This window comes from Cereibacter sphaeroides 2.4.1 (genome assembly GCF_000012905.2).
GTDB lineage: Bacteria > Pseudomonadota > Alphaproteobacteria > Rhodobacterales > Rhodobacteraceae > Cereibacter_A > Cereibacter_A sphaeroides.
Genome location: NC_007493.2, coordinates 2176796 through 2233991 on the forward strand (window position 1 = coordinate 2176796; position 57196 = coordinate 2233991).

Annotated in this window: 49 protein-coding genes and 1 pseudogene (2 of these 50 cut by a window edge); 23 read left to right on the forward strand and 27 right to left on the reverse strand. The window is 69.5% G+C overall.

Annotated elements, in window-relative coordinates; translation table 11 throughout:
• The 3 genes from RSP_RS10525 to typA form a co-directional block, all read left to right on the forward strand.
• On the forward strand, positions 1-724 hold the 3' portion of the coding sequence (locus RSP_RS10525; protein ID WP_011338231.1) for an NADP-dependent isocitrate dehydrogenase. The gene continues 491 nt to the left of window position 1, outside the view; only the last 724 of its 1215 coding nucleotides appear in the window; the start codon falls outside the window, past its left edge; it ends in the stop codon at positions 722-724.
• Between the two features lie 310 nt (positions 725-1034).
• Complete coding sequence (locus tag RSP_RS10530) at positions 1035-1637, forward strand: YitT family protein (protein WP_011338232.1); 603 nt, start codon at positions 1035-1037, stop codon at positions 1635-1637.
• 99 nt (positions 1638-1736) lie between these two features.
• Complete coding sequence (typA, locus tag RSP_RS10535; protein WP_002720611.1) at positions 1737-3557, forward strand: translational GTPase TypA; 1821 nt, start codon at positions 1737-1739, stop codon at positions 3555-3557.
• Positions 3558-3602: 45 nt separating this feature from the next.
• On the opposite strand, the gene RSP_RS10540 is transcribed toward typA, so the two are convergent.
• From RSP_RS10540 to recA, 4 genes are all read right to left on the reverse strand, one after another.
• Complete coding sequence (locus RSP_RS10540; RefSeq protein ID WP_011338233.1) at positions 3603-4397, reverse strand: class II glutamine amidotransferase; 795 nt, start codon at positions 4395-4397, stop codon at positions 3603-3605.
• A gap of 155 nt (positions 4398-4552) precedes the next feature.
• Positions 4553-4843 carry a DUF1330 domain-containing protein gene (locus RSP_RS10545; protein ID WP_002720613.1) on the reverse strand — a complete coding sequence of 97 codons (291 nt, stop codon included), beginning with the start codon at positions 4841-4843 and terminating at the stop codon, positions 4553-4555.
• Between the two features lies 1 nt (position 4844).
• On the reverse strand, positions 4845-7496 hold the full coding sequence (alaS, locus tag RSP_RS10550; RefSeq protein ID WP_011338234.1) for an alanine--tRNA ligase: 2652 nt from the start codon (positions 7494-7496) through the stop codon (positions 4845-4847).
• 86 nt (positions 7497-7582) lie between these two features.
• Positions 7583-8656 carry a recombinase RecA gene (gene recA, locus RSP_RS10555; RefSeq protein WP_002720615.1) on the reverse strand — a complete coding sequence of 358 codons (1074 nt, stop codon included), beginning with the start codon at positions 8654-8656 and terminating at the stop codon, positions 7583-7585.
• Between the two features lie 194 nt (positions 8657-8850).
• Between recA and RSP_RS10560 the strand changes: the two genes are divergently transcribed.
• Entirely contained in the window at positions 8851-9441 is a 591-nt protein-coding gene (locus RSP_RS10560) for a hypothetical protein (RefSeq protein WP_009566057.1), read from the forward strand.
• Between the two features lie 3 nt (positions 9442-9444).
• Here RSP_RS10560 and RSP_RS10565 read toward each other — a convergent pair whose 3' ends face one another.
• Entirely contained in the window at positions 9445-11751 is a 2307-nt protein-coding gene (locus tag RSP_RS10565; protein ID WP_023003693.1) for a hybrid sensor histidine kinase/response regulator, read from the reverse strand.
• A 93-nt stretch (positions 11752-11844) separates the two neighbouring features.
• Positions 11845-13008 (reverse strand): RsmB/NOP family class I SAM-dependent RNA methyltransferase, encoded by a 1164-nt coding sequence (locus tag RSP_RS10570; RefSeq protein ID WP_011338236.1) that lies wholly within the window; start codon positions 13006-13008, stop codon positions 11845-11847.
• A 90-nt stretch (positions 13009-13098) separates the two neighbouring features.
• On the opposite strand from RSP_RS10570, the gene RSP_RS10575 reads away from it, so the two are divergent.
• Positions 13099-13878: a DeoR/GlpR family DNA-binding transcription regulator gene (locus tag RSP_RS10575; protein WP_011338237.1), complete on the forward strand. Its 780-nt coding sequence runs from the start codon at positions 13099-13101 to the stop codon at positions 13876-13878.
• Here RSP_RS10575 and RSP_RS10580 read toward each other — a convergent pair.
• Together RSP_RS10580 and RSP_RS10585 are read right to left on the reverse strand one after the other, a co-directional pair.
• Positions 13875-14558, reverse strand: coding sequence for an RES family NAD+ phosphorylase (locus tag RSP_RS10580; RefSeq protein WP_011338238.1), 684 nt, complete (start codon positions 14556-14558; stop codon positions 13875-13877). The two genes, RSP_RS10575 and RSP_RS10580, sit on opposite strands and share 4 nt — an antisense overlap.
• Position 14559: 1 nt before the next feature.
• Positions 14560-14976 carry an antitoxin Xre/MbcA/ParS toxin-binding domain-containing protein gene (locus RSP_RS10585; protein WP_002720621.1) on the reverse strand — a complete coding sequence of 139 codons (417 nt, stop codon included), beginning with the start codon at positions 14974-14976 and terminating at the stop codon, positions 14560-14562.
• Positions 14977-15269: 293 nt separating this feature from the next.
• Here RSP_RS10585 and RSP_RS10590 point away from each other — a divergent pair, with 293 nt between their 5' ends.
• Positions 15270-16352, forward strand: a complete 1083-nt coding sequence (locus tag RSP_RS10590) for a DUF475 domain-containing protein (RefSeq protein ID WP_011338239.1) — start codon at positions 15270-15272, stop codon at positions 16350-16352.
• A gap of 44 nt (positions 16353-16396) precedes the next feature.
• On the opposite strand, the gene RSP_RS22240 is transcribed toward RSP_RS10590, so the two are convergent.
• The 7 genes from RSP_RS22240 to ubiT all read right to left on the reverse strand — a co-directional run bounded on the left by RSP_RS22240 (position 16397) and on the right by ubiT (position 24695).
• Positions 16397-16555 (reverse strand): hypothetical protein, encoded by a 159-nt coding sequence (locus RSP_RS22240; RefSeq protein ID WP_002720623.1) that lies wholly within the window; start codon positions 16553-16555, stop codon positions 16397-16399.
• A gap of 140 nt (positions 16556-16695) precedes the next feature.
• The gene (locus tag RSP_RS10595) at positions 16696-19887 is read right to left on the reverse strand and encodes an efflux RND transporter permease subunit (RefSeq protein WP_011338240.1); all 3192 of its coding nucleotides are present in this window, start codon (positions 19885-19887) and stop codon (positions 16696-16698) included.
• Complete coding sequence (locus tag RSP_RS10600) at positions 19880-20833, reverse strand: efflux RND transporter periplasmic adaptor subunit (protein WP_011338241.1); 954 nt, start codon at positions 20831-20833, stop codon at positions 19880-19882. Before RSP_RS10600 ends, RSP_RS10595 begins: the two co-directional genes overlap by 8 nt.
• Before the next feature lie 438 nt (positions 20834-21271).
• On the reverse strand, positions 21272-22159 hold the full coding sequence (locus RSP_RS10605; RefSeq protein WP_011338243.1) for a cation diffusion facilitator family transporter: 888 nt from the start codon (positions 22157-22159) through the stop codon (positions 21272-21274).
• Positions 22160-22289: 130 nt separating this feature from the next.
• Positions 22290-23186, reverse strand: a complete 897-nt coding sequence (ubiV, locus tag RSP_RS10610) for a ubiquinone anaerobic biosynthesis protein UbiV (protein WP_002720628.1) — start codon at positions 23184-23186, stop codon at positions 22290-22292.
• Positions 23187-23190: 4 nt separating this feature from the next.
• Positions 23191-24171, reverse strand: coding sequence for a ubiquinone anaerobic biosynthesis protein UbiU (ubiU, locus tag RSP_RS10615; protein ID WP_011338244.1), 981 nt, complete (start codon positions 24169-24171; stop codon positions 23191-23193).
• Complete coding sequence (ubiT, locus tag RSP_RS10620; protein WP_002720630.1) at positions 24171-24695, reverse strand: ubiquinone anaerobic biosynthesis accessory factor UbiT; 525 nt, start codon at positions 24693-24695, stop codon at positions 24171-24173. Before ubiT ends, ubiU begins: the two co-directional genes overlap by 1 nt.
• Before the next feature lie 124 nt (positions 24696-24819).
• On the opposite strand from ubiT, the gene RSP_RS10625 reads away from it, so the two are divergent.
• Together RSP_RS10625 and RSP_RS10630 are read left to right on the forward strand one after the other, a co-directional pair.
• Positions 24820-26313 (forward strand): UbiD family decarboxylase, encoded by a 1494-nt coding sequence (locus RSP_RS10625; protein WP_011338245.1) that lies wholly within the window; start codon positions 24820-24822, stop codon positions 26311-26313.
• Entirely contained in the window at positions 26310-26864 is a 555-nt protein-coding gene (locus RSP_RS10630; RefSeq protein ID WP_011338246.1) for a UbiX family flavin prenyltransferase, read from the forward strand. Before RSP_RS10625 ends, RSP_RS10630 begins: the two co-directional genes overlap by 4 nt.
• A 127-nt stretch (positions 26865-26991) precedes the next feature.
• Here the strand turns inward: RSP_RS10630 and lhgO are convergent, their stop codons facing one another.
• Positions 26992-28182, reverse strand: a complete 1191-nt coding sequence (gene lhgO / locus RSP_RS10635) for an L-2-hydroxyglutarate oxidase (protein ID WP_011841454.1) — start codon at positions 28180-28182, stop codon at positions 26992-26994.
• Between the two features lie 113 nt (positions 28183-28295).
• On the reverse strand, positions 28296-29813 hold the full coding sequence (locus RSP_RS10640) for a bifunctional aminoglycoside phosphotransferase/ATP-binding protein (protein ID WP_011338248.1): 1518 nt from the start codon (positions 29811-29813) through the stop codon (positions 28296-28298).
• 159 nt (positions 29814-29972) lie between these two features.
• On the opposite strand from RSP_RS10640, the gene RSP_RS10645 reads away from it, so the two are divergent.
• From RSP_RS10645 to RSP_RS10665, 5 genes are all read left to right on the forward strand, one after another.
• Positions 29973-30305, forward strand: a complete 333-nt coding sequence (locus RSP_RS10645; protein ID WP_011338249.1) for a phasin family protein — start codon at positions 29973-29975, stop codon at positions 30303-30305.
• Between the two features lie 104 nt (positions 30306-30409).
• Complete coding sequence (locus RSP_RS10650; protein ID WP_011338250.1) at positions 30410-31132, forward strand: endonuclease/exonuclease/phosphatase family protein; 723 nt, start codon at positions 30410-30412, stop codon at positions 31130-31132.
• Entirely contained in the window at positions 31129-32679 is a 1551-nt protein-coding gene (locus RSP_RS10655) for a phospholipase D-like domain-containing protein (protein WP_011338251.1), read from the forward strand. Before RSP_RS10650 ends, RSP_RS10655 begins: the two co-directional genes overlap by 4 nt.
• Before the next feature lie 219 nt (positions 32680-32898).
• Positions 32899-33348 (forward strand): c-type cytochrome, encoded by a 450-nt coding sequence (locus RSP_RS10660; RefSeq protein WP_009566035.1) that lies wholly within the window; start codon positions 32899-32901, stop codon positions 33346-33348.
• Between the two features lie 3 nt (positions 33349-33351).
• Positions 33352-33951 (forward strand): cytochrome b/b6 domain-containing protein, encoded by a 600-nt coding sequence (locus RSP_RS10665; RefSeq protein ID WP_011338252.1) that lies wholly within the window; start codon positions 33352-33354, stop codon positions 33949-33951.
• A 45-nt stretch (positions 33952-33996) separates the two neighbouring features.
• Here the strand turns inward: RSP_RS10665 and RSP_RS10670 are convergent, their stop codons facing one another.
• Positions 33997-34641 carry a class II aldolase/adducin family protein gene (locus RSP_RS10670; protein ID WP_009566033.1) on the reverse strand — a complete coding sequence of 215 codons (645 nt, stop codon included), beginning with the start codon at positions 34639-34641 and terminating at the stop codon, positions 33997-33999.
• A 354-nt stretch (positions 34642-34995) separates the two neighbouring features.
• Here RSP_RS10670 and RSP_RS10675 point away from each other — a divergent pair, with 354 nt between their 5' ends.
• The gene (locus tag RSP_RS10675) at positions 34996-36492 is read left to right on the forward strand and encodes an alpha/beta hydrolase (RefSeq protein ID WP_011338253.1); all 1497 of its coding nucleotides are present in this window, start codon (positions 34996-34998) and stop codon (positions 36490-36492) included.
• A gap of 130 nt (positions 36493-36622) precedes the next feature.
• Here the strand turns inward: RSP_RS10675 and epmA are convergent, their stop codons facing one another.
• Positions 36623-37660: an EF-P lysine aminoacylase EpmA gene (epmA, locus tag RSP_RS10680; protein WP_011338254.1), complete on the reverse strand. Its 1038-nt coding sequence runs from the start codon at positions 37658-37660 to the stop codon at positions 36623-36625.
• A gap of 101 nt (positions 37661-37761) precedes the next feature.
• On the opposite strand from epmA, the gene efp reads away from it, so the two are divergent.
• Entirely contained in the window at positions 37762-38328 is a 567-nt protein-coding gene (gene efp, locus RSP_RS10685; protein ID WP_002720643.1) for an elongation factor P, read from the forward strand.
• An 87-nt stretch (positions 38329-38415) separates the two neighbouring features.
• Here efp and RSP_RS10690 read toward each other — a convergent pair whose 3' ends face one another.
• From RSP_RS10690 to uxaC, 8 genes are all read right to left on the reverse strand, one after another.
• Positions 38416-39810 (reverse strand): mannitol dehydrogenase family protein, encoded by a 1395-nt coding sequence (locus RSP_RS10690; protein WP_017139922.1) that lies wholly within the window; start codon positions 39808-39810, stop codon positions 38416-38418.
• On the reverse strand, positions 39800-40525 hold the full coding sequence (gene kduD / locus RSP_RS10695; RefSeq protein ID WP_011338256.1) for a 2-dehydro-3-deoxy-D-gluconate 5-dehydrogenase KduD: 726 nt from the start codon (positions 40523-40525) through the stop codon (positions 39800-39802). The genes RSP_RS10690 and kduD overlap by 11 nt, the downstream gene beginning before the upstream one ends.
• Complete coding sequence (kduI, locus tag RSP_RS10700) at positions 40522-41346, reverse strand: 5-dehydro-4-deoxy-D-glucuronate isomerase (protein ID WP_002720646.1); 825 nt, start codon at positions 41344-41346, stop codon at positions 40522-40524. Before kduI ends, kduD begins: the two co-directional genes overlap by 4 nt.
• 141 nt (positions 41347-41487) lie before the next feature.
• Positions 41488-41790 (reverse strand): cupin domain-containing protein, encoded by a 303-nt coding sequence (locus tag RSP_RS10705; RefSeq protein WP_011338257.1) that lies wholly within the window; start codon positions 41788-41790, stop codon positions 41488-41490.
• A 7-nt stretch (positions 41791-41797) separates the two neighbouring features.
• Positions 41798-43078 (reverse strand): TRAP transporter large permease, encoded by a 1281-nt coding sequence (locus RSP_RS10710; RefSeq protein ID WP_002720648.1) that lies wholly within the window; start codon positions 43076-43078, stop codon positions 41798-41800.
• Between the two features lie 2 nt (positions 43079-43080).
• Positions 43081-43626 carry a TRAP transporter small permease gene (locus RSP_RS10715; RefSeq protein ID WP_011338258.1) on the reverse strand — a complete coding sequence of 182 codons (546 nt, stop codon included), beginning with the start codon at positions 43624-43626 and terminating at the stop codon, positions 43081-43083.
• 62 nt (positions 43627-43688) lie between these two features.
• Positions 43689-44666, reverse strand: coding sequence for a TRAP transporter substrate-binding protein (locus RSP_RS10720; protein ID WP_009566022.1), 978 nt, complete (start codon positions 44664-44666; stop codon positions 43689-43691).
• Positions 44667-44691: 25 nt separating this feature from the next.
• Positions 44692-46098, reverse strand: a complete 1407-nt coding sequence (uxaC, locus tag RSP_RS10725) for a glucuronate isomerase (protein ID WP_011338259.1) — start codon at positions 46096-46098, stop codon at positions 44692-44694.
• A 103-nt stretch (positions 46099-46201) separates the two neighbouring features.
• Between uxaC and RSP_RS10730 the strand changes: the two genes are divergently transcribed.
• The 8 genes and pseudogenes from RSP_RS10730 to RSP_RS10765 form a co-directional block, all read left to right on the forward strand.
• Positions 46202-46918, forward strand: coding sequence for a GntR family transcriptional regulator (locus tag RSP_RS10730; protein ID WP_002720652.1), 717 nt, complete (start codon positions 46202-46204; stop codon positions 46916-46918).
• Positions 46900-47809: pseudogene (locus RSP_RS10735) on the forward strand (sugar kinase). Before RSP_RS10730 ends, RSP_RS10735 begins: the two are co-directional and overlap by 19 nt.
• 426 nt (positions 47810-48235) lie before the next feature.
• Positions 48236-49567 (forward strand): sensor histidine kinase, encoded by a 1332-nt coding sequence (locus RSP_RS10740; protein WP_011338261.1) that lies wholly within the window; start codon positions 48236-48238, stop codon positions 49565-49567.
• Positions 49564-50556 carry an NADH-quinone oxidoreductase subunit B family protein gene (locus tag RSP_RS10745; protein ID WP_011338262.1) on the forward strand — a complete coding sequence of 331 codons (993 nt, stop codon included), beginning with the start codon at positions 49564-49566 and terminating at the stop codon, positions 50554-50556. Before RSP_RS10740 ends, RSP_RS10745 begins: the two co-directional genes overlap by 4 nt.
• The gene (locus RSP_RS10750) at positions 50553-51980 is read left to right on the forward strand and encodes a nickel-dependent hydrogenase large subunit (protein ID WP_011338263.1); all 1428 of its coding nucleotides are present in this window, start codon (positions 50553-50555) and stop codon (positions 51978-51980) included. Before RSP_RS10745 ends, RSP_RS10750 begins: the two co-directional genes overlap by 4 nt.
• 209 nt (positions 51981-52189) lie before the next feature.
• Entirely contained in the window at positions 52190-54466 is a 2277-nt protein-coding gene (gene hypF, locus RSP_RS10755; RefSeq protein ID WP_011338264.1) for a carbamoyltransferase HypF, read from the forward strand.
• A gap of 236 nt (positions 54467-54702) precedes the next feature.
• Positions 54703-55812 carry a hydrogenase small subunit gene (locus tag RSP_RS10760; protein WP_011338265.1) on the forward strand — a complete coding sequence of 370 codons (1110 nt, stop codon included), beginning with the start codon at positions 54703-54705 and terminating at the stop codon, positions 55810-55812.
• 3 nt (positions 55813-55815) lie between these two features.
• Positions 55816-57196: the 5' portion of a nickel-dependent hydrogenase large subunit gene (locus RSP_RS10765; protein ID WP_009566012.1), read on the forward strand. It continues 410 nt past the right edge of the window; only the first 1381 of its 1791 coding nucleotides appear in the window; it begins with the start codon at positions 55816-55818; its stop codon lies off the right edge, out of view.

Below are 57196 nucleotides of genomic sequence, written 5' to 3' on the forward strand. Positions count from 1 at the left end.
CGAGCGCGAGGTGTTCGACGCGCCGGGCTCGGGCGTGACCATGGCGATGTACAACCTCGACCAGTCGATCATCGACTTCGCGCGCGCCTCGATGAACTACGGGCTGAACCTCGGCTGGCCGGTGTACCTCTCGACCAAGAACACGATCCTCAAGGCCTATGACGGGCGCTTCAAGGACCTCTTCCAGCAGGTCTACGAGGAGGAATTCGCCGAGAAGTTCAAGGCGGCGGGCATCACCTACGAGCACCGGCTGATCGACGACATGGTGGCCTCGGCGCTGAAATGGTCGGGCGGCTATGTCTGGGCCTGCAAGAACTACGACGGCGACGTGCAGTCGGATACGGTGGCGCAGGGCTTCGGCTCGCTCGGGCTGATGACGAGCGTGCTGATGACGCCGGACGGGCAGACGGTGGAGGCCGAGGCCGCGCATGGCACGGTCACGCGGCACTTCCGCCAGCATCAGGCGGGCAAGGAGACCTCGACCAACTCGATCGCCTCGATCTACGCCTGGACGGGCGGCCTCAAGCACCGCGCCAAGCTCGACGGCAATGCCGATCTCGCCCGCTTCGCCGAGACGCTCGAGCGGGTCACGGTGCAGACGGTCGAGGACGGCTTCATGACGAAGGACCTCGCGCTCCTCGTGGGCCCGGATCAGAAGTGGCTGACCACGATCGGCTATCTCGAGAAGGTCGACGAATATCTCGACCGCGCGCTCGGCGCCTGAGCGAAGGCCGGGGGGCTGTCTGCCCCCCGGACCCCCCGAGGATATTTTCCCAGAGTGAGGATGGAAGGGCTGTGGCGCGCGCTCCACCCAAGCCTCCCATGCCGGGGACCGAGCCCCGCGGCCCTCGCCCGACTCCCGCCGGCTTCGCCGGGTCCGCCCGGACAGAGCAGGTCCGTCCGCCTCGACACGTCCTCCCGCGGCAGCCCCCGACCAGGCACCCTCGGATCCGACGCCCCTCTTGCCCTTTCATTCTGGCCCAAATATCCCGGGGGTCCGGGGGCAGAGCCCCCGGCCTTGCCGCAGGATCCCCATGGCCGACCCTACCACCCACACGAAGCTCGAAGATGCCCAGGCCCTCGCCTACGGTTGCACGATGGCCGCCTTCGGGATCACCATCCTCACGCATCTGGGGCTCGTCACGGGGCAGACGGCGGGCCTCGCAGTCCTGATCTCCTACGCAACGGGCTGGGGCTTCGCGCCGGTCTTCTTTGCGATCAACATTCCCTTCTACTGGCTTGGCTACCGGCGGATGGGGCCAGCCTTCACGCTGAAGACCTTCCTGTCGGTCGCGCTCATGTCGGCCCTTGCGCAGGTCATGCCCCAGTGGATCTCCTTCGCGCATCTCCATCCGGCCTTCGGCGCAGTGCTCTTCGGCCTGACCTCAGGCTCGGCGCTCCTCGCCCTCTTCCGGCACGGGGCAAGCCTCGGCGGCATCGGCATCCTCGCGCTCTACCTTCAGGACAAGACCGGATTCCGCGCGGGCTGGACCCAGCTCGCCTTCGACGCCGGGCTGTTTGCGGTGGCCCTCACGCTGCGTGACTGGCATCTCGTCGCCTGGTCCTTCCTCGGGGCGCTGGTGGTGAACCTCGTCATCGCCATCAACCACCGCCGCGACCGCTACCTCGCGACCTGACGGATCTTCGCGCCATTGCCGGAAAGCTCTGGTGTTTCTGCGCTGCGTCCTGTAACGCCGCGCTCGAACCCCTAATCCCCTACCCGAGAGAGCACCCCGATGGAGCTTCGCAACATCGCCATTATCGCGCACGTCGACCATGGCAAGACGACCCTGGTGGACGAGCTCCTCAAGCAGTCCGGCGCCTTCCGCGACAACCAGTCCGTGGCCGAGCGCGCCATGGACAGCAACGACATCGAGCGCGAGCGTGGCATCACGATCCTCGCCAAATGCACCTCGGTCGAGTGGAACGGCAAGCGCATCAACATCGTCGACACGCCCGGCCACGCCGACTTCGGCGGCGAGGTCGAGCGCATCCTGAGCATGGTCGATGGCGTGGTGCTCCTCGTGGATGCCGCAGAAGGCCCGATGCCGCAGACCAAGTTCGTCACCTCGAAGGCGCTGGCCCTCGGGCTCCGGCCCATCGTGGTGCTGAACAAGGTCGACAAGCCCGATGCCGAGCCCGACCGCGCGCTGAACGAGGTCTTCGACCTCTTCGCCAACCTCGGCGCGTCCGACGACCAGCTCGACTTCCCCGCCCTCTATGCCTCCGGCCGCTCCGGCTGGGCGGACGAACAGCTCGACGGGCCGCGCAAGGATCTGTCGGCCCTGTTCGAGCTCGTGCTGCGCCATGTCCCGGCGCCGAAGCAGCTCGCGGCGCGCGAGGAGCCGTTCCGCATGCTCGCCACCACTCTCTCGGCCGACCCGTTCATCGGCCGCATCCTGACGGGCCGCGTCGAGGCGGGTACGGTCAAGGCCGGCGACACGCTGAAGGCGCTGTCGCGCACCGGCGACCGGATCGAGCAGTTCCGCGTGTCGAAGGTGCTGGCCTTCCGCGGCCTGTCGCAGACCCCCATCGATCTGGGCGAGGCCGGCGACATCGTGACGCTCGCCGGCATGTCGAAGGCGACCGTCGCCGACACTCTCTGCGCCCCCGAGGTGGACGTGCCGCTCCCGGCCCAGCCCATCGACCCGCCGACGATCTCGGTCACCTTCGGCATCAACGATTCGCCGCTCGCCGGCAAGGACGGCAACAAGGTGCAGTCGCGCGTGATCCGCGAGCGGCTGATGAAGGAGGCCGAGATCAACGTCGCGATCAAGGTCACCGACACGCCCGGCGGCGAGGCCTTCGAGGTTGCCGGGCGGGGCGAGCTGCAGATGGGCGTGCTGATCGAGAACATGCGCCGCGAAGGGTTCGAACTGTCGATCTCGCGCCCGCGCGTGCTCTTCCGCGAGGAGGACGGTCAGCGCATGGAGCCCATCGAGGAAGTCACCATCGATGTGGATGACGAGTTCACCGGCGCCGTGATCGAGAAGCTGACCGGGCCGCGCAAGGGCGACCTCGTCGAGATGAAGCCCGCAGGGGCCGGCAAGACCCGGATCATCGCCCATGTGCCCTCGCGCGGGCTCATCGGCTATCACGGCCAGTTCCTGACCGACACCCGCGGCACGGGCGTGCTGAACCGCGTCTTCCACGAATGGGCGCCCCACAAGGGCCCGATCGAGGGCCGCCGCGTCGGCGTCCTCGTCTCGATGGAGAACGGCAGCTCGGTGCCCTACGCGCTCTGGAACCTCGAGGAGCGGGGCCATCTCTTCATCGGCGCGCAGGAATCGGTCTATGTCGGCATGATCATCGGCGAGCACAGCCGCGAGAACGATCTCGAGGTCAACCCGCTGAAGGGCAAGAAACTCACCAACGTCCGCGCCTCGGGCACGGACGAGGCGGTGCGCCTCACCCCGCCCGTCCGGCTCTCGCTCGAGCAGGCCATCGCCTATATCGACGATGACGAGCTGGTGGAGGTGACGCCCAAGATTGTGCGGATGCGCAAGCGCTACCTCGACCCGCATGAGAGAAAGCGCGCTGCCAAGGCCGCGGAATAAGCGAAGGGCGCCCCTGCGGCGCCCTTTTCCATTCCGGTGGGTGGCTCAGGCCGCTACGGCGAGCGGATCCGGCCGGAAGGGCTCGACCCGCACGCGGTCGCCCTCGAAGAGGCAGAAGGAGCCCTGCGCCACCGGCAGCCAGTCGCCCTCGTCCTGCTCCAGCGGCTCCGAGACCACGGCGCGTCCGCCGCGCCGCAGGCTCCAGCGGTGGTAGAGGGTCGGCGCCTGCTCGTCCGATGCATAGCGGACCGCGAAGAGCCGTTCGCCGTCCGAGAAGGCCGCCGTCAGGCGGACGTGGGGCACGCCCCCCTTCTCGCGCGAAAGCCGTTCGAGCCTCAGGACCGCGCGCTCGAGCGCGCCCTTCGGGTCCTGCTCCAGCCCTTCGGCCAGCGCCACCAGAAACAGCACCTCGCTATCCGTCGCGCCCTTGCGGTAGCCGTAGAGCGTCTCGGGGATCAGCATGTCCGCGTCGCGGCGGAAGCGGTCGTAGCCGCCGATCTGGCCGTTGTGCATGAAGCTCCAGCGGCCCACCACGAACGGGTGGCAGTTGTTGCGGCTGGTGGCCGTGCCGGTCGAGGCACGCACATGAGCGAGGAAGAGGCCGGACTTGACCTGCGCCGTCAGGCTGCGCAGGTTCGGATCGCTCCAGGCCGGATAGACGTCGCGGTAAAGCCCGGGCTCCGGCCGCTCGCCATACCAGGCGATGCCGAAGCCGTCGGCGTTGATGGCGGTGCCGCATTCCGTGGCGCAATGGCTCTGATGGATCAGGGAGTGTCCCGGACGGCTCACGACCTCCTCGAGGAAGATCGGCGCTCCGATATAGGCGGCCCAGCGGCACATGTCTCAGCGTGCTCCACGGGCGCGGACGGGTTCCGGCATGTTGACCTGCCTCATCATCTGCTCGCGGCCAGCATAACGCGGGCCGCGGGCCTTGGCATCCTCAAACCGTTACAATAGGTGCCCGCGACAGAGCGCCCTTCGGGCAAGGGACCCGCTCACTCGGCCTCTTCGACCACGACGAGATCGCGGACGGAGGCGCCACGCGCATGATCGAGAGCGGCCTGATATTCGGGCGAGTTGTAGCAGGCCACCGCCGCCTCGACCGAGGGGAAACGCGCCACCACGTTGCGCGAGCGATCCCGCCCCTCGAGCTGGACGTGGCGGCCGCCCCGGGCGAGGAACACGCCGCCATGGGCAGCGATCGCGGGCCCCGCCCCCTTGGCATAACGCCCGTAGGCCTCCGCGTCCGTCACTTCCACATTCGCAATCCAGAGCGCGGTCGCCATGTCAGCCTCCCATCACCGCTTCGGCCGCGCGGATCGCCGCGTCGGCCTGCGAGGCATCGGCCGCCCCCGCCTGCGCCATGTCCGGCCGCCCGCCGCCGCCGCGCCCGCCGAGCGCCTCGGCCGCGGCCTTGACCAGCGTCACGGCCGACAGACGGTCGGTCAGGTCGGGCGTCACGCCTGCCGCCAGCGCGGCTTTGCCCCCGGTGTCCGAGATCAGCAGCACCGCACCGGATCCGACGCGCGCCTTCATCTCGTCGATGAGGCCCGGCATGTCCTTGCCCGGCACGCCCTGTACGACCTGGGCGAGGAACTTCACCCCGCCGATCTCCTTGGCTTCCGAGGCCGCGCCGCCGCCCATCGCGGCCTCGCGGCGCAGCTGCGCCACCTCGTTCTGCAGCTGGCGCCGCTCCTCGACCAGAGCCTTCACCCGGTCCACCAGCTCGGCCGGCGCGGCCTTCAAGGCCGCCGCCACATCCGTCAGCCGCTTCATCTGCTCGTTGAGATAGGCGAGCGCGCCCTCACCGGTCAGCGCCTCGATCCGCCGCACCCCGGCCGACGAGGCCGAGTCGCCCAGGATCACGCAGAGGCCGATGTCGCCCAGCCGCGACACATGGGTGCCACCGCAGAGCTCCAGCGAGTAGGTCTGGCCATCCGTCCCCTTGCCCGAGCCGGCGAGGGTGCCCATCGAGACCACGCGCACCTCGTCGCCGTATTTCTCGCCGAAGAGCGCTTGCGCCCCCAGCGCCCGCGCATCGTCGGGCGACATGATCCGCGTCTCCACCGCGCCGTTCGAGCGGATGAAGCCGTTGACCTCAGCCTCGACCGCCGCCAGCTCCTCGGGGCTCAGGGCCCTGGAATGGCTGAAGTCGAAGCGCAGCCGGTCGGGCGCATTCAGCGAGCCGCGCTGTGCCACATGATCGCCCAGCGCGCGGCGCAGCGCCTCGTGCAGGAGGTGGGTGGCCGAGTGGTTCGCCCGGATCGCCGAGCGCCGCGCATGATCCACCACGAGCGTGGCGCCCTGACCCTGCCGGATCTCGCCTTCGACCACCTCGGCAAAATGCAGGAAGAGGCCCTGCCCCTTCTTCACGTCGGTGATCCGCGCGCGGCCCGTGTCGGTCCGAAGCTCGCCCGTGTCTCCGACCTGACCGCCCGACTCGGCATAGAAGGGCGTCTGGTTCAGGATGATCTGCACCGTCTGGCCCGCGCCGGCCGAGGCCGTCTCGGCCCCCGCGGCGACCAGCGCCAGCACCTGGCCCTCCGCCTGTTCGGTGTCGTAGCCGAGAAATTCGGTCGCGCCATGGGTCTCGGCCAGATCGAACCAGATCGCGGCATCCTTGGTCTCGCCCGATCCCGACCAGCTCGCGCGCGCCTTGGCCTTCTGCTCCGCCATCGCGGCCTCGAAGCCCTCGACATCCACCTTGCGCCCCTTCTCGCGCAGCGCATCCTGCGTAAGATCGAGCGGGAAGCCGTAGGTGTCGTAGAGCTTGAACGCGGCTTCGCCCGGCAGGGGCGAGCCCTCCGGCAGATGGCCGAGTTCATCCTCGAGCAGCCGCAGCCCGCGCTCGAGCGTCTGGCGGAATCGCGTCTCCTCGAGCTTCAGCGTCTCCTCGATCAGCGCCTGACCGCGCGTGAGCTCCGGATAGGCTGCGCCCATCTGCCGCACGAGGGCCGGCACGAGGCGGTGCATCACCGGATCCTGCGCCCCCAGCAGATGCGCGTGACGCATGGCGCGCCGCATGATCCGCCGCAGCACATAGCCGCGCCCCTCGTTCGAGGGCATCACCCCGTCCGCGATCAGGAAGGAGGTCGAGCGCAGATGGTCGGCGATGACCCGGTGGTGGGTCTTGCCGGGGCCGTCCGGATCGGTCGAGGTCGCGTGGGCCGAGGCCTCGATCAGGCTGCGCATCAGATCGGTGTCGTAGTTGTCGTGCTTGCCCTGCAGGAGAGCGCCGATCCGCTCGAGCCCCATGCCGGTGTCGATCGACTGCTTGGGCAGTGGCGTCATCGATCCGTCCGGATGCTGCTCGTTCTGCATGAAGACGAGGTTCCAGATCTCGATGAACCGGTCGCCATCCTCGTCCGCCGAGCCCGGGGGACCGCCCCAAATCGAGGGGCCGTGGTCGAAGAAGATCTCGGTGCAGGGCCCGCAGGGCCCGGTCGGGCCCATCATCCAGAAATTGTCGTTGGTAGGAATGCGGATGATCCGCTCGTCGGGCAGGCCTGCGACCTTCTTCCAGATCTCGGCCGCCTCATCGTCCGTGTGGTAGACGGTGACGAGGAGCTTCTCCTTCGGGATGTCGAAGTCCTTGGTCAGCAACTCCCAGGCGAAGGGGATCGCGTCCGACTTGAAATAGTCGCCGAAGGAGAAGTTCCCCAGCATCTCGAAGAAGGTGTGGTGCCGCGCGGTGTAGCCCACATTGTCGAGGTCATTGTGCTTGCCGCCCGCGCGGACGCATTTCTGCGCCGTGGTCGCGCGGGTGTAGTCGCGGTGCTCGAGACCCGTGAAGCAGTTCTTGAACTGCACCATGCCCGAGTTGGTGAACATCAGCGTCGGGTCATTGCGCGGGACGAGCGGGCTCGACTCCACGACCCGGTGGCCGTTGCGTCGGAAATAATCGAGGAACGTCGAGCGGATATCGTTCAAGGACGGCATGAGGAAGCCTCTGTCAGGCAGATCTGCGGTTCGCCGTCTCGTTTAGCCCTGCGCGCCGAGGCTGTCCACCTCGACGCGCGCGAGCGTCACATGTCCACCAGATCGTCGCCCTTGCCGTCTTCCCCGGTCGAGAAGTCCAGCCCATGCGAGGCGCGAATCCGATCTTCGATATCGCCGGCAACCGTGGGGTTCGCGCGCAGGAAGGCCTTGGCATTCTCGCGCCCCTGCCCGATCCGCTCGTCGCCGTAGGAATACCAGGAGCCCGACTTCTCGACCACGCCGGCCTTGACGCCGAGATCGACGAGCTCGCCCGTCTTCGAAATGCCCTCGCCATACATGATGTCGAACTCGACCTCGCGGAAGGGCGGGGCCACCTTGTTCTTGACCACCTTCACCTTCGTCGTGTTGCCGATGACATTGTCGCGGTCCTTGATGGCACCGGTCCGGCGAATGTCGAGGCGCACGGAGGCGTAAAACTTCAGCGCGTTGCCGCCCGTCGTCGTCTCGGGGTTGCCGAACATCACGCCGATCTTCATGCGGATCTGGTTGATGAAGATCACCATGCAGTTCGACCGGCCGATGGATGCGGTCAGCTTCCGCATGGCCTGGCTCATCAGGCGGGCCTGCGAGCCCATCTGCATGTCGCCCATGTCGCCCTCGATCTCGGACTTGGGCGTCAGCGCCGCCACCGAGTCGACCACGATCAGGTTCACCGCGCCGGACCGGACCAGCGTGTCGACGATCTCGAGCGCCTGCTCGCCCGTGTCGGGCTGGCTGATGAGGAGTTCGTCCAGGTTGACGCCGAGCTTCTTGGCATATTGCGGGTCGAGAGCATGTTCGGCGTCCACGAAGGCGCAGACGCCACCCTTCTTCTGCTCTTCCGCCACCACATGCAGGGTCAGCGTGGTCTTGCCCGAGCTTTCGGGGCCGTAGATCTCGATGATTCGCCCCTTGGGCAGACCGCCGATGCCGAGCGCGATATCGAGACCCAGCGAGCCCGTCGAAGTCGCCTCGATCTCCATGACCGGGCTGTTGGCCCCCAGTTTCATGATCGAGCCCTTGCCGAACTGCCGTTCGATCTGTGCCAGCGCGCTTTCGAGCGCCTTCGCCTTGTCCATCTCGCGCCTTCCGTTCAAGTCGAGCAGGTTCGCCGTCGCCATGTCCTGTTCCTTATTCCATAGCCGCGCCAAGGCAGCAATCGCTTCGCGAGTTCGCCCTATGTTCCGAAGCAATATGGGATCATAAGGCGAACATTGCAACCGGTTTCTCCGGCAGATGCAGCTTTCGACCAAAGCGGTTAAGGGCTAGTTTAAGGCCGCGGGTACTTGGCACCCGGGCGATAAAAAGGGACGGGATGCTGGTATTCTGGGAGCAACGGCTGGCGTTTCTTGCCACGCCAAAGACGGGGACGACCGCGATCGAGACCGCTCTCGAATCGCTGGCAACCGTGTCGGTCCAGCGACCGCCCCTCCTGAAGCACACCACGGTTCAGCAGTATCGGCAGTTCATCGGCCCCTACCTCGACAGCACGGCAGGAGAGCCTTTCACACTGGTGGCCCTGATGCGCGAGCCGCGGGCCTGGCTTGGCAGTTGGTTCCGCCACCGCCAGCGGGAAGATGTCGTGGAAGCCGCGAGGAGCACCGCCCATCTGGATTTCGACGCTTTCGTAAGGGCCTATGCGTCGGACCCGCAGCCCGAGTTCGCGGCGGTGAGCTCCCAGGCCCGCTTCCTGGACTCCGGTGAGGCACGCGGGGTGGATCGACTCTTTCGCTACGAAGCCATCGACTTGTTCATCGACTTTCTGGAAGAGCGTCTTGGGTGCGAGATTATCCTGCCCCGGCTCAACGTCTCGCCCTGTGCGCCGCTCGATCTCAGCGCCGACAGCGAGGAGAGCCTGCGGAACGTCCTTTCGCGCGATTTCGACCTGTATGCCTCGCTCGACTGAGGGTCAGTGCACCTGCTCCTGCACTGTAGAGGTCAAATCGTTGAGCGAGAAGGGTTTGGGCAGGAACACCGAATTCGGGATGCGTGATTGCGACTCGGCCAGGCATTCCTCGGCGTAGCCCGAGACGAAGATGACGCGGACATCGGGGCGCTGCTGCAGCGCCTGACGGACCCATGTCGGTCCGTCCATCCCCGGCATCACCACATCGGTCACGAACACGTCGACCTCGAGCGCCGGATCCTCGAGAGCCCGCAGCGCCTCCTCGGCATTCTCGGCCTCGATGACCGTGTAGCCGCGCATCCGCAGGGCACGGGAGGCAAAGGCGCGCACGGGCGCTTCATCCTCGACCAGGAGCACCACGCCCTCGCCGCGGCGCGAGCCGTCGGGTTCGGGACGGGCGGCCGGAACCGGCTCGACGGGAAGCGGCTCTTCATTGATGGGAAAATAGAGGTGGAAGACGCTGCCGCGCCCGACTTCGCTGTCCACGAAGATGAAGCCGCCGGATTGCTTCACGATGCCGTAGACCGTCGAGAGGCCGAGCCCCGTTCCCTCGCCGACGCGCTTGGTGGTGAAGAAGGGCTCGAAGATCTTCTGCAGCCGGTCGGGCGGTATGCCGACACCTTCGTCGCGCACATGGATTGCGGCATAGCGCCCGGGCGGTACGGCGGCGCGGTCGCGGCGCAGCTCTTCGGTCAGCACGAGATCCTCGGTCTCGATCCCGATCACCCCACCCTCGGGCATGGCGTCGCGAGCATTGACAACGAGGTTCATCAGAACCTGCTCGAGCTGACGCTTGTCGGCACGGATCGGCCCGAGGTCGGGTGCATGTGACAGCCGCAGCGTCACGCGCTCGCCCACCAGACGATTGAGAAGGTGGGTCAGGTCGGCCAGAACCTCCTGAAGGTCGATCCGTTCGGGCTTCAGCGTCTGCTTGCGCGAGAAGGCGAGGAGCTGACCGACGAGGCTCGCGGCCCGATTGGCGTTCTGGTGGATCTGGACGAGATCCGCGAATTCCGGGTCCTCGCGATCGTGGCGCAGCAGCAGCAGATCGCAGTGGCCCGAGATCGCGGTGAGCAAATTGTTGAAGTCATGGGCAATGCCGCCGGCAAGCTGGCCGATCGCCTGCATCTTCTGGCTCTGGACGAACTGAGCCTCGAGCGTCTTGAGCGCCGTGGCGTCATTCAGGACCGCGAGGACAAGCGGACGCCCGTGCTCGACGATGCGGCGCAGCGCGATCTGGAGGAACACCTCTTCCTCGGATCGGCGCAGGCGCAGCACTTCGGCGCCTCCGGGCATCCGCTCGGCGGCGACATCGGCGAGCCAGTCGCGGACCGCACGGCCGAGGCCCTCGAACAGATCGGAGAAATCCGGCTGCGCATCGTGGCCGAGGCCGAGCAGATCGCGCGCCGCGCGGTTCGCGACGCGCAGGCTGCCGTCGCTGCCGAACTTCATCAGGGCCACCGGCAGATGCTCGAAATCCGCGTGAGCGGAGCCCAGCGCGGTCGTGGAAGGCACCGGCATGAGGTAGATTTCCCGCCGTTCGCCCAGGCCTTCGACCTCGGCCAGGATCGCGCGCACGGGGCCGTCAACGGTGGCCACCTCGACCTCCTCGCCCGACCGGGGCGCGAGATCGGTGAAGACGCGGTCCAGGCGTTTCGGCCGCTCGCCGACCAGCCGGCGCAGCGATTCATTTGCGAAAAGCACCACGCCCGACTTGTTCGCGACCAGCATCGGCAGGCTCAGCCCCTCGGCTCCGCGGCCGGCCACCACGGAGCGGTCCTGGAACTCCTCGAGCCGCCAGAGGAAGCGGCCGGGCCCGATCCGGTGCACGGACAGCCGGACATGGCCGCGGCGCGTCACCACATCCTCGCGCGATGAGCCGAGATTGGCCGCGCGGGCCTGCAGCCGGAAGAGCACGGAGGCGGGGCTTGCAAAGTGATCGCCGAGCGATGCCACGAGCGTGCTGCCGCTGCGCTCGCCGAAACGGGCGATGGCCGCGCGGTTCTGGTAGCCGACCTGGCCCACCGCGTCCGTGGTGAAGCAGGGTGCCGCATCCTCGCCCAGCAGCCGCGCGAACCGCAGATCGAGGCCATGGTCGCGCACCCGCTCCCAGACCATGAGCCCCCGGGCGATCAGCACGATGGCCGCGAAGGTGAGCGCCACCATGGCGGCTTCGAGCCGCATGTCGAGGTCGGAGGCGAAGAGAGCGGTCACCAGGGCCCCGCCGGCCACGGCGAGCAGAAGCCAGTGCCTTGAGCGGAGACCTTCCGCCGCCCCCACGAGATCTGCTGACTGCCTGTGCACTGACATCCCCGAGCCGGATTCGCCCCGCGGACATTCGGCCCTGAAATCGTTAAGCACTGTTTAATCTGCGCGAGGATCCAGCTCGCAAAGCCCGGAAACTCAGCCGTTTCTCTGCAACAGGTCGAGGAAGAAGCCGTCGCCGCCGTCGAGAGGGGTCAGTCGCAGCTGGTGCACCCGCGTCCAGCCGGAGGTCCGCTCGAGGAAAGCCTCGGTCTGGCCCGCATTTTCAGAGGCGAGAAGCGAGCAGGTCGCATAGGCGAGATGCCCGCCCGGGCGGACCAGCGGGGCCACCTCGTCGAGGATCGTCGACTGGATCGCCCGGAGTTCGGCCAGACGCTCCGGCGTGAGGCTCCATTTGCCCTCCGGCGCACGGCGCCAGCTGCCCGAGCCCGAGCAGGGCACGTCCGCCAGCACGAGATCGAAGGGGCCGCGGCGCGCGGGGTCTCCCGGTGCGAGCCGCCGCACCTTGACGCCGGCGCGGGCGGCCCGCTCGGGCAGGTCGCGCATGCGGCGCGGGTCGGCATCGTGGGCCGAGAGATCGATGGGCGCACGGGCGGCCATGGCGAGGCTCTTGCCGCCGCCGCCGGCGCAGTAGTCGAGCACACGGTCGCCCGGGGCGAGCGGCAGCGCCGCGACGATGGCCTGAGAAGCGGCATCCTGCAGCTCGACCCGCCCCTCGCGATAGGCGGCGGAGGCCTGCAGTCTGCGCGGGTTTTCCGTCACTTCGAGCGCCGTCTCGGCCAGGGGATGCGGCTGCGTGACGATGCCCTCGGCCGCGAGTTCGGCCGCCGCGGCCGCCCGGTCGGTCCGCGCGAGATTGACGCGCAGGAAGACGGGCGCGCGATGGCGGAGCGCCTCCATCACCGGGGCGAAGTCCGCGCCGAGACTGTCGCGCAGCGCCGGCGCGAGCCAGTCGGGACAATCGAGCGCCTCGAGCTCGGCGGGCGCCTGCGGCTTAAGCTCGGATCCCGCGGGCGGCGCGGGCGCATGGCCCTCGCCGGTGAAGAGATCCCCCACCTCCTGCCCGGCCATCCGCAGCCCGCCCAGCACGAGCCCCCGCCCTGTCTCGGCTCCGCCCGCCCGCGCGAAGGAGCGCCGGCAGCGCAGCGCGTCGAACACGAGGTCGCGCACCGCGGCCCGGTCGCCCGAGCCCGCGAACCGGCTCGCCCGGCCCCAGTTCGTCAGGGCCTGCTCGGCTGGGGTGCCGCCGAGGATCCGGTCGAGGATGCCGATGGCGGCGGAGAGGCGGGCAGCGGGCGTCATGGCGGAAACTCCGGCGGGAAGCGGGCTGCGGAGGCATGACACGGGCGGCGGGGCATGGCAAACAGCAACTCGAACGGCAGCGAGGGTGGAATGGCGCTCAATTTCCGGCAGACCGAAATCCTGGAGATCGCCCGCAGCGAGGGGCGCGTGGTGGTCGAGCAGCTCGCCGAACATTTCGCGGTCACGCTCCAGACCATCCGACGCGACCTGACCGAACTGTCGGACGCAGGCCTCCTTGACCGGGTGCATGGCGGAGCGGTGCTGCGCACGGGCGTGTCGAACATCGGCTACGAGGAGCGGCGCCGCATGAACGAGGCCGCCAAGGCCTCCATCGGGCGGGCCTGCGCCCGGGCGATCCCGGACAATTCCTCGATGATCATCAACATCGGCACCACGACCGAGGCCGTCGCGCGCGAGCTTCTGAACCACCGCAACATCACGGTCGTGACGAACAACATGAACGTGGCCAATATCCTCGCCACCAACCCCTCCTGCGAGGTGATGGTCGCGGGCGGACAGCTCCGCCGCTCGGACGGGGGGCTGGTGGGCGATCTGACGATCCAGTTCATCGAGCAGTTCAAGGTGGATTTCGCGATCATCGGCGCTTCGGCGCTGGATCGCGAGGGCGACATGCTCGATTTCGACCTGGCCGAGGTGCGGGTCTCGAAGGCGATCCTGCGTCAGTCGCGGCAGCGGTTCCTCGTCACGGACAGCTCCAAGCTCGACCGCAAGGCCCCGGTGCGGCTTGGCTCGCTCGAGGAGCTGGACGCCGTCTTCACGGACAGCCCCCTGCCCGAGGAGCTGGCGCGCCGCTGCGAGAGCTGGGAGACCGCGGTCACCGTGGCGGATCAGGCGATCCCGTCCGCCTAGAGCGCGTGCAGCGCGCCGGTCGCGAGATTGTGGATGCGCGAGACCCGCGAGCCGTCCCATTCGAAGGCGAAGTGGTCGCCCTGAGCCGGCGCCCCGGCCACGTCCGGCCAGAAGAGCGCGACGCAGAGCCCGTCCGGCGCGCGGGCGCTGGGATAGAGGATGCCCTCGGCTCCTTCCGCCCGCCGCTCGGCGCCGAAGCGCTGCGCGGCGCGGTAATCCTCCGGATCGAGCAGATCCGCCCGCTCGGCCCCCACCACCTCGAGCTCGGCATCGAGTCGCCCGACCAGTTGGCGGAACTCCGATGTCCAGCCCGGGGCCTCGTTCGTGGCCGCCATGAAGCGCCCATGGTGGTGAGCCACCTCGATGAGCGCGGTCTCGAGCGTCTCGGCCGCGTAATAGACCCCGAAACTGCCGTCGGAGAAACGGCTCGGCCGGTCGGGCGAGACATGGGTGAAGGGCGCCATAGCCCATGAGGCGCCAGCGCCCGAGACACGCCGCGCCGGCGGCACCAGATCGAGCCTGCCCAGGCTCTCGCGGAGCCGGGGATTGCTCTTCGCCTCGGCCGAGGCAATGGCCTCCCAGTCGGCGGGATCGGCGATGTCCTCGAAGAGGTCGATGGGCGGAAAGCGCGAGCGGATGATCCGGTGGGTCCGGTCCCAGGTCACGCGGCGGCGCGCCATCTCACCAGCCTCCGCGCTCGGCATCGAGGTAATTGCGCACGCGGAGCAGGTCGGTGATCTCGCCGCCCAGCATCACCTGTAGCGCGGGCGCCCCTCCGAAGGCTTCGTTGGGCCGCCGCACCCAGCCATAGGCCCGCTCGGGCTCGCGGAAGATCAGCCGGAGCGCCTTGTGGATCCCCATCAGAAGCGACAGCCGCGTCTTCTGGTCGCGCGAGATCCGCCCCGGAGCACCGCCCTTCCAGCGCGCCCAGGTGCGCGGCGAAAGCTCGCCCAGCAGGATCGCCGCCTCGCGGTCCGAGACCTCCCAGAGGCGGAAAAGATTGACGACCGCGCGCGCCATGGCGGCCGCTTCCGCATCGGTGATGCGGGGAGTGCCGGGATCTGCGGGGGTCTTGTCCAGCGGGCGGAGGGCGAACATGACGGTCTCCTTTTGGCAAGATTTATGCCTCTCACGGTCATTTGGCAAGCATGGCTTCGGCAGCCGTCGTCCGAATCCCTTGCATCCGTCCCCGGAAGGCTCATATTTCCGCGAGCTCCGCATGGGGCGTATTCTGGTGACCGGGCCCCTCTGGCGAGAGAATGCGGCGCTCTCGCGATGTCGGCACCCAAAGCGTCAATGGCCGCCAGGACGCGACTCTCCATCATGTGCAAAGCCACTCCCCCCTTCCGTGCGGGCGCCTCTGTGCGCTTTCTCCGTCCGGAGAAGCACGCATGACCACGGCTTCCGGGAAAAGCACGATCTCCTATTTCACCTGGGCCTTCGCCTTCACGCTCGTGGGGCTGGCCCTCGGCGGCTTCCTCGGCTGGCAGACGACCGGCACAATCGAAGGCACCGCCACGATCTTCTTCATCTGCTGCGTGCTGGCGGTGCTCGAGATCTCGCTCTCGTTCGACAATGCCATCGTGAATGCCAACAAGCTGAAGACGATGACGCCCGAGTGGCAGCACCGTTTCCTCACCTGGGGCATCATCATCGCGGTCTTCGGGATGCGGATCATCTTCCCCCTGCTGATCGTCGTCATCGCGGCGCACCTCGGCCCCTGGGAGGCACTGAAGCTCGCGGCCACCCAGCCCGCGGAATATTCCCGCATCATGCATGAGGCGCACACGCCCATTGCGGCCTTCGGCGGCACCTTCCTGATGATGGTCGGCCTGACCTACTTCTTCGACCAGGAGAAGGACATCCACTGGGTGCGCTGGATCGAGGAACAGGCCAGCCGCTATTCCTCGATCCGCGGGGTCGAGGTGGCGGTGGTGCTCTGCGCGGTCCTGGGCTTCTCGCGGCTCCTCGAAGGGGCCGAGCAGCAGGTCTTCATCAACAGCGCGCTCTACGGGCTGCTCACCTTCCTCCTCGTCGAGGTGCTGGGCGGCTTTCTCGACCATCGCCAGCAGGCGCTCGACGCGGCGGCCAAGGGCGGGTTCGGCGCCTTCCTCTATCTCGAGGTGCTCGACGCCTCCTTCTCCTTCGACGGGGTGATCGGGGCCTTCGCCCTTAGCCAGAACCTGTTCGTGATCGCGATCGGCCTCGGGATCGGCGCGATGTATGTGCGCTCGATGACCATCATGCTGGTCGAGCGCGGGACGCTGGCGCAATACCGCTACCTCGAGCACGGCGCCTTCTACGCGATCCTGATCCTCTCGGTCATCATGTATGTCCAGACGCTGACCCACATTCCCGAGGTCATCACCGGGCTCGGCGGTGCGGGGCTGATCGGGATCTCGCTCTGGTCCTCGATCCGCTGGAACCGGCAGCATGCCGGAGAGCTGCCCGAGGCCGAGGCGGCCCCGCGCTGACCCTGCGGACGTGCCCGGCTTCGGGCACGTCCCCGTCCTGACCCTCAGAACCGATAGGGGATGTGGCTCTCGGCGATGCGGAGCCGTTCCAGCTCTTCCTCGCTGGCACGGTTGCGCATCCAGGGCGCCGGGTGCCGGACATCGCGCAGGCCGCCGATCAGTCCGATCAGGCTCTGGACGGCAGCGGTGGTCAGGGCGGTCATGACATGCTCGTTCTGCTGTTTCCTCTGCTCAAAATCTGGTCGGTTTGCGAAGACCGCTCGTTGATGCGGATCAACGGGCGGCCCCGGTGCGACGCCGCGCCTCAGGGGGCGGGCGGGAGCGCCGCCCCATGCCCCCCGGCTCAGGTCCGGAAGACCCTGTAGATCGCCGGGATCACCAGCACCGTGAGCAGGGTCGAGCTCATCAGCCCGAAGAGAAGCGAGATGGCGAGCCCCTGAAAGATCGGGTCGGCGAGGATCACCGCGGCTCCGATCATGGCCGCGAGCGCGGTCAGCAGGATCGGCTTGAACCGGATGGCTCCCGCCTCGATCAGCACCTCGAGCCGGTCGCGCGCGGGATCGGCATGGCGGATGAAATCCACGAGGAGGATCGAGTTGCGGACGATGATCCCCGCCAGCGCGATGAAGCCGATCATCGAGGTGGCCGAGAAGGGCGCGGCAAAGAGCCAGTGGCCGAGCATGATGCCGAGGAACGTGAGCGGCACCGGCGTCAGCACCACCAGCGGCAGGCGGAAGCTGCCGAACTGCGCCACCACGAGGATGTAGATCCCCAGAAGCGCCACGCCGAAGGCCCCGCCCATGTCGCGGAACGTGACCCAGGTCACCTCCCATTCGCCATCCCAGAGCAGGACGGGCCGCGTCTCGTCCTCGGGCTGGCCGTGGAGCGCGATCTCGGGCTGCGTTCCCTCGGGCCAGTCCATCGCCTCGAGCGCGCGATCCACCGCCAGCATCCCGTAGAGCGGCGCCTCGAAATCGCCCGCGAGCTCGGCCGTGACCATCTCGGCGGCGCGGCCGTTGTGGCGGAAGATCGGCCATGACGCACGCTCCTCCGTCACCCGCACCACATCGCCCAGCTCCACGACCCCGCGCGCGCCGGGCAGCAGATCCGCCGGGATCGGCGTCGACAGGAACCGCTCGTCGAGCACCCGGTCTCCCTTGGGCCGGGCGAGCACGATCGGGATCGGATGCCGCCCCTCGCCGCGGTGCGAATAGCCCACCACGCTCTCGCCGTTCAGAAGCTGGATCGTGTCGAACACATCCGCCTCCTGCACCGAGAAGAATTCGAGATCGTCGGGCTCGATGGTCGCGCGCAGCCGCGCGGGCGGGGTCCCGAAGCTGTCGTCCACATCGACCACGAAGGGCACGCTCTCGAAGGCGTCGCGGATGCGGCTGGCCGCTTCGCGCCGCGCCTCGGGCGTGGGACCGTAGACCTCGGCCAGAAGCGTCGCGATCACCGGCGGACCGGGCGGCGGCTCCACCGTCTTCAGCACCGTCCCCTCGGGGCGCGGGATCGCCTTCAGCCGCTCGCGGATCTCGAGCGCGATCTCGTGGCTCTCGCGGTCCCGCGCGGCCTTGGGCGCGAGATTGACCTGCAGGTCGCCCTCGTGCGGCCGACCGCGCAGATAGTAGTGCCGCACCAGCCCGTTGAAGTTGAAGGGCGCCGCCGCGCCGGCATGGGTCTGGACCGAGATCACCTCCGGCAGCGCCAGCACCGCCCGCGCCGCGTCCTGCGCCACCCGGTCGGTGGCCTCGACCGACGCGCCCTCGGGCAGGTCGATCACCACAGCGAGCTCGGACTTGTTGTCGAAGGGCAGGAGCTTCACCGTCACATGCTGGGTGTAGAGAAGCCCCATCGAGCCGAAGGAGACGACCACCGTGACGAGGAGGAAGAGGAGCGCCCTGCCCTTCGTCCTCAGCACCGGCCGCGCTACCGCCGCATAAAGCCGCCCGAGCCGCCCGCCGGGCGCGGCATGGTCTTCGCCATGGAGCGGCGCCCGCCCCGCGATCTTCAGCATGAGCCAGGGCGTGATGATGACGGCCACGAAGAACGAGAAGATCATCGCGGCCGAGGCATTGGCCGGGATCGGGCTCATGTAGGGCCCCATCAGCCCGGAAACGAACAGCATGGGCAGCAGCGCCGCCACGACGGTCAGGGTGGCCACGATGGTGGGGTTGCCTACCTCGGCCACCGCCTCGACGGCCGCCTCGGCCCGCGGCTTCGTCCGCTCCATGCCCCAGTGGCGGGCGATGTTCTCGATCACCACGATGGCATCGTCGACGAGGATCCCTATCGAGAAGATCAGCGCGAAGAGCGACACCCGGTTCAGCGTGTAGCCCATGAGCCAGGCGGCGGCGAGCGTGAGGAGGATCGTGACCGGGATCACGATGGCCACCACCATGGCCTCGCGCCAGCCGATGGCGACCCAGACCAGCGCGATGATCGAGATCGTGGCGAGCCCGAGGTGGAACAGAAGCTCGTTGGCCTTCTCATTCGCCGTCTCGCCGTAATCGCGGGTGACGGTAACGGCCATGCTGTCGGGGATGAGGCTGCCTTCCAGCGCCTCGATCCGGTGCAGCACCGCCTCGCCCACCACCACCGCATTGGCGCCCGCGCGCTTGGCCACGGCGAGCGTGACGGCGGGGGTCCTGAGGATCGTGCCATCCTCGGCCCGCGTGACGTTGGCGACCAGCGCCTCGGTCATGTCCGAGACCACCCCCACCTCGGCCACGTCGCCCACATAGACCGGCCGCCCGTCGCGCGTGGTGAGCAGAAGGTTCGCGATCTCTGCGGGCGTCGTGAGCGTCCGGCCCGCGATCAGCGCGACCTGCCCGCCCTCCTGCCGCAGAAGGCCCGCATCCTGCGCCTCGTTCGCGCCACCCACCTTCGCGGCAAGGCTCTGGAGCGTCACGCCGAAGAGCGCGAGCTTTTCGGGATCGGGGGCCACGCGGATCGCCTCGGGCGTCTCGCCCACGAGATAGGTGAGGCCCACGTCCTCGACCTTGGCGACCTCGGTGCGCAGCTCGCGCGCCACGCGCGTGAGGTCGTTGGCCGTCACCCCCGGAACGGTCGGCACGAGGGTCAGGGACAGGATCGCCACATCGTCGATGCCGCGGCCGACGATCTGCGGCTCGGCGATGCCCTTCGGGATGCGGTCCAGGTTGGCCCGCACCCTGTCATGGACCCGCAGCACCGCCGCATCGGAGGAGGTGCCCACGACGAAGCGGGCCGTGACCATCGCCCGATCGTCCGAGGTCTGCGAATAGACGTGCTCGACCCCGTCGATGGCCTTGACGATGGTCTCGAGCGGTTCGGTCACGAGCTTGACCGCATCTTCGGCGCGCAGGCCCGGCGCCTGGACATGGATATCGACCATCGGCACCGAGATCTGCGGCTCTTCCTCGCGCGGGAGCGAGAAGAGCGCGACCAGCCCCACCGCCAGCGCCGCGAGGATGAAGAGCGGCGTCAGCGACGAGCCGATGAACGAGCGGGTGAGATGGCCGGCGAGGCCGAGCCCGGGGCGGCGGTCACTCATGGACGGCCACCGGCACGTCGCCCGGCTCGAGACCCGAGAGGATTTCGACCATCCCGTCCTGGCGCTGGCCCAGCACCACGGTCCGCTCGACCGGACCGCCCGACCCTTCGACCGCGACGAAGTCGAGACCCGCGCGGCGCAGGACCGCCGCCTCGGGCACCAGAAGCGCCTCGCGTTCGCCCACCGGCAGCCGCACCAGCACCCGGGCATCGACGAACCGCTCGGACAGGCCCGGCACATCCACATCGGCGATCACGCGCCCATTCTCGATCTGCGGATAGATCCGGGCGAGGCGGCCGTCCTGCGGACCCTCGGCTCCCTCGATCACGATCCCGTCGCCCTCCTTCAGCGCACCCGCATGGCGCTCGGGCACCGCGAGGCGCAGGAAGAAGCCGCCGCCGCCCACGGTGGCCACCGCCTCGCCCGCCAGCACCACCGCCCCCGCCGCCACCGGCACGTCGAGCACGAGCCCCGCGATGGGCGCCAGCACCCGGCCCTCGGCCGCCTGCTGCTCCAGCACCTTCCGCTGGGCCGCGTTGGCCGCAATCCTGCCCGTGAGCACCTGCACTTGCGTGCGCAGCGCATCCGACTGCTGCGAGGTCGAGACGCCGCGGGCGAGCAGATCCTCGACCCGGCCCAGTTCGGTGCGGGCATTGGCCAGTTCCGCCTCGAGCGCCGCGCCCTCGGCATCGATCGCGGCAAGCTGGAAGCCGATCTTCTCGTCCACCACCTCGGCCAGGAGCTGCCCCGCCTCGACCCGGTCCCCCTCGGTGACTGACAGGCGGACGAGCGTGCCGCCGAGCCTCGCCCGCGCCGGGATCCGGTCGCGCGCCTCGATCCGTCCGTAGACGGATTTCCACTCGGTCACCGTCACCGGCCGCAGGGGCTCGGCCAGAAGCTGCAGGGGCAGGAGCGACAGCAGGGCCGCAAGGATCAGGCGTGTCATGACGAATGTCCGGGGCGAGGCCAGAGGCGGCGGTTATATTCGATTTGACGAATATAATACTCGAGGCCTCCATTCAAGCCGCACCGGCCTTGACGCGGCCGGATTCTCGCGCGCGCTCACGATGGCCGCCACATCCGACGGGATCGGACAGACGCGCCTGCGCATCCCTCAAGGAAGCGCGGGGGCCGCTGACCTGAGCCTCCTCCGGAAGGCCGCCAAGTTGCATGGGATCGGACAGACGCGCCCCTTCACGAGACCGAAAGGCCCGAAGTGCATCTCCGTCGAGGCGCAGGGAGCGGCCTTCACCCGGCTTCGCGGAAGGCATTCCCGGCCGCCCTGCCCCATGTCCGCGGCCAAGACCCAGCGCCGGCGGTAGCCCCGTGCCCCGAAGCCCTCGCTTGACGTGAGGGCAAACTGCCGGCGCCGCGCACGGCGATCTCAGAGCACCACAATGCCGTTGTGCTTGGCCTTGTGCTCGGGCTCGACATGGATGCTCACGCGGCTGTGCGGGATCAGCCGGTGCAGGGCGCTTTCGATCCGGTCGCAGATGTCGTGCGCCGCAGCGACCGTGGTCTCGCCCGTCACCACGAGGTGGAAGTCGATGAAGGTCGCCTGCCCCGCGTGACGGGTCCGCAGGTCATGCGCCTCGACCGCCCCCACCGCCTCCTGCGAGATCACCTCGCGCACGCGCACCAGCACCTCGTCCGAGACGGATTCGTCCATCAGCCCGCTCACCGAGGAGGAGACGACCACCCAGCCCGACCAGAGGACGTTGACCGCCACCAGAGCCGCCAGCGCCGGATCGAGCCACGGCCAGCCCGTGAAGATCGCAGCCAGCACACCCACGGTCACCCCGATCGACGAGACCACGTCGGCCAGCAGGTGCCGCCCGTCGGCCATCAGGGCAGGCGAGCGCAGCCGCCGCCCACGCGAGATCAGGATCCAGCTCCAGAAGGCATTGAGGAGGGTGGCCGAGCCATTCACCAGAAGCCCCTCGACAGGCGCGACCAGCGGCTTCGGATCGAGAAACCCGAGCGTCGCCTCGCGCAGGATCAGGAGCGCCGCCACGATGATCATGGCCCCTTCGAGCACCGCACTCAGGAACTCGGCCTTGTGATGGCCGTAGGGATGGTTGGCATCGGCCGGAATGGCCGCCACCCGGATCGCCACCAGCGCCACGCCCGCCGCAGCCACGTTCACGATGCTCTCCATCGCATCCGACAGGAGCGCGATCGAGCCCGTCATCCACCAGGCCAGCGCCTTGAGGCCGAGCACGACCACCCCGACGATCAGACTTCCCACCGCGAGCTTGAGGGTCTGGGACATGGGCCGGCTCCGGAGGGCTGAAGGGCGCGACAGCCTGAACGAACGCGGCCGCCTTTTCGAGGCGGCCGCTCTAGCAGGATTCGGGCAGATCAGGCAAGCACCTGATTTGACTTGAGAATGTCTCGCAATCTCAGGCGTCTATCCATTCGGCGCCCGCGCGGGCATGCAGATAGCCGTTGGCCAGCTGCCCCCCCGGCGCCACGGCCCGCGCCGCGGCCTCGAGATCCTCCGTCGCCCCCCCTGCCGCGATGGCGGCGTCAAAGGCCCGGGCAAGCGCCACCATGTCGCCGGTGTGGGGCGAGAGGCGCAGCGCCGAGACGCCGGCCGCCAGCAGATCGGGGATCTCGCGGCCCGCGAAGGAGGTCGCGCAGGAGAGTGTCTGCACCCCGTTCACCGCGAGGAACCGCTCGCCATCGAGCGTGTCCACTTCGCGCCCGTCGGGGTCTGCGTTGCAGATGAACTGGCAGCTGTCCTTGATCCGGTCGTGCAGCCGCGCATGGTAGCAGCGCCCCGAGATCGCCAGCGGCTGGCGACCGAAGCCCCAGACCTCGACCGCCACGCCCCGCTCCTTGCCGGCCCGCGCGAGGGTTTCGACCGACTCCATCGGCAGCTCGTTCGGCAGACAGATGCGCCTGGCCCCGCGCGAGGCGAGCCAGTCGAGCGTGCCCACGTTGTAGCAGTTGATGAGCGGGCTGACCGAGAAGGCCGCGCCCTCTGGAATGTAGGCCAGCGCCGTCAGGTCGGCGATCTCGATACCCGCGCCCGCGTCGATCAGCTCTTCGGTCAAGGACCGCTCGCGCTTCAGCGTGACGAGGGCCAGCGACGAGAGCCAGACCTCCTTGCCCGCCGCGCGCAGCCGCTCGACCGCGACCGGGATCTCGCCCTGCCAGAAGGGCAGCCGCTTCGAGCAGACGACCTCGCCCAGCACGACGCGGGCAACGGGCGCCTCGTCGGCGATCCGCGCGTAGAAGTCGCGCACGCGTTCGGCTTCCCAGAAGAAGAGGTTCGGTCCGAGTGTGAGATCCATGGCCTTATCTCCAGGTCTTGGCATAGGCGCCCGTCGTGGTCGCCTGCCCCTCCGAGAGGGCGGCCAGCGCCCCCTGCGGCATGGGCTGGCCCGCGGCCAGCGCATCGACGGCGGCGCGGAAGCTGCGCACCACCTGCGCGACATAGGACCGCGAGCGCTGCCGCCCCTCGATCTTCAGCGCGGTGACGCCCGCCTTGGCGAGCTGGGGCAGGATGTCCTGCGCGTTGAGGCTGACCGCATCCTCGAAGATGTGGCCCACCTGATCGCCCGAGGTGAAGCAGCCCTTGCAGAGCGTCGGATAGGGCGCGGGCTGATCCTTGCCCACGCGGTGGATGGTGAACTCGCCGAGGCGCGCGGCGAGCTCGTCGCCCTCCTCGACATATTGCACCTCGGTCGCGGGCGAGCAGACGCCGTTCATGTTGGGCGACTTGCCGGTGGCATAGGACGAGAGCGAGCAGCGCCCCTCGGCCATGACGCAGAGACCGCCGAAGACGAAGACCTCGGTCTCGACCTCGGGCGTCTCCTTGTTGATCGCGGCGATCTCGGCCACGGTCAGCACACGCGGCAGCACCACGCGCTTCACGCCGAACTCGCGGCTGTAGAAGTTGATGACATCCGGGTTGGCTGCCGCCGCCTGCACCGAGAGGTGCCGCCGCAGGTTCAGATGGTTCTTCGCGGCATAGGCCAGAAGCCCCATGTCGGCGAGGATCACCGCATCTGCGCCCGCGGCTTCGGCTGCGGCGATGTTGCGATGCCAGAGCGACTCGTCTCCCGCCCGCGGAAAGGTGTTGATCGCGACCAGAACATGCGCGCCATGCTTGTGGGCGAAGGCCACGCCCTCGGCCAGTTCCTTCGGCGAGAAGTTCAGGCCGGGGAAGTTGCGGGCATTCGTCTCGTCGGCAAAGCCGCAATAGACGGAATGGGCACCGGCTTCCACGGCGGCGCGCAGCGCGGCAGGGGTGCCGGCAGGGCAGACGAGTTCCATCAGATCACTCCCGAGGCGCGGCGCAGGGCCACGCCGGTTTGACGTTCAAGGGCGGCCGCGATGGGGGCCAGGGCGCGCGCAAGCGGCGGCGCCACATGCTGGATCTCCTCCAGCAGGTCGAGTTCGGCATTGTCGATGGCGTTGCGCAGCGCCAGCGCCGCCGCCGTGTCGCCCGCGATCACGAGATCACGCGAGAAGAAGAGCGCGTCTCCGTCCACCGCCCCGTGCACCAGCGCGAGCAGCGCCGAGAGCTTGCCCGCGATGCGGCAATCGGCGCCCGAGGCGTCCTTCTGCAGCCGGATGCGTGGCTGTCCCGCAGGCAGGGTGAGGATCATCACCACCGGCAGGTCGGTCGGGTCGAGCGCAAAGCTCGCATTCACATGCGTGCCCAGCCTTCCGACGATCTCGGGGTGGCGGGCGGCGATGCGGCGGGCGAGCAGCGTCAGCGCGACGGAGGCCGGCGGCTTCGGCAAAAGCCCCACCAGCCGCGAAAGCGGCGGGGCGAGCGTGGGCAGACTGGTCATGGCACACCTGTTCCGATCGGATCGGGGTCCGCTCTAACATCCATGCCGCAGGACCATATTGATGTAGGTCAAGCCATTGACCCGGCTCGGCTGCTAGGCCCCGAGGCCAGACATGTGAGGTTTCATGCGCAGCCTGCCCATCTTCCCGGATCTCCGGGCCTTTCTCGACTGGTGCGCCCGAAAGGGCGACCTCTCCCGGATCGCCGAGCCGGTCTCGCTGCGGCATGAAACCACAGCCGTGGCCTCGAAGATCCTGCGCGGCGGCGGCCCCGTGCTGCGGTTCGAGAGCCTGCGCGACACCTCGGCCACCATGCCGCTCGTGGCCAACCTCTTCGGCACGCGCGAGCGGGTGGCGGCGGGTCTCGGCCTCGGGCTCGAGCAGATCCCCGAGCTCGGCGCCTTCCTCGCCGCCCTGCGAGCCCCTGCTCCGGTGGCGGGGATGCGCGACGCGCTCTCGCGCTGGCCGCAGCTTCAGGCCGCGCTGAACACGCGCGCGAAGATCGTGCGGTCGGCCGAGGCGCAGGAGGTGGTCCACGAGGGTGCCGCGGTCGATCTCGGCATGATCCCGGTGCCCACCTGCTGGCCGGGCGATGCGGGCCCTCTGGTGACATGGCCCGTCGTGCTGACGCGGCCGCACGGCACCTCCGCCGAAGAGACGCTGCACTACAATGCCGGCGTCTACCGCGCGCAGGTGATCGGGCGCGACCGGCTCATCATGCGCTGGCTCGCCCATCGCGGCGGCGCCGGGCACTGCCGCAGCTGGATGCGTGCGGGCGAGCCGATGCCGGTGGCGCTGGCGCTCGGCTGCGATCCGGCGCTCCTTCTGGCCGCGGCGCTGCCCCTCCCTGAGCAGGTGTCCGAGCTGACCTTCTCGGGCGTGCTCCGGGGCGCGCGGACGCCGCTGGTGGCGGGCCGCACCGTGCCGCTGATGGTGCCCGCCACCGCCGAGATCGTGGTCGAGGGCTGGGTCCACCCCGGCGACATGGCGCCCGAGGGCCCCTTCGGCGACCACACCGGCTATTACAATTCGGTCGAGGATTTTCCCGTGCTGCGGGTCTCGGCCATCACCCACCGCAAGGATCCGCTTTACCTCACCACCCACACGGGCCGCCCGCCGGACGAGCCCTCGGTCATCGGCGAGGTCTTCAACGATCTCGCCATGCCGGTCTTCCGCCAGCAGATCCCCGAGGTGAAGGATCTCTACCTGCCCCCCGCCGCCTGCTCCTACCGCATCGCCATCGTCTCGATCGACAAGCGCTATCCCGGTCAGGCGCGGCGGGTGATGATGGCGCTCTGGGGGATGCTGGCGCAATTCTCCTACACCAAGATGGTGATCGTGGTGGATGAGGACATCAACCCGCGCGACTGGGACGATGTGGCCTGGGCGATGGCGACCCGGATGGACCCGTCGCGCGACGTGGTGCTGCTCGAGAAGACGCCGATGGATTACCTCGACTTCGCCTCGCCCGAGCCCGGCCTTGCCGGCAAGATCGGGATCGACGCCACCAACAAGATCGGCCCCGAGACCCATCGCGAATGGGGCGAGGTCATGACGCAGTCGCCCGAGGCCGAAGCCTTCGCCGACCGGCTGATCGCGAAGCTGAGGATCGGAGCATGAGGGTCGTCCTCGGCGTCTCGGGCGCATCGGGCGCGGCGCTGGCCGCCGCCTGTGCGCGGCACCTGTCGGCTCTGGGGGCCGAGATCGACCTCGTGATCTCGAAGGCGGGCGAGCGGACGCTGGTCGAGGAGATCGGCCTCGAGGCGGCCGACGCGCTCCGCGCGCAGGCGACGCGGGTTCACGCCATCATGAATGTGGGCGCGGCCATCGCCTCGGGCTCGGCGCCCGTGGCGGGGATGATCGTGGCCCCCTGCTCGATGCGCTCGCTTGCGGCCATCGCCCACGGGCTCGACGACAACCTCCTGACCCGCGCGGCTTCGGTGCAGCTGAAGGAGCGGCGGCGGCTCGTGCTCCTCGCGCGCGAAAGCCCGCTGACGCTCGCGCACCTGCGCAACATGACGGCCGTCACCGAGATGGGCGGGATCGTGGCGCCGCCGGTGCCCGCCTTCTACCTCCGCCCCGAGAGCCTTGCGGCCGCCGTCGAGCAGATCGCGGCCCGCGCGGTGGACCTTCTGGGCCTCGGCCGCCCGCAGGCGCAGGCCTGGGAATAGCCTCTCGGCGTCCGATCCCGGGGACCGGGACAAGCCGGGGACGTCCGGGTCCTCACACCGCCCCGCGACGGCAGGCACATCCCTTCGGTGCCGGGCGCAGGGCCCGGCGAACCGGGCCCCTCGGGCTTCAGGCGAGCAGTTCGTCCACGATATGCTCGGCGATGGGCAGGGCCGAGGTCGCGGCCGGCGAGGGCGCGTTGCAGACATGGAGGGCGTGGCGCGTGCGCACGAAGACGAAATCGTCGATCATGCGACCGTCCGCCCCCACCGCCTGCGCCCGCACCCCCGCCCGGTAGGGCGCGAGATCCTGCAGCCGGATCCGGTCGCAGTATTTGTGCACCTTGCGGAGGTAGAGCTGGCGGACGAGCGAGGCGGACAATTCCTCCGCCGCAGCGCCCGCATTGCGCCGCATGAGCTTCCAGAAGCCCCTGTAGCTCAGGCTGTCGGCCAGATCCTTCACCGAGATGATGCCGTTCGTGTAGCCCTCGCGCGCCATGGCGAGCACGGCATTCGGCCCGACGGTGAAGCCCCCGTTCATCTTGCGCGTGAGATGGACGCCGAGGAAGGGCCGCGCCGGATCGGGCACCGGGTAGATCAGATGCTGCACCAGATCCTCGGGCTGGTTCTTGATCGCGAAATATTCGCCGCGGAAGGGCACGATGCGGAAATCGAGGCTCGCCCCGAAGGCCCGCGCCAGCCGGTCGGCGTGAAGGCCGCCGCAGAACACCGCCTTGCCGGCCGAGATCTCGCCCGCCGTCGTCTCGAGCCGCACGCCCGCCTCGCTCTCGGCCCCGCCCGTCACTTCGGTGTCGAGCCGGATCTCGCCGCCCCGGTCGCGGAAGAGCTCGGCCATGCGCTCGGCCACGCGGCCGTAATCGACGATGCCGGTCGTGGGCGACAGAAGCGCGCCGACCGCCTTGATGTTGGGTTCGAGCCGCCGCGCCTCCTCGCCCGAGAGCCGCTCGATGACGATGCCGTTGGCCCGCGCGCGCGTCTCGAGCGTGCCCATCCGCTCGAGTTCGGCCGCGTCGGTGGCCACGATCAGCTTGCCGCAGATGCGGTAGGGAATGCCGTGCTCGTCGCAGAACGCGCGGGTCGAGGAGACGCCGCGGGCGCAGAAGCGGGCCTTGTGGCTGCCCGGCGCATAATAGACGCCGGCATGGATCACGCCCGAGTTGCGGCCCGACTGGTGGCGGGCCACGGCGGGCTCCTTCTCGAGCACCGAGATCCGCGCGCCGGGATGGAGGGACTGAAGGCGGAGGGCGGTGGCGAGGCCCACGATGCCGCCGCCGGTGATGACAAAATCGCTGCTGGTCAAATGACTGTCTCCGAAATGGACGATTCCCATTTCAGCGCAGGTTGCCCCCTGCGCACAAGGCCCGATGCGCACCGCGCCGCGCGAGGACGGAAATTCATCCGGGAGGATGAGGCTCAGTCGAGGCCGAGGGCGCGGCAGGCGCTGTGCGCCACCTCCTCCGGCGGCCGGCCGGTGTCGAGCGTCCGCCAATCCCCGGCGCGGGGCTGGCGGGCAAGCTGCGCCCGCACCACGGCCTCGTCCGCATCCGAGGCATCGCTCCGGCGCGTTGAAACGCGGGCGACGAGCAGATCGGGCGGCGCCTCCAGCCACAGGCCCTCGAGCGGCACGCCCCGCTCGGCGGCCAGCGCCCGCGCCGCCGCCCGGTCCGCCGGATCGAGAAAGGTCGCATCGAGGATCACCGGCCAGCCCGCGGCGAGGATCGCTCCGGCACGCGCCAGCATCTGCCCGTAGACCGCATGACGCGCGTCCTCGCCGTAAGCCGCGCCGCCGAGGCGGCGGTCGGTCGGAACCCCGGCCCGCGACTTCCGCTCCAGATCCGAGCGCAGGTGGATCGCCCCGGGCGGCAGCCCGAGCCGCGGCGCGAGCGCTGCCGCCAGCACCGTCTTGCCGCTGCCCGAGACGCCGCCGATGGCCAGGAGCCGCGGCGGCGGCGGCGAGAGCGCCCGGAGCGCCTCGTCGAGCAGGCCTCGCGCCTCCGCATCGCTGTGACCCGGCGCGCCGCGCGCGGCATCGGTCTGCACCAGCACCATGCCCCGGATCGCCGCGCGGACGGCGAGAAACAGCGGCAGCGCGGCCAGCCCTCCGTCCTCGTCGCCCCGCATCTCGAAGAGCCAGGCCGCGAGCGCGATCCCCGCCGCGCGTGTCAGGCCGCGGTGGTCGAGATCCATCAGGAGGAACGCCAGATCGTAGAGGATGTCGCAGGTGCCGAGCGTCTCGTCGAACTCGAGCGCGTCGAACGGCACGGGCTCGCCCTCGATCAGGACCAGATTGCGCAGATGCAGGTCGCCATGGCCCCGCCGCACGCGGCCCGCCTCCGACCGCGCCCGCAGAAGGGGCTTCGTCCGCGCGAGCATGTCCCGCGCCTGCGTTCCGAAGCGCGCGATCCGCTCCGCGCCGAGACCATCCTCCATCCCCGCGAAGACCCGCCCGAGCTCGTCGAGGATCGCCTCCACGAGGGCCGCGCCGTCGGAGCTGCGCACGGGCGCCGCGCGGTGATAGGCGGCAAGGCTCCGGCCGAGCCGCGCGGCCAGCCGGTCGTCGAGCGCGCCCCGCTCGGCCACCGCCGAGAGCTCGTCCTCGGCCGGAAAGCGCCACATGCGCAGCACCCACTCCACGGGCTCGCCCGGCCCGCCCAGGGCGAGCCCCTCCGGTTCGCGGGTCACCGCCACCAGATCGCGGTAGATCGCGGGCGCGGCGGGCCTATTCAGTTCCAACTCGCGGGCGAGCATCCGGTGCCGCAGCGCCAGCGTCGAGAGGTCCATGTAGTCGTAGCGCACCGCCCGCTTGATCTTGAAGGCCTGAGATCCGGCGAGAAAGACGAAGGCGCCATGGGTCTCGACCCGCTCGACCGGCGCGCCCCCATGGGTCGCGGGATCGGAGAGGAAGCGCACCGCCTCGGTCTGGTCCTGCATCGGCCGTCTCCCTTCGCCCCCGAGCCTGACCCTGCCCGCAGCCAAGTCAAGGCGTCGCGCCGTCGCCTTGACTGAAGTCAATGACGCAGCCCGCATCGCGTGAAAGGCTGGGCGACAGTCACGATCCCGGAGCAGGCCCCCTCAGAGGAGGAGCGCAGGATGGCTATTCCGAAGAGACCGCAGGACACCCTCCCCCCGCTCGATGCCGAAGGCTTGCGGCAGGTGAGCATGGCCTTCCAGGGCAGCACCGCCAGCGCCTACGAGCTCTGGCTGCGCTTCGCCCATGAAGTCTCGCATTTCGCGGCCGACCGGATCTGCGAGACGGTGAAGACCCAGCAGCAGATGATGCACTGCCACAGCCTGTCCGAGCTCGCGCATCTGCGCGCGCAATGGGTGCAGCGGGCGATGGATCAATATGCCGAGGAGGCTGGCCGGATGGCCGGGATCTGGCGCGAGGCGCTGGAGCGGACGGTCCGGATCCGGACCGACTGAGCCGCGGAAGGGCGGTGCGGCGCGCAAGGATCCGCGCCTTGGGGTTTGTCATCGGCTGCAAAGGCCCCATCTTCTGCCGATGACCGGAGCCTCGTGAGACCGCCATGCCCGCAGCCGACATCACCGTCGCCTCTTACAATATCCACAAGGGCGTCGGCACCGACCGCCGCCGCGACCTGCGGCGGACCGCCGCCGTGATCGCCGAACTCGACGCCGATCTCGTGGCGCTGCAGGAGGCCGACCGGCGCTTCGGCGACCGTGCGGGGCTCCTCGATCTCGAGCATCTGAAGGACGAGACGGGCCTCGTGCCGGTGAAGGTCGAGGGGCGCGGCCGCGCGCACGGCTGGCACGGCAATCTGCTTCTGGTCCGGGACGCCGAGGTCGAGGAGGTGCAGAAGATCGTCCTGCCGAGCTTCGAGCCGCGCGGCGCGCTGATGATCGACATGATGATCCGCGGCCGTCCGCTGCGGGTGATCGCGGCGCATCTCGGCCTCCTGCCCGCCTCGCGCGCGGCGCAGACGCGCCATCTCCTCGAGCGGATCGAAGCAAGCACCCCGCGCCCGACGCTGCTCATGGGCGATCTGAACGAGTGGCGCGGCACGGGCGCGGCGATGGGCCATCTCGCGCGCCATTTCACCGGCGGCGTAATGGTGCGCAGCTTTCCCTCGCGTTTTCCGATCCTTGCCCTCGACCGCCTGATGACCTGCAAACACGGCCAGCTCCACGACGTGAGCACCCACGACACGCCGCTCGCCCGGCGCGCCTCGGACCACCTGCCGATCAAGGCGCGCCTGCATCTGCCTGATCGGATCGCGGCCGCATCATGATCGACGACTGGCTGGGCGTCCTCGCCTGGGTTCTGGCCGCGGTGGCAGCGGTGGCAGGTCTCTCGGCCTTCACCTGGCGCTCGTGGCGGCGCTTCGCCCGCCAGGCTCGCGGCGCCGTCACCACGGCCCTGCCGCGCACCGGCCCCGAGACGGAGCTCGATGCGCTCTTCGCCCCGCTCGAGGCCGACCATCCCGGCCGCTCGGGCCTGCTCGCGCTGCTCGACAATCCCGACGCCTACGCCGCCCGGGCGCTCTCGGCCCGGATGGCCGGGCGCTCGCTCGACCTGATGTATTACATCTGGCGGACCGACCTCACCGGCTGGCTCCTCATCGAGGAGCTGCTGGCGGCCGCCGACCGCGGGGTGCGGGTGCGGCTTCTCCTCGACGACGTGAATGTGCAGGGTTTCGACCGCGCCTTCCTCGCGCTGAACCAGCACCCGAACGTCGAGGTGCGGCTCTTCAACCCGATCCGCAATCGAGGCCATGTCCTGCGCCGCACGCTCGAGATGCTGCTGGGCCTGTCCCGCTTCAACCGCCGGATGCACAACAAGGCCTGGATTGCCGACGGTCGGCTGGCCATCGTGGGCGGGCGCAACATCGGCGACACCTACTACGACGCCGAGGAAAGCGGCCTTGCCATGTCGCGCGATGCCGATGTGATGCTGGCGGGCCCCGTGGTGGCCGAGGTCGAGGGGCTCTTCGACAGCTACTGGAACCTCGGTCTCGCGCTGCCGATCCTGACGCTCTGGCCCGAGTTCAAGGTGAATGTCCGCAGCTTCCAGCGCCGGATGATGCGCCACAACCGGGCGCCCGAGGCGGTCTCGTTCCTGCGCCGCACCATGGCCGGGCGCGACGGGCCGACGCTTCTGACCGCGCGCCTGCGCTGGACCGACAAGGTCACGCTGCTGGCCGACCCTCCCGACAAGGCGATGGGCCAGAGGTCGGGGCCCTGGATGGGCGAGGCGATCACCGCGCTCCTGCGCGCGGCCGAGCGCGAGGTGCGGCTCATCACGCCCTACTTCGTGCCCGGCAACGACGGCTGCGACCTGCTGACCGAGCTCGCGCAGCGGGGGGTGCGGCTCTCGATCATGACCAATGCCCTGTCGGTGACAGACATGGTGCTGGTGCACGGCGCCTATCGCCACTACCGGCTGCCGCTCCTGAAGGCCGGGGCGGAGCTCTACGAATTCGGCCCCCCGCCGCGCCCCTGCGGACGACGCGACCTGCTGCACACCAAGGTCTTCCTGATCGACGGGCGGCAGGCGGTGGTGGGGTCGCTGAACTTCGACCTGCGCTCGGCCTTCATGAACACGGAGCTGGGCGTGCTCTTCGAGGAACCCGATCTCTTTGCCGAGCTCGAGGCGATGTTCGACCGCCAGAGCGCGCCCGACGAGGCGCACCGCCTGTCGCTCGAGAAGGGCCGGCTGCGCTGGTCGGTGACCGAGGAGGGACGCGCCGCCCTCGCCCGGTTCGAGCCGGACTCGCCCCCCGCGCTGCGGGCCGTCTCCTGGGTGGTGGGGCATCTGCCGATCCAGAGCTACCTCTGAGGCTGGCGTCCGAGGGGGTCGTGAACCGCCCTCCCTTCAAAAATATTCGAGGATGAGAATAAGTCTGCTTTCGCCTGTAATTACTGGCAAATCGGAAGCCGCCTGAGGGCCGTGCGGCAAGCTGCCGCAGTTGAAACCTTGCCTAATCGCGACGGATTTCGGGGGCGTCACCGTGTGACGTTCGCCCGCCCGTTGCGGGCCTGTAGCAAGGAAAGACCAATGAGACGAGTTCTTCTAGCCACCCTGATGGCCGCCCTTCCCGCCGCAGCCATGGCTGCCGATGCCGAACATGTGGTCGAGGCCCGCAAGGGCTATTTCTCCCTCGTGGCTCTCGAATTCGGGCCGCTTGCCGCGATGGCCAAGGGCGAGATGCCCTATGATGCCGCGGCCGCCAAGGCGCATGCGTCCGATCTCGTGACCCTGACCAAATACGATCCCTCCGACCTCTACGCCCCCGGCACCTCGGCGGACGATGTGAAGGGCACGGCCGCGAAGGCCGCGATCTGGCAGGATGCAGATGGCTTCCAGGCGAAGGGCATGGCCTTCTTCGAGGCGGTGGCGGCCCTCGAACCTGCGGCCGGCGCGGGCCAGAAGGAGCTGGCCGCCGCCGTGGGCAAGGTCGGCGGCACCTGCAAATCCTGCCACGACGACTTCCGGGTGAAGAGATAAGCCATGAGCAGCCCGGACATCCCCTCCCCCGCCGTCGAGACCGTCCGCATCTGGGACCCGCTCCTGCGGCTCTTCCACTGGGCACTGGCCGCCACGGTCGTTCTGGCCTGGGGCCTCGGCAAGTTCGGCCCGGACATCATGACGCTGCATTTCTACGCGGGATATGCGGTGATCGGGCTGCTCGCCTTCCGCCTGCTCTGGGCGCTGGTGGGGCCGCGCCCTGCCCGCTTCTCGAGCTTCGTCTACCGCCCGCGCGAGATCCTCGCCTATGCGGCGGAGGCCTGGCGGCCGCGCCCCTCCTACTGGCGGGGGCACAACCCGCTGGGCGGGCTCTTCATCGTCGTGCTCATCGCGGTGCTCGCGCTGCAGGCGCTGACGGGGCTCGTGGCCGACCCGGACGATTTCGTGAATGTGGGGCCGCTGGCCGCCTCGGTGCCCTCCTGGGTCTCGGGAAGCGCGCCCGGCTGGCACGAGCTGCTGGGCAACCTGACGCTCGCCCTCGTGGCGCTCCATCTCGGCGCCATCGCCTTCTACAAGCTCTGGAAGCACGAGGATCTGATCCGGCCGATGCTGACCGGCCGCAAGACCGTCCGCCGCGGTTGACCGCTGAAGGGCGCCTTTCGGGGCGCCCCTCCCGCGCCCCGGGCCTCAGACCTGCAGCCCGTAGCCCGAGAATTTCTCGATCACCGCCGCGATCTGCGCCTCCGACAGGATCCGCACCTCGCCCAGTTGCAGGCAGCCCAGATACTGCCGGGCCAGCGTCTCGACCTCGACCGCCGTCCAGAGCGTACGCGCCAGCGACGGGCCGATGGCGATCATGCCGTGATGCTCGAGGAGACAGGCCAGCCGCCCGTCCAGCGCCGCCACCGCATGATGCGACAGCTCTTCCGAGCCGTAGATGGCATAGGGCGCCACCCGGATCGTCGGCCCGCCCGCCGCGGCGATCATGTAGTGAATGGCCGGGATCTCGCGATTGAGGATGGCGAGCGTGGTGCAGGCCAGCGGATGTGCATGCACCACCGCCTGCGCCTCGGGCCGGGCCGCGAGGATGTCGCGGTGGAAGCGCCATTCGCTCGAGGGCCGGTGGCGGCCGGTGGCCGTCCCGTCCATGGCGAGAAAGACGATGTCCTCGGGCGCGAGCTTCTCGTAGGCGATGGCGGTGGGGGTGATGAGCAGTCCCTCGCCATGCCGCACCGAGATATTGCCCGAGGTGCCCTGATTGAGCCCCGAGCGGTTCATCTCGAGGCAGGCCGCGATGATCGCCTCGCGCTTCGTCCGTTCGTCCGCGTCCATGACAGCCTCCTGCATCCCGGGCGCAGGCCTAGACCCGGTCCCCGCCCGGGTCAAAGCCGCGCGACGTCGCACGGGCAGCCTGACCGGGAGAGCCGCCACCCAGAGGCCAGTCACCCTGAGGCGACGTGGCCCCGCCGGGTGCGCCTGCGGCCCGGCCCGTGATCGGCGCCGACCGTGCGCTGGCGCAACGTCGGGGTCGTCGCGCGTGCCTACGCAAGTTCGCCGGGGATCTGGTCGCGCACATGCATCTGGAGAATGAAGTGCTCTTCCCGCGCTTCGAGCGCCCGGCCGCCGCTTGACCTTCCGACGTGGCGCGGGGACAAGCGTCGTCAGTGTCCCTGAAAGGTTCTACCTGTGCCCGCGCCGCTTTCCCGTCCGAGACTGGCCGTAGCCATCGTGGCCCTCGCCGCCATCCTTCTCGCGCTCGTGCAGCTCGAACGGGCGCGGATCGGGATCGAGCGGATCCCGCTCGCGGTGGGCGACACCCCGGCCACGCTCTACCGCCTCGAAGGTGACGCAGAGGCGCCGCTCGCCGTCGTGACCCATGGCTTCGGCGGCTCGCGCCAGATGATGGAGGCGATCTCGCTGACGCTCGCCCGGGCGGGCCTTGCGGTCGTTTCCTTCGACTTCCGCGGTCAGGGGCGGAGCGCGATCCCGATGTCGCCCGACGCCTTCCCGAACGAGGCGGGATCGAGCGGCACAACCGTCCAGCTCGTGCGCCAGACGCTCGAGGTGGTGGAGGCAGCCCGCGCGCTGCCCGGCATCGCGGGGCCTCCGGCGCTGATCGGCCATTCCATGGCGACCGACATCCTCGTGCGCGCCGCAGACCGGCTGCCCGAGGTGGGGCCTGTCGCGCTCATCTCGGCCTATTCGCGGCAGGTGACGCCCGAGACGCCGGCGCGGCTCCTGATCCTCTCGGGCCAGCGCGAGGGCGGCCTGCGCGAGGTCGCGCTCGAGATGGCGCGGCAGGTGGCGCCCGACGCGGCCGAAGGCGAGACGGTGCGGGCGGGCGCCGTCGAGCGGCGCGCATCGGTCGCGCCCTATGTGGGCCATGCGGGCGTGCTCTGGAGCCCCACCACGCTCCGCGAGCTGCGGGACTGGCTCGCGCCCGGACGCGACACGCCGGTGGCGGCGACGGGGCCCTGGATCCTTCTTCTCCTCGGGGGGATCGTGGCGCTGGTCTGGCCCGCAGCGGCCCTTCTGCCCGCGCGGGGGCGGCCCGGGCCGGACGTGGGGTGGCGCTTCTTCGCCGTCCTCCTGCTCGCGCCCGCCCTGCCCGCCGCGCTGCTTGCGCTGAACTTCGGTGCGTCGGTGCTGGGGCTTGCGGGGATCGGGCGGATCGCGCTCTTCTTCGGGGTCTGGGGCGGGGTGCAGCTCGCGCTCCTTGCCCATTACCGTGGGCTCGACCGGCGGATCGACGCGGCGGCGCTGGCGCTCCTCCTCGGCGCAAGCCTCCTCTTCGCGCTTGCCATGGACCGCTATGCGGCGGCCTTCCTGCCCACGGGACCGCGGGTGCCGCTGATGGCGCTGATGGCCTGCGGCACACTGCCCTTCATGCTGGCGCATGCCCATCTGGCACGCGAGGCGGGGATCGCGCGGCGGATCCTCCTCGCCCTCGCCCCGCTGCTGGCTCTGGGCGGCGCCATCGCGGTCGAGCCCGAGCGGCTCGGCCTCTCCTTCACCGTCCTGCCCGTGTTCCTGCTGTTCCTGCTCGTCTTCGGCAGCATGGGCCGCTGGATCGGCCGTTTCACCGGCCCGATGACCATCGGTCTCGGGTTGGGCCTCGTGCTGGCCTGGTCCTTCGCCGCCTCGACACCGCTGTTCGGCGCAGCCTCGCGGCTCGTCTTCTGAAGAGCGGAGGCGGTTCCGAGAACCGGAACAGGTCCGGCATCCGGGAATCCGATCCGTCGCGCCCCGGACGCAGGGTCCGCTCTCAGCCTGCGGGAGGGGATGTCCGCGTTTCCCGCCTTCAACCCCGACGTCAGCCCGCGGGCGCCCAGATCACCTCATCAATCCGCGGCGCGCCGGTGGCCAGCATCACCAGACGGTCGAAGCCCATCGCGATGCCGCTTGCCGGCGGCATGAGGGCCAGCGCCTCGAGGAACTCCTCGTCGAGCGGATAGGTCTCGCCATAGACCCGCTCCTTCTCGGCCATCTCGGCCTCGAAGCGGCGGCGCTGCTCGGCGGGATCGGTGAGCTCGCCGAAGCCGTTGGCGAGCTCCACGCCGCAGGCATAGAGCTCGAACCGCTCGGCCACCCGGGCATCGTCGGGCGCACGGCGGGCCAGCGCCGCCTCGGCCGCCGGGTAACGGTCGAGAATGGTGGGGCGCCCTTGGCCCAGGTGCGGCTCGACCTTCTCGACGAGCACCCGGCTCAGCATGTCCGACCAGCCGTCGTCCGCCCCGGCCGTCAGGCCCGCGTGAGCCATCGCCCGCCGCAGGGCCTCCGCATCGGGCAGGCCCTGCGCATCGACCGTGGCCAGCAGGTCGATGCCCGCATGGCGCGCGAAGGCCTCGGCCACCGACAGCCGCTCGGGCGCCGCGAAAGGATCGCAGGTCCGGTCGCGGAAGCGGAGCTTGCGCGCGCCGGCCGCCTCGGCGGCCAGCCGCAGGAAGGCCGCGCAATCGGCCATCAGCACCTCGTAGCCCTCGCCCACCCGATACCATTCGAGCATCGTGAATTCCGGCGAATGGAGAACGCCCCGCTCGCGGTTGCGCCAGACATGGGAGAAGGCCGCGATCCGCGTCTCGCCGGCGGCCAGCAGCTTCTTCATCGCGAATTCGGGCGAGGTATGCAGATACATCCGCCGCCCCTGCCCGTCATTGCCGATGGCTTCGGTGGCAAACCCGTGCAGATGCGCCTCGTTGCCCGGCGAGACCTGGAGAGCGGCCGGATCGACCTCGACGAACCCCTCGGCCCCGAGCCAGCCGCGGAGCGCGGACTGGATGCGGTTGCGCGCCAGAAGCAGCGGGCGGCGGTCGGCGTGACGGTGGGGCTGCCACCACGAGGAAGCGGACATTCGGCGGCTTTCGGCTGGAAATTCTGGCGCGGATGGGATAGGCGCACGGCCAATGCTGCGCGTTCTACGACGCGCCCCCTCCCATCGCAAGGAAGAGACCCGTGAAAGTCATCGCCTCGAGCCTCCGCAAGGGCAATGTCGTCGACATCGACGGCCGGCTCTATGTCGTCCTCACCGCCCAGAACTTCCATCCCGGCAAGGGCACGCCGGTGACGCAGGTCGACATGCGGCGGATCTCGGACGGCACCAAGGTCTCGGAACGCTGGAAGACCACCGAACAGGTCGAGCGGGCCACGGTGGACGAGCGCGAATACGACTTCCTCTACGAGGACGGCGAGGGCTATCACTTCATGGAGCCGGTGAGCTACGATCAGGTCGTGGTCTCGCCCGACGTGGTGGGCGACGGCAAGGTGTTCCTGACCGAAGGGATGCGCGTCTATCTGCAGACCCACAACGACGTGGCGATCTCGATCGAATTCCCGCAGAAGGTCACGGTCGAGATCACCGAGACCGAGCCTGTGGTGAAGGGCCAGACGGCGTCTTCCTCCTACAAGCCCGCCATGTGCACCAACGGGCTGCGCGTGATGGTGCCGCCGCATATCTCGGCCGGCACGCGCATCGTCATCAACACCGAAGACCTGAGCTACGTCGAGCGCGCGAAGGACTGATCCTCGCGCCGCTCCGGAGCGCTGTCGCCAAGATGCAGAAGGGGCGCCCCGCAGGGCGCCCCTTCCTCATTCCGGGAGAAGGCTGAATTACGTCCCGGAAATCTCCTCGGCCGCGCGGCGGGCGCCCAGCTGCATCAGCCGGGCATGGGCCGCGGCCACGCCGGGCGCGATCTGCGCAGCCAGAGCCTCGGGGAAGACGGCGCGGAGGGCAAGGAGCGCCTCCACCCCCTCGGCCGCCCGCGCGCGAAGATCGTCCGCCAGCGGGTCCTTGACCTCGATGGGCTGGCCCTTCTCGTCCGTGCCCGAGACGTAGCGCATCCAGCCTGCCACCGCGAGCATCAGCCCCGGCGAGGCGCGCCCCACGGCCGCATTCTCGGCCAGCGTGCCGAGGATGCGCTGCGGCAGCTTCTGGCTGCCGTCCATGGCGATCTGCCAGGTGCGGTGCCGGATCGCCGGGTTGCGGTAGCGCGCCAGAAGCTCGTCGGCATAGGAAGCGAGATCCACCCCCGGCGGCGGCGCAAGCGCGGGGATGATCTCCTCGCGCCAGAGATGCTGGACGAAGACTGCAAAGACCGGATCGGCCACCGTCTCCGAGATCGTCTCGTGCCCGGCGAGATAGCCGAGATAGGCGAGCGAGGAATGGGTGCCGTTCAGCATCCGGAGCTTCATGTGCTCGAAAGGAGTCACGTCCCCCACGAGCTGCACGCCCACGGCGCCGAGATCGGGGCGCGCGCCGTCCACGAAATCGTCCTCGACGACCCACTGGCTGAAGGGCTCGTGCATCACGGGCAGGTTGTCCTCGATGCCCTGCGCCCGGAGCCGCGCGATATCCTCGGGCTTGGTCGCGGGCACGATGCGGTCGACCATGGTCGAGGGGAAGCGTCCCTCCTCCGCGATCCAGTCGGCGAGCGCGGGATCGAGGCGGCGGGCGAGATCGAGCACCACGCCGCGGACGACGCGCCCGTTCTCGGGGAGGTTGTCGCAGCAGAGCACGGTGAAGGGCCGAAGCCCCGCCGCCCGCCGCCGCTCCAGCGCGCGGACGATGTAGCCCGGCGCCGAGCGCGGCAGCGTGTCGGCCATGTCATGGGCGATGTCGGGATGATCGGGGTTCAGCGCGCCTGTTGCCGGATTGTGGCAATAGCCCTTCTCGGTGACGGTCAGGCTCACGATTCTCACGCCCGGATCGGCCATGGCGGCCAGCACCGCCTCGGGGTCCTCGCGGGCCACCAGCACCTGACGCACGACGTCGATCCGCCGGACGGTCTCGCCCTCCGGCCCCTGCTCGACCGCGTGATAGGCAAAGCCCTGCGGCGCCAGCGCATCGCGCATCGTGGGCGACTGGAGGCTCACGCCCAGGATACCCCAGTCGCCGCCCGAGCTCTCCATGGCGCGGGCGACATAGACCGCGCCATGGGCCCGGAAGAAGGCGCCGAGGCCGAGATGGACGATGCCCACGCCGGCGGGGATCGGATCAGCGGGCAAGCCAGCCTCCATCGACATTGAGGATCGCGCCATGGACATAGGCCGCGGCGGGCGAGGCGAGGAAGACCGCGGCGCCCGCGATGTCGTCGGCCTTGCCCCAGCGCCCGGCCGGGATCCGCTCGAGGATCGCGCGGTTGCGCGCCTCGTCGGCGCGGAGCGCCTCGGTGTTGTTGGTCTCGATATAGCCCGGCGCGATGGCGTTCACGTTGATGCCCCTGCCCGCCCATTCGTTGGCGAGCAGCTTCGTGATGCCCGCGACGCCATGTTTGGCGGCCGTGTAGGAGGGCACGCGGATGCCGCCCTGAAAGCTGAGGAGCGAGGCGATGTTCACGATCCGCCCGCCCGTTCCACGCGCCAGCGCCGCGCGGCCGAAGGCCTGACAGGTGAAGAAGAGGGCCTTGAGGTTCACATCCATCACCGCGTCCCAGTCCTCTTCGGTGAACTCCACCGCATCGGCCCGCCGGATGATGCCCGCATTGTTCACGAGGATGTCGATGCGCTCGGCCTCGAACACGTCCCGCGCGGCCATCGGATCGGCGAAGTCGAGCCGCAGCTCGCGCCCGCCGGTCATGGCCACCGTCTCGGCGCAGGAGGAGCGGCCGGCGGCGATCACCTCGGCCCCCGCCCCGGCCAGACCCACCGCGATCGCCTGTCCGATCCCGGTGTTGGCGCCGGTCACCAGCGCGCGCTGCCCCTCGAGCGAGAAGGAGATCACCGCAGATCCTCCATCGCCACCATCTCGACGTCGCGGTAGTCGACATTGTCGCCCGCCATGGCCCAGACGAAGGTGTAGGAGCCGGTGCCGCAGCCGCAGTGGATCGACCACGGCGGCGAGACCACGGCCTCCTCGTTCCTCATCACGAGATGCCGCGTCTCGGAGGGTTCACCCATGAAGTGGAAGACGCGGGCCTCTTCGGCGAGGTCGAAATAGAGATAGGCCTCCATCCGCCGGTCGTGGACATGGGCGGGCATCGTGTTCCAGACCGAGCCGCCGTGGAACTGGGTATAGCCCACCACGAGCTGGCAGGATTGCATGACCTCGGGGTGGATGAACTGGTTGATGGTGCGCTCGTTGGCGGTCTCGGGCGAGCCGAGCTTCACCTTCTTCGCATCCTCGAGCTTCACGAGCCGCGCCGGATGGGCGGTATGGGCGGGCGCGGACAGGATGTAGAACCGTCCCTCGCCCGCGAAGGTCACGGGGCCCGCGCCCATCGGCAGGTAGAGCACGTCGCCGCGGCCCATCTCCCAGCTCTCGCCGCCCGCCGAGACGGTGCCGGCGGCGCCCACGTTCACCACGCCCATCTCGCGCCGGTCGAGGATCGAGGCAGTGCCGGTGGGCTTCACCTCGTCGAGGACGAGCGGCTCGCCCGCGGGCACGGCGCCGCCCACGATCATGCGGTCGTAATGGGTGTAGACGAGGCGGATCTCGCCCGAGCGGAAGAGGTCGCCCATATGGAAGGCCTCACGCAGGCCCGCCGTGTCGAGCTGGCGCGCGGAGACCGGGTCCATTGCGTGACGGATTTCGACATGGGTCATGAGACAGTCCTTTCTGGGATCGCGCCGCCGCAGGAGATCCCGGGCGACAGGAAGGGGACGGCCCCGCAATGCTCCCGACGCCATGCGGAGGGGCCTGCGGGGCCTTTCGGGAACGGGCGCGGGCGTCTCCCGCGCCGCGCGTCAGAGGAAGTCGTCGCGCCGGGGTGCGAAACTGTCGATCAGCGTGCCCGCCTCGAGGCAGCGGCAGCCGTGCTCGATCCCCGACGGGATCATCAGGCTCTCGCCCGGGCCGATCTCGTGCGTCTCGCCCGCAAGGACGAAGGCGAAGCGGCCGGACTGGACGAAGGTCGATTGCACATGCGGATGGCTGTGCAGCCTGCCCTCGGCGCCTTCCTCGAAGCGGAAGGCCACCAGCATCAGCGCGGGATCCTGGGCAAGGACCTGACGGGTCACGCCCGGATCGGTGGGAACGACGGAATACATGGGCACCTCAGCGGAATTGGGCCGGCAGCCAGAGCGACAGCGCCGGGATGTAGGTCACGAGCAGCAGGACGGCGAGGGCCGCCCCGTAGAAGGGCCAGATGGTGCGCATCGCCGTCCAGATCGAGATCCGCCCCACGGCGCAGCCCACGAAGAGCACGGCCCCGACGGGCGGCGTGCAGAGGCCGATCCCGAGGTTCAGGATCAGGATGACGCCGAAATGCACCGGATCCACCCCGAAGGCCTGCGCCACCGGCAGGAAGATCGGCGTCGTGATGACGATCAGCGGCGACATGTCCATGAAGGTGCCGAGCACCAGGAGCGCCACGTTGATGAGCAGCAGGATCACCAGCGGATTGTCCGACAGCCCCTGCATGAAGGCCACCAGCGCCGTCGGCACCTTGAGATAGGCCAGAAGCCAGCCGAACGAGGCCGCGCAGCCGATCACGAGCAGCACCATGGCCGTCGTGCGCACCGCGCCGATGGTGGCATGGACGAACTCGGACCACGTGAGAGTGCGGTAGATCAGGATGGTGACGAGCAGCGCATAGACCACGGCGATGTTGGCGCTTTCCGAGGCGGTGAAGATGCCCGAGCGCACGCCGCCGAAGATCAGCGCGACGAGGATGAGCCCCGGCACGGCGCTCACGAAGATGGCACCGAGCGCGCGCAGCCCCGGAAAGCGCTCGGTCGGATAGCCGCGGCGGCGGGCCACGAAATAGGCCGCCACCATCAGCCCCAGCGCGAGCAGGAGGCCCGGGATGATGCCTGCCGTGAAGAGGTCCGCGATCGAGATCCGGCCGCCCGCGGCGATGGAATAGATGATCATGTTGTGCGAGGGCGGGATCATCAGCGCGATGATCGAGCCCACGACGGTCAGGTTCACGGCATAGTCGACGCCGTAGCCGCGGGCCTTCATCTGCGGCACCATGAGGCCGCCCACCGCCGAGGCATCCGCCGCGGCCGAGCCCGAGACGCCGCCGAACATGACCGAGGCCACGACGTTCACCTGTCCGAGCCCGCCCCGGAGGTGGCCGACCAGCGCGCCTGCCAGCGCCACGAGCCGTCGGGCGATGTCGCCCCGCACCATCAGATCGCCCGAATAGATGAAGAAGGGGATGGCCATCAGCGCATAGACCGAGACGCCCGAGTTGAGGCGCTGGAACACCACGACCGGCGGCAGGCCCAGATAGAGCACGGTGAGGAAACTCGACACGCCGAGGCAGAAGGCGACAGGCGTGCCGATCAGGAGAAGGAAGACGAAGCTTCCGAACAGGATGAAGAGCTCCAACGTCAGGCCCCCGTGGTGGTGGTTTCGGGCTCTTCCGGCGCATCCTCGCCGAAGCGGGCGGTGTGAAGGCCCGCGGCGCGGCGCAGGACGCGCTCGATGGAGAAGAGGACAAGCAGCGTGCCGCCCGAGATCAGCGGCGCGAATTCGAAGCCGCGGCTGATGCCGAGGCCGGGCATGAGATCGTTGGCGGCCCGCGCGGCGAGCGACCAGCCATACCACGCCATGCCGAAGCCGAAGGCCGCCACGAAGAAGTCCGAGATCGTGTGCAGCCAGGGCGCGACAGCCTTGGGCAGGAAATAGAGCAGCACGTCGAAGGACAGGTGATAGCCCTCGCGCACGCCCACGGCCGCGCCGAGGAAGATGAACCAGGCCATGATCATGACCGCGGCCGGTTCCGCCCAGTGCAGGCTGTCGTTCATCACATAGCGCACGAAAACCTGCGCGAAGACGAAGACCGTCATCAGCACGAGGCCCCCGCCCGCGATCCACAGCGCGATCCGCGCCAGCCCCCCCATGACGAGGGCCAGTCTCTTCAATCCGTCCTGCACGTTGCACCTCGCCGGAAGAAACGGACCCGCGGCGCCAGGGCATCGCGGGTCCGAATGTCAGGTCACTGGGTTTCCTGGATCCGCTTCACGAGATCCTGATATTCCGGCTTGGTCACATATTTCTCGTAGACCGGAGCCATCGCCTCGATGAAGGGGGTCTTGTCGATCTCGCGCACGACTTCGGCGCCGGAGGCCACGACCTTCTCTTCCGAGGCCTTCTCCTGCTCGGCCCAGAGCTTGCGCTGCACGGGCTCGGACTCTTCGGCCGCCTGACGCAGCACCTGCTGGTCCTCGGGCGAGAGCGCGTCCCACTTGATCTTCGAGATCGCCACCAGCTCGGGCACCATCAGATGCTGGTCGAGCGTGTAGTATTTCGCCACCTCGAAATGGCCCGAGCTGTCGTAGGACGGCCAGTTGTTCTCGGCCCCGTCGATGACGCCGGTCTGGATCGAGGAATAGACCTCGCCGTAGGGCATCGGCGTCGCATTGGCGCCGAGCGCGGACATCATGTCCACGAAGACGTCCGACTGCATGACGCGGAACTTCATGCCCTTGAGGTCCTCGACCTTGGTGATCGGCTTCTGGCTGTTGTAGAAGCTGCGCGAGCCACCGTCATAGTAGGCCACCGCGATCAGGTCCTTGGCCTCGAAGGCCTTGGCGAGCTCGTCGCCGATCGGGCCGTCCATCACATTGTGCAGATGCTCTTCCGAGCGGAAGAGGTAGGGCAGCGACAGGAGCTGCGCCTCGGGCACGATGTCGTTGAACGAGCCGAACGAGGCGCGCACCATGTCGATCACGCCGAACTGGGTCTGCTCGATCGTGTCCTTCTCTTCGCCGAGCTGCGACGAGGGGAAGACCTCGATGCAGATGCGCCCGTTCGACAGTTCCTTGGCGCGCTCGGCCATGAACTTGACGCCCTCGACGGTCGGATAGCCGTCCGGGTGCGTGTCCGAAGACCGCAGCGTCACCTCGCACTCGGCGAAGGCGGGTGCCGCGAGCGCGGCGCTCGCCAGCAGGGTCGCGATCATTGTTTTTTTCATGGTCTCTCCTCCCTTGATGATCGTCTCAGAGCCTGTAGGCCTCTTTCGCGAGGCGGTAGGCCAGATCGTGCGCCACCTCCGGCGCCTCCTCCGCGTCGAGGCGCCCCGTGGCGACCAGCGTCGCCAGGAAGGCGCAATCCACGCGCCGGGCCACGTCGTGACGGGCCGGGATCGAGCAGAAGGCGCGGGTGTCGTCGTTGAAGCCCACGGTGTTGTAGAAGCCCGCCGTCTCGGTCGTCATCTCGCGGAAGCGGCGCATCCCCTCGGGGCTGTCGTGGAACCACCAGGCGGGGCCGAGCTTCAGCGCGGGATAGACCCCGGCGAGGGGCGCCAGTTCCCGCGCATAGGCGGTCTCGTCCAGCGTGAAGACGATCACCGTCAGCCGCGGATCGCCCCCCACCGCCGACAGAAGCGGGCGCAGCGCGCGGACGTAATCGGTGCGGGTCGGAATGTCGAAGCCCTTGTCGCGGCCGAACCGGTCGAGCACGGGCCGGGAATGGTTGCGGAAGCTGCCCGGATGGATCTGGAGCACCAGCCCGTCCTCGAGGCTCATGCGCGCCATCTCGGTCAGCATCTGGCCGCGGAACGCATCCGCCTCCTCGGCCGTGCAGGCGCCCGTAAGCGCCCTGGCGAAGAGCGCGGCCGCCTCGGCCTGCGGCAGATCCTCGGTCCGCGCCGTCGCATGGCCATGGTCCGAAGAGGTGGCGCCGAACTCCTTGAAATAGGACCGGCGCTTGCGGTGGGCGGCGAGATAGCCTTCCCAGGTCGCGGTATCCTCGCCGGTCAGCTGGCCCAGTTGCGCCACATTCTCCGCAAAGCCCGCGAATTCGGGATCGACCACCGCATCGGGACGGTAGGCCGTGACCACCCTGCCCTGCCAGCCGCTCTCGCGGATCATGCGGTGCCAGCGCAGGTCGTCGAGCGCGCTTTCCGTGGTGGCGATCGCCTCGATCCCGAACCGCTCGAAGAGCGCGCGGGGACGGAACTCGGGCCGCGCGAGGCAATCGGCGATCTGGTCGTAGGCCGCATCCGCCGTTTCGGCCGACAGCCGCTCGTTCACGCCGAACACCTCCGAGAAGGCATGATCGAGCCAGAGCCGCGAGGGCGTGCCGCGGAAGAGATGGAAGTTCGAGGCAAAGAGCCGCCAGATCTTGCGTCCGTCCGTCTCGGTCGGGCCGCCATCGGCGCGCGGCACCCCCATCGCCTCGAGCGGGATGCCCTGCGAATGGAGCATGCGGAAGACGTAATGGTCGGGCGTGACGAAGAGCTGCGCGGGGTCCGGGAAGGGCTCGTTCTCGGCGAACCAGCGCGGGTCTGTGTGCCCATGCGGCGAGATGATCGGCAGATCCTTCACCGTCGCATAGAGCGAGCGGGCCAGTGCCCGGGTGCCCTCATCGACCGGAAACAGCCGATCTTCCTGCAGCAGCCCCATTGCCTTCCGCCTCCTCCCTGCGTCAAGCCTGCATTTATCGGTGGCATTCAGCCGCCGTGTCTGACTAATATGCTAGTATGCTTCACCTGTCAACGGAGTGGACATGACCGACGCGATCACGCTGCCTGCCCTCGAGGCGCCCCTCCGCCCGTCGGTCACCGATCAGGTGTTCGACCAACTGCACGACCGCATCATCGAGCTGGACCTGCCGCCCGGCACCAAGCTTTCCGAGATCGAGGTCGCGCGGCAGTTCGGCGTCTCGCGCCAGCCGGTGCGCGATGCCTTCTACCGCCTGTCGAAGCTGGGTTTCCTGTCCATCCGCCCGCAGCGTGCGACGACGGTCTCGCAGATCTCGACCCGCAGCGTCATGCAGGCGCGCTTCATCCGCGCGGCGATAGAGGCCGAGACGGTGCGCGTGGCCTGCGAGCGGCTGACCGAGGCCGATCATGCCGCGCTCTGGCGGCTCCTCGACCTCCAGCGCGAGGCCTCGGAGGCGCGCGACCGGCTGCGCTTCCATGCGCTCGACGACCAGTTCCACCGCGAACTCTGCGACCGGTCGGGCTGCGGATTCGCCTGGGAGATCGTCCGCGAGAACAAGTCCCACATGGACCGGGTGCGCTATCTCTCGCTGGCCTTCGCCTCCCAGGACGCCTATGGAGACCACCTCGAGGTGATGCAGGCCATCGAGGCGCGCGACGCGCCCGAGGCCATGCGGCGGATGCACAGTCACCTCAGCCGCATTAAGATCCAGATCGAGCGCATCCGGCTCGATCATCAGGCCTATTTCGCACAGGAGGACGCATGTCTGCCCGATCTTTGAACCCGCGCATCATCTCGGTCGGCGAGTGCATGGTCGAGATGGCGCCGACGGGCGAAGGCACCTTCGCGATGGGCTTTGCGGGCGACACGCTGAACACCGCTTGGTATCTGCGCCGCGCCCTCCCCCCCCGAGGCGGAGGTGGACTATCTGACCGCCGTCGGCACCGATGCGATCTCGGACCGGATGCTCGGCTTTCTCCGCGACGCGGGTCTCGGGACAAGCCGCGTCGCGCGCATCCCGGACCGGACCGTGGGGCTCTATCTGATCGAGCTCACCGACGGCGAGCGCAGCTTCGCCTACTGGCGCGGCCAGAGCGCGGCGCGCCTTCTCGCCCGCGATCCGGCCGTGCTGGCGGCAGGCTTTGCCGGCGCCTCGATGATCTATCTCTCGGGCATCACGCTCGCGATCCTCGAACCGGCGGATCGGTCGCAGCTTCTCGCCGCTCTGTCGGCAGCGCGGGCCGCGGGCAGCGCAGTGGCGTTCGATCCGAACCTCCGCCCCCGGCTCTGGCCCGATGCCGCCACCATGTGCGCGGCCATCATGGAGGCCGCGCGGCACGCCGACATCGTGCTGCCCTCGCACGAGGACGAGGCCGCCTTCTTCGGCGACGAGGATGCCGCGGCGACCGCCGCGCGCTATGCCGCCGCCGGCGCCGCGCTCGTGGTGGTGAAGGACGGGGCGGGACCGATGGTGACGCTCACACCCGAAGGCCAGCAGAGCCACGCGCCCGAGACGGTGAGCCAGGTGGTCGACACGACCGCGGCCGGAGACAGCTTCAACGCGGGCTTCCTTGCCGCCCACATCGCGGGCGCGCCGCTGGCCGAGGCCGTCCGCGCCGGAGCCCGTCTCGCCGCCCGCGTGATCGGGCAGCGGGGCGCGCTGGTGACCTGAACCGGCCGCAGGCCCCCTCGGCACGGGTGCCGTCAGGTCAGGTGCCGCCCGCTCTCCTCCCGCCGGATGCGATCGAGACTCTCCATCAGCCGGTCCCGCACATCCGCGCCCTCGGGCAGCGGTGCGGGAACGGCCCGATCACCCGCTGGCCCGGCTCAAGACTTGAGCCAAGCCACCGCGTCCACAGCGGTGGGAAGCCAAGCACAAGGGGCCCGGACAGGGTCATCCCCCGAGGATCGAGGGAAGCAGAGCTCGTGTCACGGCATGATCGGCCCGGAAACCCGCGCGCGCCGCATCCTCGTCTCCGTCTGTTCGCGACCTGCCAGCCGGCGGGGCCCCGGCTGCCTCGACCCCCGGAGAGGACGCCGAGCGCCCGGCCTTTCCACCCCGAGGCCAACAGGTCTATGATCGGCGCGGGAGGCACCCATGGCGAAACCGCAGGCACCGCGCGAGGGAGACGGCGATCCGGTCTGGGCCGACTCGGTCTGGATGGACGTCATGTCGGCCGTCGACCGGACCTATGCCGATCTCGTGGACTATCAGGAGCGGCTCGAGCGGCAGAATGCCGAACTCGAAAGCCTGCGCTCGTTCCATGCCTCGGTGCTGGCCTCGGTGTCCGACATTCTCATCGTCGTCTCGCGCGCGGGTCTGATCGAGGAGGTCTCGGCCTCCGTCCCGGCCCGCACCCGCCTGCCCCGCGCGGCACTCTGCGGGCGGCCCGCGTCGGACCTCTTCGCCGAGGCCGACCGTCCCGCGCTTCAGGAGGCGATGCGCCGCGCCACGGACGCGCGCAGCGCCCTCACCCTCGAGGCGGGGCTCGAGACCCCCGAGGGCCCGAGCGCGGTGGAGCTCTCGCTGTCGCCCCGCTTCGACGAGCGTGGCCGCGCGGCGGGCCTCGTGCTCACCGGCCGGTCGGTGGCGGAGCTGCGGCAGGCCTATGCCGAACTGGCCGAGAGCCATGACGAGCTGAAGGCGGCGCAGGCGCTGCTGGTGCGGAACGAGAAGCTCGCCTCGCTCGGCCGCCTCCTCGCGGGCGTGGCGCATGAGCTGAACAATCCGATCAGCTTCGTCTATGCCAATGCCCATGCGCTCGGCCGCTACGCCACCAAGTTCGAGCAGTATTTCGAGCAGGTGCAGGCGGGTGCCCCGCGCGAGGCGCTGATCCGGCTGCGCGAGGAGCTGAAGCTCGACCGCGAGGTGCGCAACCTGCGCGATGCGGTGCAGGGCGCGCGCGACGGGGCCGAGCGGGTGCGCGACATCGTCGAGGACCTGCGGCGGCTCTCCTCCGAAGGATCGGGCGAGATGGAGGGCTTCGACCTTGTGGCGGTGGCGCAGGTGGCCACCGCTTGGGTCCTGCGCGGCGCGCGCCGACCGGTGGCGGTCGAGGTCACGGGCGAGGCCCATCTGCCGGTGCGGGGGCGGCCCGGCCATGTGCAGCAGGTGGTGATGAACCTCGTGCAGAACGCGCTCGACGCGGTCGAGGAGGTGCCCGAGCCGCGCATTTCCATCGAGCACCGGATCGAGGGCGACCGCGCGGTGCTGACGGTACGCGACAGCGGGCCGGGCGTGCCCGAGGCGCTGGCGCAGGCGATCTTCGATCCGTTCTTCACCACGAAACCGGTGGGGCGCGGCACCGGCCTCGGCCTGCCCATCTCGCACAAGATCGCCGAAGAGCATGGCGGGCGGCTCGTGCTCGGCGAGGAGGGTCCGGGCGCCGCCTTCCGCCTCGAACTGCCGCTCGACCGGGAGATCCGATGAACATTCTCTGGCTTCAGGCCTCGGGCTGCGGCGGCTGCACCATGTCGCTCCTCTGCGCCGAGGCGCCGGGCCTCTTCGACCTTCTCGAGGATGCGGGCCTGTGCTTCCTGTGGCACCCCTCGCTTTCGGTCGAGTCCGGGGCGGAGGTGCGGGCGCTCCTCGACCGGATCGAGGCGGGAGCGCAGCCGCTCGACATCCTCTGCGTCGAGGGCGCCATCGCGCGCGGGCCCCGCGGCACCGGACGGTTCCAGATGCTCGCGGGCACCGGGCGCTCGATGCTCGAGACCGTCACGCGGCTCGCGCCCCTTGCCCGGCATGTGGTGGCGGTGGGCAGTTGCGCGGCCTTCGGCGGGATGACGAGCGCGGGCGGCAACCCCTCGGACGCGACGGGGCTCCAGTACGAGGGTACCCACGAGGGCGGCATCCTTCCGCCCGAGTTCCGGGCGCGGGACGGCCTGCCCGTGGTGAATGTCGCGGGCTGCCCGACCCATCCGGGCTGGGTGACCGAGACGCTGATGCTGCTAGGCGGCAGCGCACTGGCGGCCGGCGATCTCGACCGGTTCGGCCGCCCACGCTTCTACGCCGATCATCTCGTGCATCACGGCTGCTCGCGCAACGAATATTACGAATACAAGGCCAGCGCCCGCACCCCCGGCGAGATCGGCTGCATGATGGAACATATGGGCTGCATCGGCACGCAGGCGGTGGGCGACTGCAACATCCGGCCCTGGAACGGCAGCGGCTCCTGCACCTCGGGCGGCTATGCCTGCATCGCCTGCACCGCGCCCGAATTCGAGGAGCCGCGCCACCCCTACTCCGAGACGCCCAAGATCGGCGGCATCCCGGTGGGCCTGCCCTCGGACATGCCGAAGGCCTGGTTCATGGCGCTGGCGAGCCTGTCCAAGGCCGCCACGCCCGAGCGCATACGGCGGAACGCGGCCTCCGACCGGATCGAGGTGCCCCCCACGCTCCGGATGCCGAAGCGATGACGCGGCTGGTGGTCGGCCCGTTCAACCGGGTCGAGGGGGATCTCGAGGTTCATCTGGAGGTGGCGGAGGGCGCTGTGACGGCGGCGCGGGTGAATGCGCCGCTCTACCGCGGCTTCGAGCGCATGCTCGAGGGCCGCGATCCCCGCGACGCACTGACCATCACGCCGCGGATCTGCGGGATCTGCTCGATCAGCCAGTCGGTCGCGGCAGCGCGCGCGCTCGGCGCGGCGATGGGTCTCGCGCCTGCACCGGCGGGCGAGCGGGTGGCGGCGCTGATCCATGCGGTCGAGAATGCGGCCGATCACCTGACCCATTTCAACCTCTTCTTCATGCCGGACTTCACCCGCCCCGCCTATGCCGGTCGGAGCTGGCACGGGCGCGCGCTGGCCCGCTTCACGGCGATGGAGGGCAGCGCGCAGCGCGAGGCGGTGGCCGCGCGGGCGGATCTCCTCCACATCCTCGGGCTTCTGGCCGGGAAATGGCCGCACACGCTGGCCGTCCAGCCGGGCGGCGTCACCCGCGCGCCCGGCGCGGCCGAGCGGATGCGGATCCTCTCCAGCCTGCGAAGCTTCCGCCGCCACCTCGAACGCACGCTCTTCGGCGGCCCGCTCGAGGCCTTCGCGGCGCTCGAGATCGAAGCGGCGCTCCTGTCTTGGGGCCGCGGAGATGCCGGGCTGTTTCTCGAGATCGCGGCGGATCTCGGGCTTGCCGGCCTCGGCTGCGGCGCCGGGCGCTATCTCAGCTTCGGCGCCTATCCCCTGCCCGAGGGGCCGGCCTTCGCCGCGGGCACCTGGCAGGCGGGGGCGCCCGTCCCGCTCGACCCCGGCCTCATCCGCGAGGATCTGAGCCATGCCTGGATGCTGGGCGAGGCCGCCCATCCCTCCGAAGGCCGCACCCTGCCCGACGAGGAGATGCGCGAGGCCGCCTACAGCTGGTGCAAGGCGCCCCGTCTGGACGGGCGGCCGATGGAGACGGGGGCGCTTGCGCGGCAGGTGGTGGCGGGCCATCCGCTCGCGCGCGATCTGGCGCGGCAGGGCGGCGTGCTCGCCCGCGTGGGAGCGCGGCTGCTGGAGCTCGCCCGGACGCAGATCCTGATGGAAGAGCTGGCGCAGGGCATCGATCCTGCGGCCCGCTTCATGGTGGCGATGGGGCCGCTGCCCCGGGATGCACAGGGGGCGGGACTGGTCGAGGCCGCGCGCGGCGCGCTCGGCCACTGGGTCCGGCTGCGGGGCGGGCTCATCGACCGCTATCAGATCGTGGCGCCCACCACCTGGAACTTCAGCCCGCGCGATGCGGCAGGGGTGCCGGGCCCGCTCGAGGCCGCGCTGGTGGGCGCCCCCGTCGAGCCCGGCGAGACGACGCCGCTCTCGGTGCAGCATGTGGTGCGCAGCTTCGATCCCTGCATGGTCTGCACGGTACATTGATGGCCAAGGACCCCGCGCGCCCTGCGGATGGTGGCGGCCCGAGGCCCCGGGCTTCGGCTCAGGCTTCGGCTTCGGCTTCGGCTTCGGCTTCGGCTTCGGCTTCGGCTTCGGCTTCGGCTTCGGAAGGGGCTTCCAGGGACGGGGCCCTGTCCAGCGCCGCGTCGCAGGAGACCGGAGGCCGCTCCGCTCCGGAGAGCGAAGATGGATATTTGGACCAGAGTGAGGGGCAGGAGATCCGCGTGCGCGGACAGGTGCAGGGGGTGGGGTTCCGCCCCTTCGTCTGGCAGCTCGCGCGGCGACTGGAGCTTGAGGGCGAAGTGCTGAACGACGGGGCGGGCGTGCTGATCCGCGCCACGGGCGCTCGGCTCGGCGAATTTCTGGCAGCCCTCGGGGCGGAAGCGCCGCCGCTGGCGCGGGTGGATGCCATCGAGGCGCGGCCCGCGCGAGTGGAACGCCGGCCCTTCCGCATCGCACCGAGCGCGGGCGGCACCGTCGCGACCCGGGTGACGCCGGATGCCGCCACCTGCCCCGCGTGCCTCGCCGAGATCCGCGGCACCGGGCGGCGGCACGGCTATGCCTTCACCAACTGCACCCATTGCGGGCCGCGCTACACGATCCTGCGCGAGCTGCCCTATGACCGGGCGCGGACCTCGATGGCGCCCTTCCCGATGTGTCCGGACTGCCGCGCGGAGTACGAGGACCCGGCCGACCGGCGCTTTCACGCCCAGCCCATCGCCTGCCCGGCCTGCGGCCCGCGGCTCTGGCTCGAGGCGGAGGGGATCTGCCTCGTCGACGGGCCGGTGCGGGCGGAGGGCGCGGAAGCGCCGCAGGGGGTGCCCCGCGCCAGCGATCCGGTTGCGGAAGCGGCGCGCCTGCTGGCGCAGGGGGGCATCCTCGCCGTGAAGGGTCTGGGCGGGTTCCATCTGGCCTGCGATGCGCGCGACAGGGACGCGCTCCGGCGGCTCCGCCTGCGGAAGCGGCGGCCCGGCAAGCCCTTCGCCCTGATGGCCACGGAGGAGATGGCGGCCGAGATCGCCGATCCGGCCGAGGCCGACCGGGTGCTTCTGCGCGATCCGGCTGCCCCGGTGGTGCTGGTGCGCGGCCGCGGGCGCCTGCCCGAGGAGGTGGCGCCCGGCATGACCACGCTCGGGATCATGCGGCCCTACACGCCGCTGCACCATCGGCTGATCGAGGCCTTCGGCGGGCCGCTGGTCATGACCTCGGCCAACCGCTCGGGCGCTCCGCAGGTCATCGGCAATGGCGAGGCGCGGGCGGAGCTGGCGGGCATCGCCGACGCGTTCCTCATGCACGACCGGGCCATCGTCCGGCGGCTCGACGACAGCGTGGAACGCGCCCGCCCGCCGATGGTGCTGCGCCGGGCGCGCGGCCGCGCACCCGGAACGCTGCCTCTGCCCGAAGGGTTCGGTCGCGCGCCGCGCGTGCTGGCGCTCGGCGGGCAGATGAAGGCGGCGATCTGCCTCGTGAAGGACGGGCAGGCGCTGCTCTCGCATCATCTGGGCGATCTCGACGAGGCGCAGAGCTTCGAGGCCTTCACCCGGGCCATCGCCGATCATGCGGCGCTCTTCGACCATCGGGCGGAGTTCGTGGCGGTGGACCTCCATCCGGGCTATCGCGCGACCGAAGCGGGGCGGCGGATGGGGCTGCCTGTGGCCGAGGTGCAGCATCACCACGCCCATCTCGCGGCCTGTCTGGGCGACGCGCTCTGGCCGCTCGGGGCCGGGCCGGTGGCCGGGATCGTGCTGGACGGAACCGGCCTCGGCAGTGACGGCACGATCTGGGGCGGCGAGCTCCTGCTCGGCAGCTACCGCGAGGTGCTCCGCGTGGCGCATCTGGCACCGGCGCCCCTGCCCGGCGGCGAGGCGGCCGCGCGCGAGCCCTGGCGGAATGCGCTGGTGCGGCTCGATGCGGCGGGCCTTGGCGATCTGGCCGACCGGCTGTTTCCCGACCGCCCGCGCGAGACCCTGCGGCGGGCGGTGGCGGCGGGCGTGAACGCGCCGCTTTCCTCCTCGGCGGGGCGGCTCTTCGATGCGGTCGCGGCCTGCCTCGGTCTGGCCGCGGACCGGCAGAGCTACGAGGGAGAGGCCGCGATGCGGCTCGAGGCGCTCGAGGGAACCGGCGCGCCCTATCCGTTCGCGGGCCTCGATCCCACGCCGATGTTCCGGGCGCTGGCCGCGGATCTGGCCGCGGGCGTGCCGCCGGGCGCGATCTCGGACAGCTTCCACCGTGGCCTCGCCCGCGCGTTCTGCGCGCCCGCGCGCGCGCTCGTGGCCGAGGGCCGGGCCGAGGCGGTGGCGCTGACGGGGGGCGCTTTCCAGAATGCCCGGCTGCTCGCCGCCTGCCTTGCCGAGCTCACGGGCGTGCCGGTTCTGACCCACCGGGCGGTGCCTGCGAACGACGGCGGGCTGGCGCTCGGGCAGGCGCTCGTTGCCGCGGCGCGGCATATGGGCGCGGCGGAAGGCCTGTGACCGGAGGGTGGAAGGGCTGGTAACGCGCTTTCCTCACCCCTCCCTGCCCGCACCCGCGAAATCCTCGAAAAGAACTTCGTCAACAGAGGGTTAACGGATTTCACCCCTTCCCGCGCATTTCTTTTGCGCGGCCCCGAGCCTTCACCGCATTCCTTGGCATACGAAGCCGGCGGGCCCGAGAGGCCCAAGCCGCAGAGGCCAGCGGCCGGGGAAGCCGCCAGCGAGGGAGGAATGCGTTGCCCCAGATCGAAACCTTCTACGATGTGATGCGCCGCCAGGGGATCACCCGGCGCAGCTTCATGAAATACTGCTCGCTCACGGCGGCGGCGCTGGGGCTCGGCCCCTCCTTCGTGCCGAAGATCGCGCACGCGATGGAGACGAAGCCGCGCACACCGGTGATCTGGGTCCATGGGCTCGAATGCACCTGCTGCTCGGAGAGCTTCATCCGCGCGGCCCATCCGCTGGCCAAGGACGTCGTCCTGTCGATGATCTCGCTCGACTATGACGACACGCTGATGGCGGCGGCGGGCCATCAGGCCGAAGCCGCGCTGATGGACACGATCGAGAAATACAAGGGCAACTACATCCTTGCCGTCGAGGGCAACCCGCCGCTGAACGAGGACGGGATGTATTGCATCATCGGCGGCAAGCCCTTCGTCGAGCAGCTGAAGATGGCGGCCGAACATGCCAAGGCGATCATCAGCTGGGGGGCCTGCGCCTCCTACGGCTGCGTGCAGGCGGCCGCCCCCAACCCCACGCGGGCCACGCCCGTGCACAAGGTCATCCTCGACAAGCCGATCGTCAAGGTGCCGGGCTGCCCGCCCATCGCCGAAGTCATGACCGGCGTCATCACCTACATGCTGACCTTCGACCGGCTGCCCGAGCTCGACCGTCAGGGCCGCCCGGCGATGTTCTACAGCCAGCGCATCCACGACAAATGCTACCGCCGCCCGCATTTCGACGCGGGCCAGTTCGTCGAGGCCTGGGACGACGACTACGCCAAGAAGGGCTACTGCCTCTACAAGATGGGCTGCAAGGGGCCGACCACCTACAACGCCTGCTCGACCGTGCGCTGGAACGAGGGCGTGAGCTTCCCGATCCAGTCCGGCCACGGCTGCATCGGCTGCTCGGAGGACGGCTTCTGGGATCAGGGATCCTTCTACGACCGGCTGACCACCATCAAGCAGTTCGGCGTCGAGGCCAATGCCGACACGATCGGCCTCACGGCCGTGGGCGCGCTCGGCGCGGGCGTGGCGGCCCATATCGCGGCCACCGCCCTCAAGAGCGCGCAGAAGAAATCGCAGGCGGCCAATACCGCGAAGACAGACGAAAAGACGGAGGCCTGAGCCATGGTCGCGACACCGAACGGTTTCAACCTGGACAACACCGGCCGCCGTATCGTGGTGGACCCGGTGACCCGCATCGAGGGTCACATGCGCTGCGAAGTGAACGTGGACGATCAGGGCATCATCCGCAATGCCGTCTCGACGGGGACGATGTGGCGCGGGCTCGAGGTCATCCTCAAGGGCCGCGACCCACGCGACGCCTGGGCCTTCACCGAGCGGATCTGCGGGGTCTGCACCGGCACCCATGCGCTCACCTCCGTCCGCGCCGTCGAGGATGCGCTGGGGATCTCGATCCCCGACAATGCGAACTCGATCCGCAACATGATGCAGCTGAACCTGCAGATCCACGACCACATCGTCCATTTCTACCATCTGCACGCGCTGGACTGGGTGAACCCGGTCAATGCGCTGCGCGCCGATCCGAAGGCCACGTCCGAGCTGCAGCAGAAGGTCTCGCCTTCGCACCCGCTCTCGTCGCCGGGCTATTTCCGCGACGTGCAGAACCGGCTGAAGAAGTTCGTGGAATCGGGGCAGCTGGGCCTGTTCAAGAACGGCTACTGGGACAATCCGGCCTATCTGCTGCCGCCCGAGGCGGACCTGATGGCCACCACCCACTATCTCGAGGCGCTCGACCTGCAGAAGGAGATCGTGAAGGTCCACACGATCTTCGGCGGCAAGAACCCGCATCCGAACTGGCTGGTGGGGGGCGTGCCCTGCCCGATCAACATCGACGGCGTGGGCGCGGTCGGCGCGATCAACATGGAGCGGCTGAATCTCGTCTCCTCGATCATCGACCAGTGCATCCAGTTCACCAACAACGTCTATCTGCCCGACGTGGTGGCCATCGGCGGCTTCTACCGCAACTGGCTCTATGGCGGCGGGCTCTCGTCGAAGTCGGTGATGGCCTATGGCGACATCCCCGAGCATCCGAACGATTTCTCGCCCGAACAGCTCCATCTGCCGCGGGGCGCGATCATCAACGGCAATCTCGAGGAAGTGCATGACGTCGACCCGCGCGACCCCGAGCAGGTGCAGGAATTCGTCGATCACTCCTGGTATGCCTATGGCGAGCCGGGGCGCGGGCTGCACCCCTGGGACGGCGTGACCGAGCCGCGCTACGAACTCGGCCCCAATGCCAAGGGCACGCGGACGAACATCCTCGAGCTCGACGAGGCGGCGAAATATTCCTGGATCAAGGCGCCGCGCTGGAAGGGTCACGCGATGGAGGTGGGCCCGCTCGCCCGCTACATCGTGGGCTATGCCAAGGGCCACGAGGACATCAAGAACCAGGTCGAGGGTCTCTTGCGCACCATGGACCTGCCGGTCTCGGCACTGTTCTCGACGCTGGGCCGCACGGCCGCCCGCGCGCTCGAGGCGGAATATT

Excerpts from the sequence above, each read along its gene's own strand:
- RSP_RS10530 (WP_011338232.1), top strand. The coding sequence starts at position 1,035 with ATGGCCGACCCTACCACCCACACGAAGCTCGAAGATGCCCAGGCCCTC.
- typA (WP_002720611.1), top strand. The coding sequence starts at position 1,737 with ATGGAGCTTCGCAACATCGCCATTATCGCGCACGTCGACCATGGCAAG.
- RSP_RS10540 (WP_011338233.1), bottom strand. The coding sequence starts at position 4,397 with ATGTGCCGCTGGGCCGCCTATATCGGAGCGCCGATCTTCCTCGAGGAG.
- RSP_RS10545 (WP_002720613.1), bottom strand. The coding sequence starts at position 4,843 with ATGGCGACCGCGCTCTGGATTGCGAATGTGGAAGTGACGGACGCGGAG.
- alaS (WP_011338234.1), bottom strand. The coding sequence starts at position 7,496 with ATGCCGTCCTTGAACGATATCCGCTCGACGTTCCTCGATTATTTCCGA.
- recA (WP_002720615.1), bottom strand. The coding sequence starts at position 8,656 with ATGGCGACGGCGAACCTGCTCGACTTGAACGGAAGGCGCGAGATGGAC.
- RSP_RS10560 (WP_009566057.1), top strand. The coding sequence starts at position 8,851 with ATGCTGGTATTCTGGGAGCAACGGCTGGCGTTTCTTGCCACGCCAAAG.
- RSP_RS10565 (WP_023003693.1), bottom strand. The coding sequence starts at position 11,751 with ATGTCAGTGCACAGGCAGTCAGCAGATCTCGTGGGGGCGGCGGAAGGT.
- RSP_RS10570 (WP_011338236.1), bottom strand. The coding sequence starts at position 13,008 with ATGACGCCCGCTGCCCGCCTCTCCGCCGCCATCGGCATCCTCGACCGG.
- RSP_RS10575 (WP_011338237.1), top strand. The coding sequence starts at position 13,099 with ATGGCGCTCAATTTCCGGCAGACCGAAATCCTGGAGATCGCCCGCAGC.
- RSP_RS10580 (WP_011338238.1), bottom strand. The coding sequence starts at position 14,558 with ATGGCGCGCCGCCGCGTGACCTGGGACCGGACCCACCGGATCATCCGC.
- RSP_RS10585 (WP_002720621.1), bottom strand. The coding sequence starts at position 14,976 with ATGTTCGCCCTCCGCCCGCTGGACAAGACCCCCGCAGATCCCGGCACT.
- RSP_RS10590 (WP_011338239.1), top strand. The coding sequence starts at position 15,270 with ATGACCACGGCTTCCGGGAAAAGCACGATCTCCTATTTCACCTGGGCC.
- RSP_RS22240 (WP_002720623.1), bottom strand. The coding sequence starts at position 16,555 with ATGACCGCCCTGACCACCGCTGCCGTCCAGAGCCTGATCGGACTGATC.
- RSP_RS10595 (WP_011338240.1), bottom strand. The coding sequence starts at position 19,887 with ATGAGTGACCGCCGCCCCGGGCTCGGCCTCGCCGGCCATCTCACCCGC.
- RSP_RS10600 (WP_011338241.1), bottom strand. The coding sequence starts at position 20,833 with ATGACACGCCTGATCCTTGCGGCCCTGCTGTCGCTCCTGCCCCTGCAG.
- RSP_RS10605 (WP_011338243.1), bottom strand. The coding sequence starts at position 22,159 with ATGTCCCAGACCCTCAAGCTCGCGGTGGGAAGTCTGATCGTCGGGGTG.
- ubiV (WP_002720628.1), bottom strand. The coding sequence starts at position 23,186 with ATGGATCTCACACTCGGACCGAACCTCTTCTTCTGGGAAGCCGAACGC.
- ubiU (WP_011338244.1), bottom strand. The coding sequence starts at position 24,171 with ATGGAACTCGTCTGCCCTGCCGGCACCCCTGCCGCGCTGCGCGCCGCC.
- ubiT (WP_002720630.1), bottom strand. The coding sequence starts at position 24,695 with ATGACCAGTCTGCCCACGCTCGCCCCGCCGCTTTCGCGGCTGGTGGGG.
- RSP_RS10625 (WP_011338245.1), top strand. The coding sequence starts at position 24,820 with ATGCGCAGCCTGCCCATCTTCCCGGATCTCCGGGCCTTTCTCGACTGG.
- RSP_RS10630 (WP_011338246.1), top strand. The coding sequence starts at position 26,310 with ATGAGGGTCGTCCTCGGCGTCTCGGGCGCATCGGGCGCGGCGCTGGCC.
- RSP_RS10640 (WP_011338248.1), bottom strand. The coding sequence starts at position 29,813 with ATGCAGGACCAGACCGAGGCGGTGCGCTTCCTCTCCGATCCCGCGACC.
- RSP_RS10645 (WP_011338249.1), top strand. The coding sequence starts at position 29,973 with ATGGCTATTCCGAAGAGACCGCAGGACACCCTCCCCCCGCTCGATGCC.
- RSP_RS10650 (WP_011338250.1), top strand. The coding sequence starts at position 30,410 with ATGCCCGCAGCCGACATCACCGTCGCCTCTTACAATATCCACAAGGGC.
- RSP_RS10655 (WP_011338251.1), top strand. The coding sequence starts at position 31,129 with ATGATCGACGACTGGCTGGGCGTCCTCGCCTGGGTTCTGGCCGCGGTG.
- RSP_RS10660 (WP_009566035.1), top strand. The coding sequence starts at position 32,899 with ATGAGACGAGTTCTTCTAGCCACCCTGATGGCCGCCCTTCCCGCCGCA.
- RSP_RS10665 (WP_011338252.1), top strand. The coding sequence starts at position 33,352 with ATGAGCAGCCCGGACATCCCCTCCCCCGCCGTCGAGACCGTCCGCATC.
- RSP_RS10670 (WP_009566033.1), bottom strand. The coding sequence starts at position 34,641 with ATGGACGCGGACGAACGGACGAAGCGCGAGGCGATCATCGCGGCCTGC.
- epmA (WP_011338254.1), bottom strand. The coding sequence starts at position 37,660 with ATGTCCGCTTCCTCGTGGTGGCAGCCCCACCGTCACGCCGACCGCCGC.
- kduI (WP_002720646.1), bottom strand. The coding sequence starts at position 41,346 with ATGACCCATGTCGAAATCCGTCACGCAATGGACCCGGTCTCCGCGCGC.
- RSP_RS10705 (WP_011338257.1), bottom strand. The coding sequence starts at position 41,790 with ATGTATTCCGTCGTTCCCACCGATCCGGGCGTGACCCGTCAGGTCCTT.
- RSP_RS10720 (WP_009566022.1), bottom strand. The coding sequence starts at position 44,666 with ATGAAAAAAACAATGATCGCGACCCTGCTGGCGAGCGCCGCGCTCGCG.
- uxaC (WP_011338259.1), bottom strand. The coding sequence starts at position 46,098 with ATGGGGCTGCTGCAGGAAGATCGGCTGTTTCCGGTCGATGAGGGCACC.
- RSP_RS10730 (WP_002720652.1), top strand. The coding sequence starts at position 46,202 with ATGACCGACGCGATCACGCTGCCTGCCCTCGAGGCGCCCCTCCGCCCG.
- RSP_RS10740 (WP_011338261.1), top strand. The coding sequence starts at position 48,236 with ATGGCGAAACCGCAGGCACCGCGCGAGGGAGACGGCGATCCGGTCTGG.
- RSP_RS10745 (WP_011338262.1), top strand. The coding sequence starts at position 49,564 with ATGAACATTCTCTGGCTTCAGGCCTCGGGCTGCGGCGGCTGCACCATG.
- RSP_RS10750 (WP_011338263.1), top strand. The coding sequence starts at position 50,553 with ATGACGCGGCTGGTGGTCGGCCCGTTCAACCGGGTCGAGGGGGATCTC.